At 55.4% G+C, this 55,581-nt stretch carries 62 protein-coding genes (2 of these 62 running past the window's edge); 44 read left to right on the top strand and 18 right to left on the bottom strand.

Annotated elements, in window-relative coordinates; all coding sequences use genetic code 11:
• The 4 genes from sstT to USG84_RS16695 all read right to left on the bottom strand — a co-directional run.
• Window positions 1–127, bottom strand: the 5' portion of a protein-coding gene (sstT, locus tag USG84_RS16680; RefSeq protein WP_253543327.1) for a serine/threonine transporter SstT. Its footprint begins 1,115 nt before the window's first position; only the first 127 of its 1,242 coding nucleotides appear in the window; its start codon is at window positions 125–127; the stop codon falls past the left edge of the window.
• A gap of 219 nt (window positions 128–346) precedes the next feature.
• Entirely contained in the window at window positions 347–1,315 is a 969-nt protein-coding gene (locus USG84_RS16685) for a TerC family protein (protein WP_061096997.1), read from the bottom strand.
• Between the two features lie 251 nt (window positions 1,316–1,566).
• Window positions 1,567–2,565, bottom strand: coding sequence for a Gfo/Idh/MocA family protein (locus USG84_RS16690; RefSeq protein WP_049000041.1), 999 nt, complete (start codon window positions 2,563–2,565; stop codon window positions 1,567–1,569).
• Between the two features lie 70 nt (window positions 2,566–2,635).
• Complete coding sequence (locus USG84_RS16695) at window positions 2,636–3,139, bottom strand: M48 family metallopeptidase (protein WP_061096999.1); 504 nt, start codon at window positions 3,137–3,139, stop codon at window positions 2,636–2,638.
• An 83-nt stretch (window positions 3,140–3,222) separates the two neighbouring features.
• Here USG84_RS16695 and rlmG point away from each other — a divergent pair, with 83 nt between their 5' ends.
• A complete protein-coding gene (rlmG, locus tag USG84_RS16700; protein ID WP_151414011.1) occupies window positions 3,223–4,359 on the top strand; it encodes a 23S rRNA (guanine(1835)-N(2))-methyltransferase RlmG in 1,137 nt (378 codons plus the stop codon).
• Here rlmG and USG84_RS16705 read toward each other — a convergent pair.
• The 3 genes from USG84_RS16705 to lsrR all read right to left on the bottom strand — a co-directional run bounded on the left by USG84_RS16705 (window position 4,356) and on the right by lsrR (window position 9,184).
• Window positions 4,356–6,377 (bottom strand): FAD-dependent oxidoreductase, encoded by a 2,022-nt coding sequence (locus USG84_RS16705; protein WP_253543325.1) that lies wholly within the window; start codon window positions 6,375–6,377, stop codon window positions 4,356–4,358. The two genes, rlmG and USG84_RS16705, sit on opposite strands and share 4 nt — an antisense overlap.
• 204 nt (window positions 6,378–6,581) lie before the next feature.
• The gene (lsrK, locus tag USG84_RS16710; RefSeq protein WP_253543324.1) at window positions 6,582–8,180 is read right to left on the bottom strand and encodes an autoinducer-2 kinase; all 1,599 of its coding nucleotides are present in this window, start codon (window positions 8,178–8,180) and stop codon (window positions 6,582–6,584) included.
• A 32-nt stretch (window positions 8,181–8,212) separates the two neighbouring features.
• The gene (lsrR, locus tag USG84_RS16715) at window positions 8,213–9,184 is read right to left on the bottom strand and encodes a transcriptional regulator LsrR (protein WP_045260116.1); all 972 of its coding nucleotides are present in this window, start codon (window positions 9,182–9,184) and stop codon (window positions 8,213–8,215) included.
• A 215-nt stretch (window positions 9,185–9,399) separates the two neighbouring features.
• Between lsrR and lsrA the strand changes: the two genes are divergently transcribed.
• From lsrA to lsrG, 6 genes are read left to right on the top strand one after another with little or no spacing between them, the layout of a single operon-like run.
• Entirely contained in the window at window positions 9,400–10,887 is a 1,488-nt protein-coding gene (gene lsrA, locus USG84_RS16720) for an autoinducer 2 ABC transporter ATP-binding protein LsrA (protein ID WP_253543513.1), read from the top strand.
• Complete coding sequence (gene lsrC, locus USG84_RS16725; protein WP_061097004.1) at window positions 10,884–11,915, top strand: autoinducer 2 ABC transporter permease LsrC; 1,032 nt, start codon at window positions 10,884–10,886, stop codon at window positions 11,913–11,915. The genes lsrA and lsrC overlap by 4 nt, the downstream gene beginning before the upstream one ends.
• Complete coding sequence (gene lsrD / locus USG84_RS16730) at window positions 11,916–12,893, top strand: autoinducer 2 ABC transporter permease LsrD (RefSeq protein ID WP_320738379.1); 978 nt, start codon at window positions 11,916–11,918, stop codon at window positions 12,891–12,893.
• Window position 12,894: 1 nt separating this feature from the next.
• Complete coding sequence (gene lsrB, locus USG84_RS16735) at window positions 12,895–13,896, top strand: autoinducer 2 ABC transporter substrate-binding protein LsrB (RefSeq protein WP_320738380.1); 1,002 nt, start codon at window positions 12,895–12,897, stop codon at window positions 13,894–13,896.
• Between the two features lie 11 nt (window positions 13,897–13,907).
• On the top strand, window positions 13,908–14,795 hold the full coding sequence (lsrF, locus tag USG84_RS16740) for a 3-hydroxy-5-phosphonooxypentane-2,4-dione thiolase (protein WP_151414012.1): 888 nt from the start codon (window positions 13,908–13,910) through the stop codon (window positions 14,793–14,795).
• Window positions 14,792–15,085, top strand: coding sequence for a (4S)-4-hydroxy-5-phosphonooxypentane-2,3-dione isomerase (gene lsrG / locus USG84_RS16745; protein ID WP_044597614.1), 294 nt, complete (start codon window positions 14,792–14,794; stop codon window positions 15,083–15,085). The genes lsrF and lsrG overlap by 4 nt, the downstream gene beginning before the upstream one ends.
• Window positions 15,086–15,124: 39 nt before the next feature.
• Here lsrG and USG84_RS16750 read toward each other — a convergent pair whose 3' ends face one another.
• Entirely contained in the window at window positions 15,125–15,814 is a 690-nt protein-coding gene (locus USG84_RS16750) for a B3/4 domain-containing protein (protein ID WP_320738381.1), read from the bottom strand.
• A gap of 42 nt (window positions 15,815–15,856) precedes the next feature.
• On the opposite strand from USG84_RS16750, the gene USG84_RS16755 reads away from it, so the two are divergent.
• Window positions 15,857–16,459 carry a helix-turn-helix domain-containing protein gene (locus USG84_RS16755; protein WP_151414013.1) on the top strand — a complete coding sequence of 201 codons (603 nt, stop codon included), beginning with the start codon at window positions 15,857–15,859 and terminating at the stop codon, window positions 16,457–16,459.
• A 39-nt stretch (window positions 16,460–16,498) separates the two neighbouring features.
• Here the strand turns inward: USG84_RS16755 and ygjG are convergent, their stop codons facing one another.
• Window positions 16,499–17,878 (bottom strand): putrescine aminotransferase, encoded by a 1,380-nt coding sequence (ygjG, locus tag USG84_RS16760; RefSeq protein ID WP_253543317.1) that lies wholly within the window; start codon window positions 17,876–17,878, stop codon window positions 16,499–16,501.
• A gap of 435 nt (window positions 17,879–18,313) precedes the next feature.
• On the opposite strand from ygjG, the gene USG84_RS16765 reads away from it, so the two are divergent.
• Complete coding sequence (locus USG84_RS16765) at window positions 18,314–19,834, top strand: methyl-accepting chemotaxis protein (RefSeq protein ID WP_253543316.1); 1,521 nt, start codon at window positions 18,314–18,316, stop codon at window positions 19,832–19,834.
• A gap of 336 nt (window positions 19,835–20,170) precedes the next feature.
• On the top strand, window positions 20,171–21,730 hold the full coding sequence (locus USG84_RS16770; RefSeq protein WP_253543315.1) for a methyl-accepting chemotaxis protein: 1,560 nt from the start codon (window positions 20,171–20,173) through the stop codon (window positions 21,728–21,730).
• On the opposite strand, the gene USG84_RS16775 is transcribed toward USG84_RS16770, so the two are convergent.
• Window positions 21,727–22,221, bottom strand: coding sequence for a PadR family transcriptional regulator (locus USG84_RS16775; protein WP_151414015.1), 495 nt, complete (start codon window positions 22,219–22,221; stop codon window positions 21,727–21,729). The two genes, USG84_RS16770 and USG84_RS16775, sit on opposite strands and share 4 nt — an antisense overlap.
• Before the next feature lie 147 nt (window positions 22,222–22,368).
• On the opposite strand from USG84_RS16775, the gene USG84_RS16780 reads away from it, so the two are divergent.
• Window positions 22,369–23,133, top strand: coding sequence for a siderophore-interacting protein (locus USG84_RS16780; RefSeq protein WP_320738382.1), 765 nt, complete (start codon window positions 22,369–22,371; stop codon window positions 23,131–23,133).
• Here the strand turns inward: USG84_RS16780 and USG84_RS16785 are convergent, their stop codons facing one another.
• The gene (locus tag USG84_RS16785; protein ID WP_151414017.1) at window positions 23,134–24,303 is read right to left on the bottom strand and encodes a DNA repair protein; all 1,170 of its coding nucleotides are present in this window, start codon (window positions 24,301–24,303) and stop codon (window positions 23,134–23,136) included. It lies immediately after the preceding gene.
• A 365-nt stretch (window positions 24,304–24,668) separates the two neighbouring features.
• On the opposite strand from USG84_RS16785, the gene USG84_RS16790 reads away from it, so the two are divergent.
• Entirely contained in the window at window positions 24,669–25,352 is a 684-nt protein-coding gene (locus USG84_RS16790; protein ID WP_151414018.1) for an outer membrane protein, read from the top strand.
• Window positions 25,353–25,365: 13 nt separating this feature from the next.
• Here the strand turns inward: USG84_RS16790 and USG84_RS16795 are convergent, their stop codons facing one another.
• The 4 genes from USG84_RS16795 to USG84_RS16810 form a co-directional block, all read right to left on the bottom strand.
• Window positions 25,366–25,611, bottom strand: a complete 246-nt coding sequence (locus USG84_RS16795) for a hypothetical protein (RefSeq protein WP_151414019.1) — start codon at window positions 25,609–25,611, stop codon at window positions 25,366–25,368.
• A 226-nt stretch (window positions 25,612–25,837) separates the two neighbouring features.
• Window positions 25,838–26,638 (bottom strand): hypothetical protein, encoded by an 801-nt coding sequence (locus USG84_RS16800; protein ID WP_205921423.1) that lies wholly within the window; start codon window positions 26,636–26,638, stop codon window positions 25,838–25,840.
• Window positions 26,635–27,657, bottom strand: coding sequence for a tyrosine-type recombinase/integrase (locus USG84_RS16805; RefSeq protein ID WP_151414020.1), 1,023 nt, complete (start codon window positions 27,655–27,657; stop codon window positions 26,635–26,637). The genes USG84_RS16800 and USG84_RS16805 overlap by 4 nt, the downstream gene beginning before the upstream one ends.
• 1 nt (window position 27,658) lies before the next feature.
• A complete protein-coding gene (locus tag USG84_RS16810) occupies window positions 27,659–28,240 on the bottom strand; it encodes a phage repressor protein CI (protein ID WP_151414021.1) in 582 nt (193 codons plus the stop codon).
• A 143-nt stretch (window positions 28,241–28,383) separates the two neighbouring features.
• Here USG84_RS16810 and USG84_RS16815 point away from each other — a divergent pair, with 143 nt between their 5' ends.
• The 9 genes from USG84_RS16815 to USG84_RS16855 all read left to right on the top strand — a co-directional run bounded on the left by USG84_RS16815 (window position 28,384) and on the right by USG84_RS16855 (window position 33,651).
• Window positions 28,384–28,605, top strand: coding sequence for a helix-turn-helix transcriptional regulator (locus USG84_RS16815; RefSeq protein WP_023136170.1), 222 nt, complete (start codon window positions 28,384–28,386; stop codon window positions 28,603–28,605).
• A 30-nt stretch (window positions 28,606–28,635) separates the two neighbouring features.
• Window positions 28,636–29,139: a phage regulatory CII family protein gene (locus USG84_RS16820; protein WP_042863262.1), complete on the top strand. Its 504-nt coding sequence runs from the start codon at window positions 28,636–28,638 to the stop codon at window positions 29,137–29,139.
• A 9-nt stretch (window positions 29,140–29,148) separates the two neighbouring features.
• A complete protein-coding gene (locus USG84_RS16825) occupies window positions 29,149–29,343 on the top strand; it encodes a phage filamentation protein Fil family protein (RefSeq protein ID WP_042863261.1) in 195 nt (64 codons plus the stop codon).
• Window positions 29,333–29,761 carry a hypothetical protein gene (locus USG84_RS16830; RefSeq protein ID WP_058656673.1) on the top strand — a complete coding sequence of 143 codons (429 nt, stop codon included), beginning with the start codon at window positions 29,333–29,335 and terminating at the stop codon, window positions 29,759–29,761. The genes USG84_RS16825 and USG84_RS16830 overlap by 11 nt, the downstream gene beginning before the upstream one ends.
• Entirely contained in the window at window positions 29,761–30,162 is a 402-nt protein-coding gene (locus USG84_RS16835) for a hypothetical protein (protein ID WP_151414022.1), read from the top strand. Before USG84_RS16830 ends, USG84_RS16835 begins: the two co-directional genes overlap by 1 nt.
• Before the next feature lie 66 nt (window positions 30,163–30,228).
• Window positions 30,229–30,462: a DUF2732 family protein gene (locus USG84_RS16840; protein ID WP_063435381.1), complete on the top strand. Its 234-nt coding sequence runs from the start codon at window positions 30,229–30,231 to the stop codon at window positions 30,460–30,462.
• On the top strand, window positions 30,453–31,304 hold the full coding sequence (locus USG84_RS16845; protein WP_151414023.1) for a DNA adenine methylase: 852 nt from the start codon (window positions 30,453–30,455) through the stop codon (window positions 31,302–31,304). Before USG84_RS16840 ends, USG84_RS16845 begins: the two co-directional genes overlap by 10 nt.
• The gene (locus USG84_RS16850) at window positions 31,301–33,322 is read left to right on the top strand and encodes a replication endonuclease (RefSeq protein ID WP_320738383.1); all 2,022 of its coding nucleotides are present in this window, start codon (window positions 31,301–31,303) and stop codon (window positions 33,320–33,322) included. The genes USG84_RS16845 and USG84_RS16850 overlap by 4 nt, the downstream gene beginning before the upstream one ends.
• Before the next feature lie 122 nt (window positions 33,323–33,444).
• The gene (locus USG84_RS16855; protein WP_192982794.1) at window positions 33,445–33,651 is read left to right on the top strand and encodes a hypothetical protein; all 207 of its coding nucleotides are present in this window, start codon (window positions 33,445–33,447) and stop codon (window positions 33,649–33,651) included.
• On the opposite strand, the gene USG84_RS16860 is transcribed toward USG84_RS16855, so the two are convergent.
• The 3 genes from USG84_RS16860 to USG84_RS16870 are packed head-to-tail and all read right to left on the bottom strand — an operon-like array spanning window position 33,625 to window position 36,769.
• Window positions 33,625–33,948, bottom strand: coding sequence for an ogr/Delta-like zinc finger family protein (locus tag USG84_RS16860; RefSeq protein WP_192982791.1), 324 nt, complete (start codon window positions 33,946–33,948; stop codon window positions 33,625–33,627). The genes USG84_RS16855 and USG84_RS16860 overlap by 27 nt on opposite strands.
• Window positions 33,945–34,997 (bottom strand): phage portal protein, encoded by a 1,053-nt coding sequence (locus USG84_RS16865; RefSeq protein WP_096216742.1) that lies wholly within the window; start codon window positions 34,995–34,997, stop codon window positions 33,945–33,947. The genes USG84_RS16860 and USG84_RS16865 overlap by 4 nt, the downstream gene beginning before the upstream one ends.
• Window positions 34,994–36,769 (bottom strand): terminase large subunit domain-containing protein, encoded by a 1,776-nt coding sequence (locus USG84_RS16870; RefSeq protein WP_151414024.1) that lies wholly within the window; start codon window positions 36,767–36,769, stop codon window positions 34,994–34,996. Before USG84_RS16870 ends, USG84_RS16865 begins: the two co-directional genes overlap by 4 nt.
• Before the next feature lie 172 nt (window positions 36,770–36,941).
• Between USG84_RS16870 and USG84_RS16875 the strand changes: the two genes are divergently transcribed.
• From USG84_RS16875 to USG84_RS16980, 23 genes are all read left to right on the top strand, one after another.
• A complete protein-coding gene (locus USG84_RS16875; RefSeq protein ID WP_151414025.1) occupies window positions 36,942–37,736 on the top strand; it encodes a GPO family capsid scaffolding protein in 795 nt (264 codons plus the stop codon).
• Between the two features lie 58 nt (window positions 37,737–37,794).
• Window positions 37,795–38,817, top strand: a complete 1,023-nt coding sequence (locus USG84_RS16880; RefSeq protein ID WP_039268761.1) for a phage major capsid protein, P2 family — start codon at window positions 37,795–37,797, stop codon at window positions 38,815–38,817.
• Between the two features lie 3 nt (window positions 38,818–38,820).
• Entirely contained in the window at window positions 38,821–39,522 is a 702-nt protein-coding gene (gene gpM, locus USG84_RS16885) for a phage terminase small subunit (RefSeq protein ID WP_103142062.1), read from the top strand.
• A 98-nt stretch (window positions 39,523–39,620) separates the two neighbouring features.
• The gene (locus USG84_RS16890; protein WP_248216862.1) at window positions 39,621–40,073 is read left to right on the top strand and encodes a head completion/stabilization protein; all 453 of its coding nucleotides are present in this window, start codon (window positions 39,621–39,623) and stop codon (window positions 40,071–40,073) included.
• Window positions 40,070–40,576 carry a phage tail protein gene (locus USG84_RS16895; RefSeq protein WP_151414026.1) on the top strand — a complete coding sequence of 169 codons (507 nt, stop codon included), beginning with the start codon at window positions 40,070–40,072 and terminating at the stop codon, window positions 40,574–40,576. Before USG84_RS16890 ends, USG84_RS16895 begins: the two co-directional genes overlap by 4 nt.
• Window positions 40,573–41,280 carry a hypothetical protein gene (locus USG84_RS16900; RefSeq protein ID WP_151414027.1) on the top strand — a complete coding sequence of 236 codons (708 nt, stop codon included), beginning with the start codon at window positions 40,573–40,575 and terminating at the stop codon, window positions 41,278–41,280. Before USG84_RS16895 ends, USG84_RS16900 begins: the two co-directional genes overlap by 4 nt.
• The gene (locus USG84_RS16905; protein ID WP_151414028.1) at window positions 41,277–42,404 is read left to right on the top strand and encodes a DUF2586 domain-containing protein; all 1,128 of its coding nucleotides are present in this window, start codon (window positions 41,277–41,279) and stop codon (window positions 42,402–42,404) included. Before USG84_RS16900 ends, USG84_RS16905 begins: the two co-directional genes overlap by 4 nt.
• Window positions 42,401–42,856, top strand: coding sequence for a phage protein (locus USG84_RS16910; protein WP_151414029.1), 456 nt, complete (start codon window positions 42,401–42,403; stop codon window positions 42,854–42,856). Before USG84_RS16905 ends, USG84_RS16910 begins: the two co-directional genes overlap by 4 nt.
• A gap of 9 nt (window positions 42,857–42,865) precedes the next feature.
• On the top strand, window positions 42,866–43,159 hold the full coding sequence (locus tag USG84_RS16915) for a phage holin family protein (RefSeq protein ID WP_039268767.1): 294 nt from the start codon (window positions 42,866–42,868) through the stop codon (window positions 43,157–43,159).
• Window positions 43,156–43,497 (top strand): M15 family metallopeptidase, encoded by a 342-nt coding sequence (locus USG84_RS16920; RefSeq protein WP_063840855.1) that lies wholly within the window; start codon window positions 43,156–43,158, stop codon window positions 43,495–43,497. The genes USG84_RS16915 and USG84_RS16920 overlap by 4 nt, the downstream gene beginning before the upstream one ends.
• The gene (locus USG84_RS16925; protein ID WP_151414030.1) at window positions 43,497–43,865 is read left to right on the top strand and encodes a hypothetical protein; all 369 of its coding nucleotides are present in this window, start codon (window positions 43,497–43,499) and stop codon (window positions 43,863–43,865) included. Before USG84_RS16920 ends, USG84_RS16925 begins: the two co-directional genes overlap by 1 nt.
• A gap of 119 nt (window positions 43,866–43,984) precedes the next feature.
• Entirely contained in the window at window positions 43,985–44,245 is a 261-nt protein-coding gene (locus USG84_RS16930) for a putative phage tail assembly chaperone (protein WP_151414032.1), read from the top strand.
• Window positions 44,246–44,292: 47 nt separating this feature from the next.
• Complete coding sequence (locus tag USG84_RS24075; RefSeq protein WP_370991228.1) at window positions 44,293–44,436, top strand: DUF6890 family protein; 144 nt, start codon at window positions 44,293–44,295, stop codon at window positions 44,434–44,436.
• A complete protein-coding gene (locus USG84_RS16935; protein ID WP_151414033.1) occupies window positions 44,433–46,595 on the top strand; it encodes a phage tail tape measure protein in 2,163 nt (720 codons plus the stop codon). Before USG84_RS24075 ends, USG84_RS16935 begins: the two co-directional genes overlap by 4 nt.
• Window positions 46,592–46,921: a DUF2590 family protein gene (locus USG84_RS16940; RefSeq protein WP_151414034.1), complete on the top strand. Its 330-nt coding sequence runs from the start codon at window positions 46,592–46,594 to the stop codon at window positions 46,919–46,921. The genes USG84_RS16935 and USG84_RS16940 overlap by 4 nt, the downstream gene beginning before the upstream one ends.
• A complete protein-coding gene (locus tag USG84_RS16945) occupies window positions 46,918–48,102 on the top strand; it encodes a baseplate J/gp47 family protein (protein ID WP_151414035.1) in 1,185 nt (394 codons plus the stop codon). The genes USG84_RS16940 and USG84_RS16945 overlap by 4 nt, the downstream gene beginning before the upstream one ends.
• The gene (locus USG84_RS16950) at window positions 48,095–48,682 is read left to right on the top strand and encodes a hypothetical protein (RefSeq protein WP_151414036.1); all 588 of its coding nucleotides are present in this window, start codon (window positions 48,095–48,097) and stop codon (window positions 48,680–48,682) included. Before USG84_RS16945 ends, USG84_RS16950 begins: the two co-directional genes overlap by 8 nt.
• Before the next feature lie 9 nt (window positions 48,683–48,691).
• Window positions 48,692–50,878 (top strand): tail fiber protein, encoded by a 2,187-nt coding sequence (locus tag USG84_RS16955; protein WP_151414037.1) that lies wholly within the window; start codon window positions 48,692–48,694, stop codon window positions 50,876–50,878.
• Window positions 50,878–51,486: a tail fiber assembly protein gene (locus tag USG84_RS16960; protein ID WP_320738384.1), complete on the top strand. Its 609-nt coding sequence runs from the start codon at window positions 50,878–50,880 to the stop codon at window positions 51,484–51,486. Before USG84_RS16955 ends, USG84_RS16960 begins: the two co-directional genes overlap by 1 nt.
• Complete coding sequence (locus USG84_RS16965; RefSeq protein ID WP_248216883.1) at window positions 51,476–52,201, top strand: hypothetical protein; 726 nt, start codon at window positions 51,476–51,478, stop codon at window positions 52,199–52,201. Before USG84_RS16960 ends, USG84_RS16965 begins: the two co-directional genes overlap by 11 nt.
• Complete coding sequence (locus tag USG84_RS16970; protein ID WP_248216886.1) at window positions 52,173–52,721, top strand: hypothetical protein; 549 nt, start codon at window positions 52,173–52,175, stop codon at window positions 52,719–52,721. Before USG84_RS16965 ends, USG84_RS16970 begins: the two co-directional genes overlap by 29 nt.
• Before the next feature lie 2 nt (window positions 52,722–52,723).
• Window positions 52,724–54,400, top strand: a complete 1,677-nt coding sequence (locus tag USG84_RS16975) for a hypothetical protein (protein WP_320738385.1) — start codon at window positions 52,724–52,726, stop codon at window positions 54,398–54,400.
• A 642-nt stretch (window positions 54,401–55,042) separates the two neighbouring features.
• Window positions 55,043–55,581, top strand: the 5' portion of a protein-coding gene (locus tag USG84_RS16980; RefSeq protein WP_129318373.1) for an FRG domain-containing protein. 244 nt of this gene lie beyond the right edge of the window; the window shows 539 of its 783 coding nt (coding positions 1–539); its start codon is at window positions 55,043–55,045; the stop codon falls past the right edge of the window.

The following is a 55,581-nucleotide window of genomic DNA, read 5'->3' on the forward strand; positions in this document are numbered from 1 at the left end:
CCGTGGCTTCCGCGGCAGGTTTTGACACCATCGCCAGCAGAATACCCAGTACCAACCCGACCAGAATTTGTTTTACAAGGCTGCCCTGCGCCAGGCGCGCGAACAGACCGCGTGATTGTGTGCTCATACGTTATTCCTGAGTGAAATTGCGTTCCATCCTGGATGTGCTCTAAGTCACATTTATGTCCGGATGTAAGTTTTTGTTTGCCTGGTTGAGTATCAGGGAAAGCAGCGAAAGGCGGAAGAGTAAAATGCTGGATTTTACGTGTCACATCATATTTTTTAACTATTGAGTCACAAAAGTGTGTCCACCCTCTCCCACAGGGAGAGGGCCGGGGTGGGGGGATTACTCCACCTGCTGCTTCTTATCGTGCTGGCGGTTAACCCAGGTATTGATAAGCAGCGTCACCAGCAGAATGCCGAACACCACGCCAAGCGAGATAGCGATCGGGATGTGGTAGAAATCGACGATCAGCATCTTGATACCGATAAACACCAGGATCACCGACAGGCCGTACTTCAGCATCGAGAAGCGCTCAGCCGCGCCTGCCAGCAGGAAGTACATGGCACGCAGACCGAGGATCGCAAACAGGTTAGAGGTCAGCACGATGAACGGGTCGGTCGTCACCGCGAAGATCGCCGGGATGCTGTCTACGGCGAAAATCACGTCGCTCAGCTCGACCAGAATCAGCACCAGCAGCAGCGGGGTGGCGAACAGCAGGCCGTTCTTACGCACGAAGAAGTGTTCGCTCTCGATCTTGTCCGTCATGCGCAGATGGCCGCGGATCCACTTCACCAGCGGCTTATCGCCGATACCGGTATCGTCTTCTTTCGCCAGCGCCATCTTGACCCCGGTGAACAGCAGGAACGCACCGAACACGTACAGCAGCCATTCGAACTGGGCAATCAGCCAGCTGCCGGCGAAGATCATGATGGTACGCAGGACAATGGCACCCAATACGCCGTATACCAGCACGCGGCGCTGCAGGGCAGCAGGCACGGCAAAGTAGCTGAACAGCATCAGCCAGACGAAGACGTTATCAACCGCCAGGGCTTTTTCAATCAGATAGCCGGTGAGGAAGGCGAGCGCCTGAGGATCGGCCACCGCACGGCCTTCGGTCGAGGCCAGATACCACCAGAAGGCGGCGCAGAAAAGGAGTGAGAGGCTAACCCACACCAGTGACCAGACGGCGGCCTGCTTGACGCTCATGCCGTGCTCGCCGCGACGACCCTGCAAAAAGAGGTCGATCGCCAGCATGATGAGCACGACAACCGCGAATCCGCCCCACAGCATTGGAGTGCCGACAGAATGCATACTATTTTCCTTACACATAAAAAACAAAAACGGCCATGGTCAGAAGACGATAGCCGTTAGCTTTTTATGCATAGACCTCGCCTCCCGGCAAGGTCTCACTTACAACCATAAAGGTTGCCCGGCGACCGGATGCGGTTTTGCACGCATCGTAATGACGATCCACCGGCGAAGAAGTTACTCCCCTTTGCAGGTAACAAAATATGTCAGACCATCGGTTTCGTCAATGGTCTGCGCCGTTTCATTACACAGCTTTACGCGATAGCTTCTGCGCCGACGCCGTCTGCCGGGAACACCACGCCGGTCTGGCGGCGGATCTCGGTCTGCAGCTTCGCCGTGGTGCGGCTTACCGCAAGGCCAGGGTGATTCACTTCATTATCTTCCACCAGACGGGCGAAGACCTCTGCCTCATAGAGCATAGTGTTAATATGCTGAGGCTGCGTCAACTCCTGCGCTTTTCCGCCGCGCGGCACAAAGCTCACCTTCTGGCATTCGGAGATTTTTTCGATGACCAGCGACCCGGCTTCGCCCTGAATTTCGCTCGGCAACACGGAATCGCTCACCTTGGAGTGCTGTAGCGTGACGCTAAAATCACCGTAGTCCAGCACCACCAAACCGTGCGCATCCACGCCGCTCTCCAGCAGGCTGGCGGTGGCCGTGACGCCGTGCGGCTCGCCCCACAGCGCTACGGCAGAGGCCAGGCAGTAAAAACCGATATCCATAATCGAGCCGTTCGAGAAGGCCGGGTTAAAGGTATTCGGGTTTTCACCGTCCAGATAGCGCTGATAGCGCGACGAATACTGGCAGTAGTTGATAAAGGCTTTACGCACTTTGCCAATTTTCGGCAGGGACTGCTGCAGCAGCAGGAAGTTCGGCAGGCTGGCGGTTTTGAACGCTTCGAACAGCACCACCTGGTTTTCGCGGGCAAGCGCAATGGCCGCTTCCACTTCCTCAATATTCGAGGCCAGCGGCTTCTCGCAGATCACATGCTTTTTGTGGCCGAGAAACAGCGCCGTTTGCGGGAAGTGAAGGGAGTTCGGGCTGGCAATATAGACCGCGTCAATGGCGTCGCTTTGCGCCATTTCATCCAGGGAGGTGAAGAGATGCTCGACAAGGTAGTCGTTAGCAAAGCTCTGCGCCTGCTCAAGGCTGCGGGAATAGACTGCGGTGAGCTTAAGTTTGCCGGTTTCGTGGGCGGCGTCGACGAACTGGCGCGTGATCCAGTTCGTTCCAATGACTGCGAAACGTATCATAAACGTTTACGTACTCCGTAGCAGGGAACCTTTAGCCACTGTAGCACGGGATTATTGCAAAACCAGTGCGCTATTCCGCATTACCATTTAACGATAAATGCGTAAGCCACAGGCGGGTGTCAAACTCCAGCTGGTGGTACTGCGGCTCCATGTGGCAGCACAGAGAATAGAACGCTTTGTCGTGCTCTTTCTCTTTCAGGTGTGCGAGCTCATGCACCACGATCATCCGCAGAAACGCTTCCGGCGCGTGACGAAACACGGTCGCCACGCGGATCTCGGCTTTGGCCTTCAGCTTGCCACCCTGCACGCGGGAGATAGCGGTGTGCAGGCCGAGCGCGTTTTTCAGCACGTGGATCTTGTTGTCGTACATCACCTTGTTTATCGGCGGCGCGCTCTTCAGATACCGGCTTTTTAGATCCTGCGTATACTGCCAGAGGGCCTTATCGGTCGCGAAATCGTGCGTGCCGGGGTAGCGTTTTTCCAGCACCGCGCCGAGCTTCTGCTCGGCAATCAGGCTGCGAACCTGGGAAAGTAAATGCTCCGGATAGCCCTGGAGATAAGTAAGTTGGTTCATCAACGCCCCAAATCGACAATAAAACGGGTATACTCACGCACCCTTTTCAGGGATACGCCAAATTTTACCATTCAGGAGGGCCGATGAGCCACTTAGACAACGGTTTCCGTTCACTCAACCTTAAACGTTACCCGGAAACGGACGACGTTAACCCGCTTCAGGCGTGGGAAGCGGCGGATGAATATCTGCTGCAGCAGTTGGATGAGACTGAAATCCGCGGCCCGGTTTTGATCCTGAATGACGCGTTTGGCGCGCTGGGCTGCGCCCTGGCGGAGCACACGCCTTACAGCATCGGTGATTCCTACCTGAGCGAGCTGGCGACGCGTGAAAACCTGCGCCATAACGACATCGACGAGTCCAGCGTGAAGTTTCTCGACAGCACCGCGGACTACCCGCAGGCGCCGGGCGTGGTATTGATCAAGGTACCAAAAACCATGGCGCTGCTGGAGCAGCAGCTGCGCGCGCTGCGTAAGGTCGTCACGCCGGAAACCCGCATCATCGCGGGTGCCAAAGCGCGCGATATCCACACCTCAACGCTGGAGCTGTTCGAGAAAGTGCTCGGCCCGACCACCACGACGCTGGCCTGGAAAAAAGCGCGCCTGATCAACTGCACCTTCAGCGCACCGGAGCTGGCCGACGCGCCGGAGACGCTGAGCTGGAAGCTGGAAGGCACCGACTGGACCATCCACAACCATGCGAACGTTTTCTCCCGCACCGGGCTGGACATCGGGGCGCGTTTCTTTATGGAGCACCTGCCGGAAAATCTGGAAGGGGAAATCGTCGATCTGGGCTGCGGCAACGGCGTGATTGGCCTGACGCTGCTGGCGAAGAACCCGGAAGCCAGCGTGGTGTTCAGCGACGAATCGCCGATGGCGGTGGCGTCGAGCCGTCTGAACGTGGAAACCAACATGCCGGAAGCGGTGGATCGCTGCGAGTTTATGATCAACAACGCGCTCTCCGGCGTAGAGCCATTCCGCTTCAACGCCGTATTCTGCAACCCGCCGTTCCACCAGAAGCACGCCCTGACGGATAACGTCGCGTGGGAGATGTTCCACCACGCGCGCCGCTGCCTGAAAATCAACGGCGAGCTGTACATCGTGGCGAACCGCCACCTTGACTACTTCCACAAGCTGAAGAAGATTTTCGGCAACTGCGTCACCATTGCCACCAATAACAAATTTGTGGTGCTGAAATCGGTGAAGCTGGGTCGCCGTCGCTAAATCGTTAGTGCAAGCTGGGTGCCCTGCGCAATTGCCCGCCGCGCATCCAGCTCCATCGCCACGTCGCACCCGCCGATCAAATGCACCGTTTTACCTGCCTCGCGCAGCGGATCGGCCAGATCCCGCTTTGGCTCCTGTCCGGCACATAGAATCACATGATCCACGCGCAGCAGCTGCGGCTCGCCGCCGATCGTGACGTGCAGACCCTCGTCGTCGATCTTCTGATAGCTCACCGCCGGGATCATCTTCACCCCGCGTGAGAGCAAGGTGGCGCGGTGGATCCAGCCCGTGGTTTTGCCCAGCCCTTCGCCCGGCTTGCTGGCCTTACGCTGGAGCATCACGATCTGGCGCGGGCTTTTCGGCAGCTGCGGCCCTTCCGGGCGTAATCCGCCGGACTGGCTCAGGCTGGTATCAATGCCCCATTCTACGCAAAACTCGGCAATGTTCTGGCTGGTGGCTTCGCCCGGCTGGCTTAAGTACATGGCGGTATCAAAGCCGATCCCGCCGCAGCCGATAATTGCCACCTTCTCGCCAACGGGCGCTTTGTCACGCAGCACGTCGAGGTAGCTCAAGACTTTCGGATGATCGATGCCCTCGATCGCAGGCGTGCGCGGTACGATCCCGCTCGCCAGGATCGTCTCATCGAAACCGATCAGATCCGCCGCGCTGACAAGCTGGTTAAGCCGTAGCTCGACGCCCGTTAGCTCGATCATCCTGCGGTAGTAGCGCAGCGTTTCATAAAACTCCTCTTTGCCGGGGATCTGTTTGGCGATATTAAACTGCCCGCCAATCTCCGCCAGCGCATCAAACAGCGTCACGCTGTGCCCGCGCGAAGCGGCGTTCACCGCAAACGCCAGCCCGGCGGGGCCAGCGCCCACGACGGCCAGGCGTTTTTTATTGACCGCCGGAACCACCGGCATTTTGGTTTCATGGCAGGCGCGCGGGTTAACCAGGCAAGAGGTGACCTTCCCGACGAAGATCCGATCCAGACAGGCCTGGTTACAGCCGATGCAGGTGTTGATCTCATCCGCGCGGCCGCTTTGCGCTTTGGAGAGCAGTTCCGCATCCGCGAGGAACGGACGCGCCATCGACACCATATCGGCATCGCCGCGTGAAATCACATCGTCCGCCACCTGCGGATCGTTAATGCGGTTGGTGGTGACCAGTGGAACAGATACTTTGCCCTTCAGCTTGCGCGTCACCCAGCTGAACGCCGCGCGCGGCACCGGCGTGGCGATGGTCGGGATGCGCGCCTCGTGCCAGCCGATGCCGGTATTGATAATCGTGGCGCCTGCGGCTTCAATCGCCTGCGCCAGCTGCACGGTTTCGTCGAACGTGCCGCCGCCCTCCACCAGGTCGAGCATCGACAGGCGGAAGATGATAATAAAGTCCGCGCCCGCACGTTCGCGCACCGCGCGCACCACCTCCACGGCAAAGCGCATCCGGCGGGCATAGTCGCCGCCCCATTCGTCGTCGCGCTGGTTGGTGCGCGCGGCGAGAAATTCGTTAATCAGGTAGCCTTCGGAGCCCATCACCTCGACGCCGTCGTAGCCCGCCTCACGCGCCAGCGCGGCGCAGCGGGCGAAATCGTCTATCAGCGTCAGTATCTCGTCGTGGCTGAGGGCATGGGGCTTGAAGCGGTTAATCGGCGCCTGAATGGCCGACGGCGCGACCAGGTTTGGCTGGTAGCTGTAGCGTCCGGTATGCAGGATTTGCAGGGCGATTTTGCCGCCCTCGCGGTGTACCGCGTCGGTCACAGTGCGGTGGTGCGGCAGCTGTGAAGCATCGTTCAGCACCGCGCCGCCCTCCATGCCCACGCCGGAAGGTGCAGGGGCCACGCCGCCGGTGACAATCAGCGCCACCCCGTGGCGGGCGCGCTCGGCGTAGAAGGCCGCCAGACGCTCGGCCCCATCCGGATGCTCCTCCAGCCCGGTGTGCATCGAGCCCATCAGCACGCGGTTTTTAAGGGTGGTAAACCCCAGATCGAGGGGGGCAAATAACGACGGGTAGCGGCTCATAGTCTCTTCCAGTGTAAAATTATTGTTATGTGGTCGGATGAGTTACTAATTTAGCCAGCGGAGAGTAAAAGGGAAAAGGGGAATGCGGTGATTGTGATGGGATTCAAATATTGCCCCTCACCCTACCCCTCTCCCCGGAGGGGAGAGGGGACTGGCCGGTGCGGCCTTAAAGAATTGGCTCGATCAGGTTTTTTCCCTCTCCCCTTAGGGGAGAGGGGCAGGGTGAGGGGGGTGGGTTTTTACTAACCCCGGTGCCTGCCACATCGACGTCGTCAGCCCGCTGTCCACCAGCCCGAGCTGGTCGGCGTACACCGCCTGCCATTTCTGCATCATGCCGTCGTACAGCTCGCGGTGCTGCGGGTTTGGCGTGAACTCATGGCTCCACTTCACCAGCCGTTCGCCCGTCGAGGCCATATCCGCAAACAGCCCCGCGCCAGCACCTGCCGCAATGGCGCACCCCAGCGCCGTCGCCTCCTTCACTTCCGGCACGCGTACCGGCAGCCCGGTGACGTCGCTTAAGATCTGGCTCCACAGGGCTCCTTTGGAACCGCCGCCCGCAAACACCAGGCTTTCGAAGTTAACGCCGGAGAAGCGCGAGATCTGCGCCAGGTTGCAGGCCGAGACAATCGCCGCGTTCTCCTCCAGCGCGCGAAACAGCGTCGCTTTGTTGCACTTTTCCGGGTCGATGGAGAGGTTAATAAACGACGGCGCGGCGTGGTACCACTGCTTAAAATGCATCGCGTCGGAGAAGATCGGCATCACCCCGTGGGAGCCCGCCGGCACGCGGCTCGCCATCTCTTCCAGCAGGGAGTAGGTGTCCATCCCCATCCGCTCGGCAATCAGCTTCTCCTCCGCGCAGAAGGCGTCGCGGAACCAGCGCATGGTCAGCCCGGTAAAGAAGCTGATCGACTCCGCCTGCGCCATGCCGGGAATGACGTGCGGGTTCACGCGGATGTTCATCTCGGGGTCGGTGCGCACCTGCGGCAGGTTCACCACCTGCTGCCAGAAGGTGCCGCCCAGCACCGCCGTTTGTCCGGCGCGGACCACGCCCAGCCCCAGACAGCCCAGCTGCACGTCGCCGCCGCCCATCACAACCGGGGTACCTTCGCGCAGGCCGCTCTGCTGCGCGGCCTCTCTGGTAATTGCCCCCAGCACGGTGCCGGTCTCTTTCACCGGGGAGAGGATATCGGCGCGTAGCCCGGCCATGTCGAGCAGCGCCGGACGCCAGTCGCGGGAGAAGAGATCGAGCATGCCGGTGGTGCCCGCGTTAGACGGGTCGACCGCCAGCTCGCCGGAGAGCTTCGCCGCCAGCCAGTCGCTGATCATGGTGATGGTCGCAGCCTTGCGGTAGATGTCCGGACGGTGGTGCGCCAGCCACAGCAGGCGGGGCATGGCGCTCAGCGCCAGCGTCTGGCCGGAAACGTCATACACCTCGGATTCAAAACGATAGTCGTGGATCTCTTTGAGTTCGACCACCTCGCGGCTGGCGCGGGCATCGACGTTGGCGCAGGCCCAGATGGCCTCGCCGTTGCGGTCATACAGCACGATCCCTTCGCGCATCGAGCAGCAGGCGACGGACTGAATATCCGCCGCGCTCAGGCGCGCGCGTTCCAGCGCCTGATGAATGCACCGGCAGGCCAGCCGCCAGTTGGTCTCCAGATCAAATTCCATCGACCCCGGCACGTTCTCCACGCTCAGGTGCTTCCACTCGGCCTGGCCGACGGCAACCTGGTTGCCCTGTAAATCGAAAATCACGGCGCGAACGCTGCCTGTCCCTGCATCTAACGCTAAAAGGTAACTCATGAGCTTGCCTCGTTGTTAGCGCAGGGCGACTCTTATTCGGCCAGAGCCAGCACCGCGCGGGCTGTCGTCTCTTCCGTCACCAGGCCATTGATACGGCGACCCTTCAGTGCGGCATAAATCGCATCGGCTTTCTCTTCCCCTCCGGCCACGCCAACGATGGTGGGCAGCTGCGCCAGTTCATCGAGCGTGACGCCCAGCAATTCTTTATGGATCTCCAGCTCCTCAACGCACTCGCCCTCCGCATTGAGGAAATAGCCGAGAATGTCGCCGACCGCCCCTTTGCGGGCGTACATCAGCTGCTCGCCTTCGCTGATATAGCCGGAGCGCAGTATGGTGGCGTCACGGCGCTGGTTCACCGAACCAATGCCGACCACCGCCACGTCGGCGGCGGTGGCGGCGAGGATCACGTCCCGCACGCTGGTCTCGCGTTTTAAGATCCCGGCCACCTCGGCGGATGAGACGCGAAGCGGGGCGGGGATCATGCTGACGCTGCAGGCCGCGTCGAGCTGGCCGATACCGGTCATATACGGCCCGACGCCGCCGGAGAGCGTCACCAGGCGGATCTGCTGCGAGCTGATAAAGCCGCTCAGGTGCTGCAGGCTGCTCATGGTGGTTTCACCAAACCCCACCGCCAGCAGCTGGCCGGGTTCCAGCACGCCCATCAGCGACTGCGCCGCGCCAATGCCCAGCCGCACGTTCATCGGCGGCGTATTGAGGGCGGGCATCACGCGCACCAGCTTTAGCCCAAAGCGCTGCTGTAGCTCGGTTTCCAGCGACAGGCAGCCCTCGTAGCGGGAGTTGATCTGCACGCGGATCACCCCGGACTGGCGGCCCTTCTCCAGCAGGCGGGAGATCTTCAGGCGCGGCAGCCCGAGCCGCTCGCCGATGTCGTTCTGGGTTAGCCCGTCGTGGTAGTAGCACCAGGCCACGCGCGCTACCAGCTCCTCTTCCGCCAGCGCCAGCCCGGCAAACCGTCCTTCTTCCGCAGTGCGTTTATCGCTCATAGTTGAACTCTTATAAAAATTTAGATCATATGTTCGTGATGGCGCGGAGGGAAAATGTGAGCCACGCGACAAAACGGATCATTTCGATCGTTTCTGGTTTATCTGAATCTCAAACGGTAAAACTGTGATCCCTGCACGGTTGTAAATATAGTTCACCGTCTACGCTTTTGAACATTATTAAATCTAAAAATCATTTGTTCAATAGCGGAGCGATGATGACACCACTTCTCGACGCGCGGAATATCAGCAAGCAATTCTCGGGCGTGCCGGTTCTGAAAGGCATTGATTTCACGCTGCTTGCGGGCCAGGTGCACGCCCTGATGGGCGGAAACGGCGCGGGGAAATCGACGCTGATGAAGATCATCGCCGGGGTGGAGACGCCGGATAGCGGTGAACTTTCGGTCGCGGGGGAGTCTTTTGCACGGCTCACGCCCGCGCAGGCGCACAAGCTCGGCATTTACCTGGTGCCGCAGGAGCCGCTGCTGTTCCCCAACCTGACGGTGCGGGAAAACATCCTGTTCCGCCTGCCGCGCGAGCGCGATCTGGAAACGCGGCTGGCGGAGAAACTCCAGCAGCTCCAGTGCCAGCTTAACCTCGACGCCACCGCCAGCACCCTGGAAGTGGCGGATCAGCAGATGGTGGAGATCCTCCGCGGGCTGATGCGCAACGCCAGGATCCTGATCCTCGACGAGCCCACGGCATCCCTCACGCCCGGCGAAACCGAGCGGCTGTTTCGCCAGATCCGCGCCCTGCAGGATCTTGGCGTCGGGATTGTTTTTATCTCGCACAAGTTCCCTGAAATCCGCATGCTTTCCAGCCACGTCTCGGTCATGCGCGACGGCGCGGTAGTGTTGAGTGGCGAAACCGCGCAGTTTGACGACAGCGCCCTGATCGCCGCCATGACGCCGGTGAGCCGGGAGAAGGCCCTGAGCGATACGCAAAAGCTGTGGCTGGCGCTGCCGGGCAACCGCCGCACCCAGGCGCAGGATTTTCCGGTGCTGCGGGTGGAGGATCTTACCGGGGAGGGGTTTATCGATCTCAGCCTTGAGATCTACGCCGGGGAGATCGTCGGCCTGGCCGGGCTGGTGGGTTCCGGGCGCACCGAATTTGCGGAAACCCTGTACGGCCTTCGTCCGGTGCGCGGTGGGCGGGTCTGGCTGGAGAATCAGGAGATCGCCAACGAGCTGGTCAGTTCACGCCTGGAGAAAGGGCTAGTCTACCTGCCGGAAGACAGGCAGGTGTCCGGCCTGTTCCTCGACGCGCCTGTCCGCTGGAACACCGTGGCGCTGAACGAACCGTCTATCTGGCAGCAGCGCGGGCGGGAGTCTGCGGTAGTGGAGCGCTATCATCGGGCGCTGGGGATCAGGCTCAACCATGCGGATCAACCCGTGCGCACGCTCTCCGGCGGCAACCAGCAGAAGGTGCTGCTGGCGCGCTGCCTGGAGGCCAATCCGCTATTGCTGATCGTCGATGAGCCGACGCGCGGGGTGGACGTCTCGGCGCGCGCCGACATCTACCAGCTGATAAAAAGCGTGGCGGCACAGAACGTGGCGGTGCTGATGATCTCAAGCGATCTCGATGAATTTCCCGGCCTCGCGGATCGCGTGCTGGTGATGCATCAGGGCGTGCTTAGCGGGGAGCTGCCGCGCCACGCGGTCAGCCTCGACAAGATGATGGCGCTGGCGTTTGGAGGGCAATCATGAAGACCTTACTCAAAAACCGCGAACTGAGCGCGTTTCTCGCCATTCTGGCGCTGTTCGCCGTGCTGGTGGCGCTGAACCCGTCCTACCTAAGTTTACAGACGCTGGGGATGATCTTCGCCAGCTCGCAGATCCTGATCCTGCTGGCCATCGGCGCTGCGCTGGTGATGCTGACCCGCAATATTGATGTGTCCGTGGGTTCCACCGTCGGGCTGTCCGCCATTGCCGTGGGCGTGGCGCTCAACGGCGGCTACAGCCTGCCCGTTTCTATTCTCTTCGCGCTGTCGATAGGCGCGCTGGCCGGGGCGTTCAACGGTTTTCTGGTGGTGGGGCTGCGCATTCCGGCGATTGTCGCCACCCTCGGGACGCTGGGGCTGTATCGCGGGGCGATGCTGCTCTGGACGGGGGGTAAGTGGATTGAGGGGTTGCCGCCGGGGCTGAAATCCCTCTCTGAGCCTGCCGCCGTCGGCATTTCGCCGCTCGGCATGTTGGTGCTGATTATCGCGGCCACAGGCGCGTGGGCCCTGTCGCGCACCGCGTTCGGGCGGGATTTCTACGCGGTGGGTGATAACCTCGCCGCCGCGCGCCAGCTGGGCGTGGCGGTGAACCGCACCCGCATGATTGCCTTTACCCTGAACGGCATGCTGGCGGCCTGCGCCGGGATCGTGTTTGCCGCGCAGATTGGCTTCGTGCCCAACCAGACCGGCAGCGGGCTGGAGATGAAGGCCATCGCCGCCTGCGTGCTCGGGGGGATTTCGCTGCTGGGCGGCACGGGCACGCTGGTCGGCGCTTTCCTCGGCGCCTTCTTCCTGACCCAAATCGACACCGTGCTGGTGCTGTTCAGGCTCCCGGCGTGGTGGAACGACTTTATCGCCGGGCTGGTGCTGCTGGGCGTGCTGGTGCTCGACGGGCGCCTGCGCCAGGCGCTGGCGCGCCATCAGCGGGCGCTGAAGTACGGCCGATTCCAGCCGGGTAACAGAGGGGGGAAGCACGTTACCCCGTTTCCAGAACGCAAAAAAGAGGTGGCGTAAATGAGGTTTAACTGGGAAAGCGCGCTGCTGATTTTACTGGTGCTGGAGATCCTGCTCTTTGGCGCCATCAACCCGCGCATGCTCGACATCAACATGCTGTTGTTCAGCACCAGCGACTTCATCTGCATCGGCATCGTGGCGCTGCCGCTCACGCTGGTCATCATCAGCGGCGGGATCGACATCTCCCTCGGTTCGACCATCGGCCTCTGCGCCATCGCGCTGGGGGTGATGATGCAGGCGGGGTGGCCGATGGCGGCGGCTATTCCACTGACGCTGCTGCTCGGCCTGCTGTGCGGATTATTTAATGCCGCGCTTATTCACTACACCGGCATTAGCCCGCTGGTGATCACCCTCGGCACGCTCTACCTCTACGGCGGCGGCGCGCTGCTGCTCTCCGGCATGGCGGGCGCGACGGGCTATGAGGGCATCGGCGGCTTCCCGGACAGCTTCACGGCGTTCGCTAACCTCACGGTGCTGGGCCTGCCGATCCCGCTGGTGCTGTTCGCGGTGATTACCGTCTTCTTCTGGCTGATTACCCACCGCGGGCGCTTTGGACGTCATCTGTTCTTAATCGGCCAGAATCCGCGCGCGGCGCGCTATGCGGCGCTGTCGGTGAACGGCATGCCCTACGCCCTGTACGGCCTGGTGGGCGTGGCCTCGGCGATTGCCGCGCTGGTGATGGTCTCCTATTTCGGCTCCGCGCGTTCGGATCTGGGGCGCGATTTACTCATGCCTGCGCTCACCGCCGCCGTACTCGGCGGGGCCAATATCTACGGCGGGTCAGGTTCGGTTGTCGGTACGGCGCTGGCGGCGCTGCTGGTGGGCTACCTGCAACAGGGTTTACAGATGGTCGGCATCCCCAACCAGGTATCAAGCGCGCTTTCAGGTGCGCTGCTGGTTGTGGTGGTGATGGGACGTTCGCTGAGTCTGCACCGCGAATGGGTGCGATCTCTCTTCAGAAAACTATCCGGAGCGTAAGATGAAAACAAAACTGCTCGTCCTGGCAATGGCCCTCAGCTTCGCCTCGGCGCAGGCGGCTGACCGCATTGCCTTTATCCCGAAGCTGGTAGGCGTGGGCTTCTTTACCAGCGGCGGCAACGGCGCGAAAGAGGCGGGGAAAGCGCTCGGCGTGGACGTCACCTACGACGGCCCGACCGAGCCGAGCGTTTCCGGCCAGGTGCAGCTCATCAACAACTTCGTCAACCAGGGCTATAACGCCATCATCGTCTCCGCCGTGTCGCCGGACGGCCTCTGCCCGGCGCTCAAGCGCGCGATGCAGCGCGGCGTGAAAGTTCTGACCTGGGACTCCGACACCAAACCGGAGTGCCGCAGCATCTACATCAACCAGGGGACGCCGGAGCAGCTCGGCGGCCTGCTGGTGGAGATGGCGGGCAAGCAGGTCACCAAACCGAATGCGAAAGTGGCGTTCTTCTACTCCAGCCCGACCGTCACCGACCAGAACCAGTGGGTGAAAGAGGCGAAGGCCAAAATCGAGAAAGATCATCCCCAGTGGCAGATCGTCACGACCCAGTTTGGCTATAACGATGCCACCAAATCCCTGCAAACCGCCGAGGGGATCTTAAAAGCGTATCCGGATCTGGATGCGATCATCGCGCCGGACGCCAACGCGCTGCCGGCGGCGGCACAGGCGGCGGAAAACCTGAAGCGCGAAGGGGTGGCAATCGTTGGGTTCAGTACGCCGAACGTCATGCGCCCGTACGTTGAGCGCGGCACGGTGAAAGCTTTCGGCCTGTGGGATGTCGTACAACAGGGCAAAATTGCGGTCAATGTCGCCGATCGTCTGCTGAAAAAAGGCGATCTTAACGTTGGCGACAGCGTGGACGTCAAAGACATCGGTGCGCTGAAGGTCGAGCCGAACAGCGTGCAGGGCTACCAGTATGAGGCGAAGGGCAACGGCATCGTGCTGCTGCCGGAGCGCGTGGTGTTCACCAAAGAGAACATCAATAAATACGATTTCTGACGGGGGAGCAAATGGCTGATTTAGACGACATCAAAGACGGCAAGGATTTTGGCATCGGCACGCCGCAGCAGAATGTGCCTTACACTCTGAAGGGCTGCGGCTCGCTGGACTGGGGCATGCAGTCCAGGCTTTCGCGCATCTTCAACCCGCAGAGCAACCGCACGGTGATGCTGGCCTTTGACCACGGCTACTTTCAGGGGCCGACCACCGGGCTTGAGCGTATCGACCTCTCCATCGCGCCGCTGTTTGGTGAAACCGACGTGCTGATGTGTACCCGCGGCATTCTGCGAAGCCAGGTGCCAGCCGCGACGAACAAACCGGTGGTGCTGCGCGCCTCCGGCGGTAACTCGATTCTGGGCGAGCTGTCGAACGAGTGCGTGGCGGTGGCGATGGAGGACGCGCTGCGCCTGAACGTCTGCGCGGTGGCGGCACAGGTGTACATAGGCAGCGAGTTTGAGCATCAGTCGATCAACAACATCATCAAGCTGGTGGACGCGGGCGCGCGCTACGGGATGCCCGTGCTAGCGGTGACGGGCGTCGGCAAGGAGATGGCGCGCGACGCGCGCTACTTCTCGCTCGCCAGCCGCATCGCCGCCGAAATGGGGGCGCAGTTCGTCAAAACCTACTACGTGGACGAAGGTTTTGAAAAAGTGACCGCCAGCTGCCCGGTGCCGATTGTGATCGCCGGGGGCAAAAAGCTGCCGGAGCACGAAGCGCTGGAGATGTGCTGGCGCGCGATCGACCAGGGCGCGTCCGGCGTGGACATGGGGCGCAATATCTTCCAGTCCAGCGCGCCGCTCGCCATGCTGAAGGCGGTGAAGAAAGTGGTTCATGAGAACTGGAACGCCAGAGATGCATTCCAGTTCTGGCAGGAAGAGAAACAGGGAGAAGCGAAATGAACGTGACGTTAGTGGAGATCAACATCAAGCCCGAGCGAGTGGACGAGTTTCTGGAGGTGTTTCGCGCCAACCACGAGGGGGCAATCAGGGAGCCGGGGAACCTACGCTTTGACGTCTTGCAGGACCCGCGGGTGAAAACCCGGTTCTTTATTTATGAGGCCTACAAAGACGAAGAGGCTGTGCTGGCGCACAAGCAAACCCCGCACTATCTGGCGTGCGTGGATAAGCTTGAGGAGCTGATGTCAGAGCCGCGTAAGAAACGCAGTTTTGTGGGGCTGTTGCCGGAGTAACGGCCTTGCCCGGTGGCGCTAACGCTTACCGGGCGTTGTTCAGGCCAGCTCCATCAGCTGAACCTGAGCAGTGGCTCCCGGCATCAGCCGTTGCAGGTTGTTGACCAGCTCTTCCCCTGCCTCTTCCAGTGCCGCAAGCGGCATCGACGGCAGGCTTTCAAGAATAAACCACATGGATTGCGCCTGGCTGTCCAGACGCGTCCGTATCCCCTGGCGCCAGTTCCAGCGTCGGCAGGTCACGCCCAGGTCGTCGCGCCAGATAACCTCGCCCGGTTCCGGATGTTCCACCACTGGTTGTCCCTCTTTGAAAGTATCAAACGGCTCGCTGCCGTCGGCCAGGGTCAGACGGGGCGCACCCGAGTACGCCGAGAGATTTTCCCCACCCACCGGAATGGTATAGCGAATGCTCACCGCGTTATAGATATCCACGACAGGATCCAGCGATGGCAGCGAACCGTCTTTCAATACCCGCTTGCGCAGGGCAGCCGCCGAGCAGGGCGTGCGTTTCGGTTTCGCGCCGAAGGCTTTAAACACCTCATCCCAGTCTGAAAGGTGCGCATTAGCCCAGGGCACATCATCATTCAACATCTGCTGACAGGCCTGCGCCAGCGCGGCGGGCGCAACCTCCGGGTGGCTAATCGGCGTGGCTTCAACCAGAATGCTCAATGCCCGAAAGCCGGGCGCAATGTCGGCAAGTCGCGAATCTATTGACGGCGTTACGAGAGACATAAATAATCCTGTATTGACTGTTTTATACCATGGTAGTGACCAATGACTGATAAAGTCAATATAATGACTGATTCGGGTGCCGATGTTGCCCAGGTAAGCCTGGCCGTGGCAAACCGCATACGCAACTGGCGTAAAGAGAAAAAGCTGTCGCTGGACGAACTGTCCCGCCGCGCAAGCGTCAGCAAAGGCATGCTGGTAGAGATCGAAAAGGGCGCAGCCAATCCCAGCATCGCCATTTTGTGCAAGCTGGCCGCCGCGCTCGGCATCTCCGTGGCGGATATCGTCAACGTCTCCAGCGAGCCGCTGGTGCATGTTATAGAAGAAACGGCGATTCCGGTGCTGTGGCAGGGCACACAGGGCGGTTACGCCAGGCTGCTGGCGGGCACCGCGGGCCCGGACATGATTGAGCTATGGCAGTGGGAGATGCATCCGGGGGAGTATTTCACCTCGACAGGGCATCCGGCGGGAACCTTTGAGCTACTGCACGTGAACGAAGGCGTGTTGACGCTGACGGTGGACGAGACGGTGACGCAGGTTAATGCAGGCGCATCGGCTGTGGCGAAAACCGAAGCGGCGCACGGCTATGCGAACGAAGGCGATACCGTGCTTCGCTTCACCATGACCGTGGCGGAGTTTCACCGATAAAAAACCGGGCCTACAGCCACCTGTAGGCCCGGTGATTTTTTACGCCTCTTCCACGCTCACCCGCAGCGCGGCCAGCGCTTTGTTCGCCGCTTTCAGCACCTGCTCACACTGCTCAATGGTCAGCGTCAGCGGTGGCTCAATGCGGATGGTTTTCGAGTTGTTGAGCGTGCCGGCCACCAGCACCCGCTGGCGGAACATCTCGCTCGCGAAGCTGTAGCCGATTTCGTTGTCGACAAACTCGATTGCCATCAGCATCCCTTTGCCGCGCGCCTCCTGCACCAGGTCCGGGTACTCACGCCCCAGCTGGCGGAAGCCGTCCAGCAGCATGTCGCCTTTCTGCTCCGCCTGCGCAGGCAGGTTTTGCTCCAGCAGCACGTTGATGGTGGCCAGCGCCGCCGCACAGGCCAGCGGGTTGCCGCCAAAGGTGGTAGTGTGCAGGAACGGATTGTCGAACAGCACCGAGAACACCTCCTCGGTGGCCACCGTCGCGCCAATCGGCATCACGCCGCCGCCGAGGGCCTTCGCCAGACACAGAATGTCCGGCTGAACGTTTTCGTGCTCGCAGGCAAACATCTTGCCGGTTCGCCCCATCCCGGTCTGCACTTCGTCGAGGATCAGCAGCGCGCCAAATTCATCGCACAGCTGACGCACGGCGGGCAGATAGCCCTGTGGAGGCAGGATCACGCCGCCTTCACCCTGAATCGGCTCCAGGATCACCGCCGCCACGTCATCGCCGGTTTTACGGCATTCGCTCAGCACGGTGCGCATGGCGTTGATGTCGCCAAACGGCACGTGGCGGAAGCCCGGCAGCAGCGGCATAAACGGTTTGCGGAAGGTGGATTTAGCGGTAGCAGACAGTGCGCCCAGGGATTTACCGTGGAACGCGCCGCTGGTGGCAACGAAGGTAAATTTCCCGCGCGGCGACTGGTACGCCTTGGCGAGCTTAATCGCCGCCTCGACTGACTCGGTGCCGCTGTTGCTGAAGAAGCTGTATTTCAGTTTGCCGGGGGTTAAGGCCGCCAGCGTTTTCGCGAGCATGGCGCGAAGCGGGTCGAGCAGTTCCTGGCTATGAAGAGGTTGTTTCGCAAGTTGATTCTGTACGGCGGAAACCACTACTGGATTACGGTGCCCCACGTTGAAGATACCAAAACCACCCAGGCAATCTATAAACTCCTGTCCCTGGGTGTCGACAAGCGTGTTCAGACTTCCCGCTTGCCACTCTACGGCTCCGTAATCCCCGCCGGCGGTAACAGATTTGCGATACTCCAGAAAACCAGGATTTACATGCTCTTTAAAGTAATCGATGACCTCTCGGTTAAGTTGTTTCATCTCCTCATGATCGAGCGTTCGCTTCTCAATGAGATTCAGTGCGTGCGCGGTACAGGCAAGAGCCGAGGCGCTGGAAGGTAACCTGTTCAAAATGTGCTCCCGGGGATCGCGTATCACATGATACTGAGTTAAGTATTGCAGGGATTACGCCACTTCAGATGACTTAACGAAAATCGGGATAAACGCCAGGTTAAAATTATGTTGCGCAATATTTAATCATGCCGGAGCAATCGAAACGGGATTTAGCGGTACAGGGCAGCCCGCATTCTCAGGTGCAGAAAAGGGCAACTGCACTAAAGGAGTGCATGGATTGCGGCTTAAGTGGGGGTTAACAGGTCGTGCTTTATAGGTAATTTCTTTACGAAAGTATTTGGAATCAATGAATTATAAAATCTCACAAAAAGTGCGGTTTAAGTGAAATCTGCGATCTCCATCATGTTTAACAACTAAAGATAAATTGTTTACCGCCGAAAAAACAATAAACCACAAAATTAACATTCGAATAACCTGCAAGGAATGCCCGCCATGTCTTCTCCTTCCTTTGTCACCCAGAATAACTATCCTCTGGACGATGACACCACCTTAATGTCGACCACAGACGTCCACAGCTATATGACCCATGCAAACGACACCTTTGTGCAGGTGAGCGGCTATCAGCTTGATGAGCTGATGGGCCAGCCGCACAATCTGGTGCGCCATCCCGACATGCCAAAAGCGGCGTTTGCCGATATGTGGTACACCCTGCAGCAGGGGGAGCCCTGGAGCGGGATTGTCAAAAACCGACGTAAAAATGGCGATCATTACTGGGTGCGCGCGAATGCGGTGCCGATGGTGCGAAACGGGCAGGTGACGGGCTATATGTCGATCCGCACCAAAGCCACGGAGGAAGAGATTGCCGCCGTGGAGCCGCTCTACCGGGCGCTGAATAACGGGAGCTGTAAAAAACGCATTCAAAAAGGACTGGTGGTGCGTAAGGGCTGGTTGGGTAAACTTCCTGCCATGCCGCTGCGCTGGCGCGTGCGCAGCGTGATGGCGATGCTCTTTGCCGCGCTTGCCGCTACCCTGGTGATCACCTCCGCAGGCTGGGCACCGCTCGCAGCGGCCGCCGTGGTCATGCTGCTGGGCACGCTGCTGTTTGAGCAGCAAATTGTCCGCCCAATCGAAAACGTCGCGCATCAGGCGCTGAAGGTGGCGACCGGCGAGCGCAACAGCGTGCAGCATCTGAACCGCAGCGACGAGCTGGGGCTGACCCTGCGCGCGGTAGGACAGCTGGGGCTGATGTGCCGCTGGCTCATCAATGACGTCTCAAGCCAGGTGATGAGCGTCCGCGACGGCAGCGACAGGCTGGCGCAGGGGAATGAAGCGCTGAACGATCGTACGCGTCAGACCGTGGCGAACGTGCAGCAGACCGTCGCAACGATGAACCAGATGGCCGCCTCCGTTCAGAGCAACTCAGAAACCGCCGCCGAAGTGGACAAACTCTCCGTAGCCGCGAGCAGCGCGGCGACGAAAGGCGGCAACGCGATGCAGACCGTCGTCAAAACCATGGACGACATTGCCGACAGCACGCAGCGCATCGGCTCGATTACCTCCCTGATTAACGACATCGCTTTCCAGACCAATATTCTGGCGCTGAATGCGGCCGTTGAAGCGGCAAGGGCCGGCGAGCAGGGGAAAGGCTTTGCCGTGGTCGCGGGGGAAGTTCGCCACCTTGCCAGCCGCAGCGCGAATGCGGCGAATGATATCCGTAAGCTGATTGATGCCAGCGCCAGCAGGGTGCAGTCCGGCTCCGAGCAGGTGCACGCCGCAGGCCGCACGATGGATGATATTGTCGAGCAGGTGAAAAACGTCACGCAGCTCATCGCGCAGATCAGCCACTCGACGTCCGAACAGGCCACCGGACTGTCAGAGTTAACCCGCGCGGTGGCGGAGCTGGACAGCATTACGCAAAAAAATGCTGACCTGGTCGAGGAGAGCGCGCACATCTCTGCCATGGTGAAACACCGTGCCGGGCGTCTTAAGGATGCGGTGACGGTGCTCCATTGAGCCAGTAATGTTCCGGAAAAGTCGTTTATACCGTAAGGAATAAACGGCTTTTTTATTTCTGGCTGTGACTATTAATGGCTTTTATTGTTAATGAGATATTAAATAACTAAAGAAAGTGCCTCAGTTATTTATCCCTGCCTAAGTCAGTTTTCCCCGATGCTATTTTGCAAAACCCTGTTCTGGTGGTCTGGTAACGATCGATGGGGCGAAATTAATAGCCTCTACCTATCCATTGTGATGGTTATGAAATAAAAAAACGATCAAAGTCATAAAGTTAGCGGATTCGTTACCGATAACAGCGATCGTCTGAGAAATAATCACATCGATGGAGAAAATATGTTCTTACATGACGTAAAGATCGGCACGAAATTATTTCTGGCGTTTGGATTCTTTATTGTCCTGATGGTGGTCAGCGCCAGTATGTCCTTACTGAGCCTGAACCGGGCTAACAACGGGATGCAATCCATCATTACCCATGATTATCCCACCACGGTAAAAGCGAACCAGTTAATCGACAACTTCCAGGAATTTATTAGCACTCAGCAGCTCATGCTGCTGGATGAACAGGGAACGTACACGGCAAAGTCGCAGCAGCATCTTAAAGCGATCAGCGAGCATATCACGGTGATTTTGGGCGAGCTGAATACGGTGTTGCAGGACCCGAAATCGCAGCAGGTTCTTGCCGAGATCCGCGACGTTCGTCAGCAGTATCTGGACTCGCGCTATCGCATTTTGCAGGCGGTGCAGAATAACGACCGTGCGGGTGCTATCCAGGAGATGATGACCCACACCCTCACCGTGCAGCAGGCCTATAAAGCCAAAGTGCAGGAGCTGATTGCGATTCAGAACCAGGAGATGCAGAACGCCGGGGCGCTGGTGGAAGGCGACTTCAGGTCTAGCCGACTGCTGCTAATCCTGATCACCCTCTTTAGCGTCGCGGCTGGCAGCCTGATTGGCTGGTTTATCGTGCGCGCTATCACCCGTCCGCTCGGCGAGGCGGTGAATTTTGCCAATGCCATTTCAGAGGGCGACCTGACGGGCAGCATCACGCCGCACGGCAAAGACGAAACGGGCCTGTTGCTGCACGCACTGATGGAGATGAAAAACCGCCTGCTGGACATTGTGCAGCAGGTGCAAACCGGCTCGGAGAACATCTCCAGCGCAGCCGCGCAGATTGTCGCCGGTAACCAGGATCTTGCCGCGCGCACCGAGGAGCAGGCAAGTTCCGTTGAACAGACCGCCGCCTCGATGGAGCAGATCACCGCGACGGTGAAAAACACCGCCTCGCACACAGGGGAAGCGACCAACCTCTCGGCAGATGCCGCTACGGTGGTCAAAAATAACGGGGAGATGATGAAGCAGGTGACCAGTAAAATGCGCCTGATTAACGAGACGTCGAACCGGATGTCCGACATTATCGACCTGATCGACGCCATTGCGTTCCAGACCAACATTCTGGCGCTCAACGCGGCGGTGGAAGCGGCCCGTGCCGGTGAGCACGGTCGCGGCTTCGCGGTGGTGGCCGGCGAGGTGCGCCAGCTAGCCCAGAAGAGCGCGTCGTCCGCCAGTGAAATCCGCGAGCTGATCGAGAGCTCCACCAGCCAGACCCAGGACGGGATGAATCTGGTGGAAAAAGCGAGCGCGTTGATCAACGGCATGGTCGGCAACGTGGAGGAGATGGACGCGATCCTGCGCGAGATCCGCCAGGCCAGCCATGAGCAGACGGAGGGGATCTCGCAGATCAACAGCGCGATTGGCCTGATTGATGCCACCACCCAGCAGAACTCTGCGCTGGTGGAGGAGTCCGTCGCGGCGGCGGCATCCCTTAACGAACAGGCGATGCACTTGAAAGAGCTGGTACGCGTCTTCCGCGTGAGCGAGCGCGCGCCGGCTTAATCCAGCTGGGAGATCTCCAGCGCCGCGCGGTCGATTACGCCGATAATCTGCCTGAGCTGCGCGTCGCTGAGCTCTCCCTGATTCACCTTCAGGTCCAACACCGCTTTAAAGTTATCCAGCGCCCGCTTCATCTGCGGGTTTTTGCGCAGCTGAAACCCGACGCTGCGCGCCTTAATACGCATCTGGATCTGTTCCAGCTGTTCCCGGTTTTCGTCCAGCCAGCGTTGTCCTTCAGCGGTAATCGCAATCTTCTTACGACCGCTCTCTTCTTCCGTAATGGTGATAAACGTCTGATCCTGCAGATAATCCAGCGTCGGGTAGATCACGCCGGGGCTCGGGGTATAGTTCCCCTGGGTGAGGTTCTCGATCTCTTTGATCAGCTCATAGCCGTGGCTCGCGCTGCGGGTCAGAATATCCAGAATCACCAGCCGCAGGTCGCCGTGGCCGAAAAAGCGCGGTCGGCGTACGCCGCCGTCGTGTTCGTGTCGCATGTTATGCCTCTCAATTTGATATATCTAAACTATATCTAAGATATATTCAGATGCAATCTAAAAGAACTTGCATTTTTACTGATTAGTAATCATTATCATTTAAAAATCAATTTCGATATATCGTATTCACCAGAGAAGAGGCTAAAAATGGCATCTACCCGTTACTCACAGCGCGTGCGTAATGACCTGCGCTTTCGCGAGCTGACGGTGCGCCGCGTTGAGCGCGTTAGCGCAGGCTTTCAGCGTATTGTTTTAGGCGGCGAGGCGCTGGAGGGCTTTAGCTCCCGCGGCTTCGACGACCACACCAAAGTCTTTTTCCCGGCGCCTGGCGCCACGTTTGTCCCGCCGAAGGTTACCGATGAAGGCATCGACTGGGGCGACGGCGTACGTCCGCAGGCGCGCGACTATACGCCTCTGTACGATGAGGCAAATCATGAGCTGGCGCTCGATTTCTTCATTCACGACGGCGGCATTGCCAGCAGTTGGGCAGTCGGGGCGAAGGTGGGCGACAGGCTGACCATCGGCGGACCGCGCGGTTCGCTGGTGGTGCCGGAGGATTACGCCTGGCAGCTGTACGTGTGCGACGAGTCCGGCATGCCCGCGCTGCGTCGACGTTTAGAGGGCATTGCTAAACTGCCGGTTTGTCCGGAAATTCATGCGATAGTGACCGTTGGTGACGAATCTTATAAGGACTATCTGGCGCACCTGAGTAAATTCAACATCACCTGGGTGGTGGGCCACAGCGAGCAGGCGGTGGCTGACCGTCTTGCGGCGCTGGCCGTCCCAGCGGAGGATTACTTTATCTGGCTGACCGGAGAAGGGAAGGTGGTAAAAAGCCTGAGCCGCCAGTTTGAAACCGACGCGATTGACCAGCAGCTGGTGCGTGCCAGCGCATACTGGCACGCTAAATAATCAGGCTGCTGAATCCATCTGCGCTTCGTTCACCTGATGTTCGAGCGAGGCGCGGACCTCGTGCAGCGCTTTCTCCTGCTGGGCAAAGTACGCTTCCATATTGCTCAGCGACGACACCAGCAGCCAGGACTCCTCTTTTTCCAGCTCCGCCAGCTCGTTCACTAAGGTGTCGATTTGCTCGCGGACCTGCGCCATTTTTTTGCGGATACGCTCCAGATCGTTCAGCCTGTCGCTCGCCATCAATGGCTCGAACCCCTGCTGCAGACGGGCCACCAGCGAGCGAATGGTTTTAACGTCGCCGCGCTGTTTGGCCTGGTTGAGCTGCACCATCATCGCGTTGGCTTCCTCTTTCAGATCGTCTGCGACTAAATCCGGATGGCAGAGCTTGCTCGCCTGCCGCCAGAGACGCTTGAGTTCGTTTCGATCTTCTTCCGAGAGCTGCTTGCCCTTGCGCAGCCGCGCCTCGGCATCGTGATGCTGTTCGCGATACTTCTCGTACTCTTCGTTGGCCTCGTCGCGCGCCTGACGCGCGGGCTCTTCTTCGCGGGTTAAGCCGCTTTCCAGTTCGAGCGCCTCGCCCAGCAGGTTAGCAATCAGATTGCTTTGCTGCTCCAGATGCTTGCGCGCCTCAGCGGCCTGCACGGAGTCGGCCGGGAGATCGCTCCAGCGCTGGGTGAGCGTTGCCAGCACCTCCACCGCCTGCGCCATATAGCGCTGGCAGCGGCGGTAATCTTCTTCCCGACGACGCGCCTCCGCCTGCTGACGACGCAGGTTCAGCTCCGCCAGCGTTTTACGCAGGGCGAGGATCTGCTGCATCAGCGGGCCCAGCCGGGAGAAATAGAGATCGTTGAACTCATCAAGCTGCTGCACGCGCGCGTTGCGGCGGTCAATCAGATCGCGCAGGCGCTCTTCCAGCGCCTTCAGCTCCAGCTTGCTGGCGGCTACCTGCGGGTCACGCCACTGGGTCACGGCGCGCTGGCCCTGCAGCCAGGCGGTTATGGCCGCCATGGCCGCGGTGTAGTTCTTTTCCTCAAGCGCCACGACGATTGCCTGTAGCTCATCGTCAAACGCTTCATTTTTCAGGCGTGTCAGCTGGCTCTGGATGATGTCGTCATCTTCCAGTTCAATGGCATTTTTAATGATTTCTAGCCGTTTGATCGGTGTGCTCATGATGCCTTTCGCTTTGGCGCTTAAGTATTTGAGTTAAGGGTAGTTGTTGTAAAAGCTACAGGAAATAATACACACGGATGATGATCGGCGCGATGGGGGATTTCTTTAGATTTGCAGTTTGTGAAGACGTGCGGGTGGTGATGGTCTTCGCGAGGCTCGCTGAAAGCGCTCGTTTTAGTCTATTGAAATAACGATCAATTATTATTAAAACAAGACCAATCCCTACGTAAAATTACCTGGTGAAACCCGTAATCGCCCGAATAGTTTGCCTGGGCCGGGCTGCTTATTATCCCTCTCACTGACTGTTTTCCTGACATCGGCGGACGACTGTTCGACGTGCGGAATATTTTTTCAACGGAGTAGAGATGAATATGAAAGCTATTTTAGCCGCCCTGCCGATCACGATGATTCCGGTCACTGTTCTGGCAGCAAATACTGAGGAAGGGTATTACGGTTCCGCAAAATATCTTCAGGTTGAACAGCGTGCAAAGGAGATGGATACCAGCGCACGTCCTGGGGTAGGGCAGTTTGTGGGCAGTAAAGAGAAAGAGCACTTCGGCGGCGCGGCGATTGCTGCGGGCTATCAGTTTGGTAACGGCTGGCGTACAGAGGGTGAATATACCTTTAAGCAGAAGGCCGAATATACCAGCGGCTCCAGTACCTTTGCCAACAGCTATAACCACCTGAAAACTGAAACCGAGCGCCTGATGGTTAACGTTTATCGCGATTATGAGCTGGGTTATGGCGTTTCCCTGTACGGTACGGCAGGTCTTGGCGTGAGCAAGATTAAAGCCAACGGCTGGCAGGGCAACGCGGGCCGCGAATATGCTTCTACCACGCAAAGTAACCTGACCTACGCTTTAGGGGCTGGCGTGAGCTATACGCCGGTTGAACGCCTGTACGTTGACCTGGGCTACCGCTATATCGATATGGGCAAGATCGAAAGTGGATATAACAACTTCACTAACGCGCGTGGCTTAAAAGACGAACAGATGAAAGCACACATCGTCTCTAATGAATTTACCCTTGGCATGCGTTATGTCTTTTAACCTGTTGTAAGTTTCACTGCTTTAAAAACAGGGCCAACGCCGCGGTAGTGCGGGGTTGGCTTTTTTGTGGGTTTTTACAGCTCGGCTTTTGCGGGAATAGAAATCTTAACCCGGCGAAGTAAGTACAGAAAAGTTGAAGCACCCATTCAAGCCGTAAGTGATTTAGCGGAATTATTTTTAACATTTTTTTCAGTATATAAACCGTCATACCATCTGGAATGTCTTTGTCACAAATAACATGGCGCAGATGAGTGGTCATAAATTAACCATAAATCACTATGGTTACCGTTTGAATGTATCCCCAGAAAAAGGAAAGGGCCGACGATTTCTCGTCAGCCCTTGCGGTGTTTGGTGGCCCCTGCTGGACTTGAACCAGCGACCAAGCGATTATGAGAAGCATAACAGCCAAAGCAAAAACAATAACTTAGATTAAAATCAGTGATTTACAAAACCAATATCCACCAATAAAAGCCAATATTCTTAAGTTAGTGCGACACTTTTGCGACACTATCAGGAGCTGTCTTTAATGGGTGTAACTTTTTCGAATTGGATTCAGGAATTAGGCTTAAAAAATTGTATTTGAAGATACAAATTGAACCATCTTTCAATGACATTGCAAAAGCTTTATCTGAAATCGAAGATATATATCTATATTGGGTTGTTGGCTCAGATTTACATTGACCATCAGATTTTACAAGTAATGTGTTTTTTCCATTTAGAATTTGTTGTGAGGATATATAGCCCCAAATATAGCAAACCGTTGGGATAAAACAAAATATAAATATGGCAAGCTTCCTCGGGATTTTTAGATTGTCAAATAAATTAGTTTTGTGAAAAATTACGAGAACTGCAAGCATACATACCAAAGCGGGAATGCCTGCCTGTAAGTAAATATCTATGGGGAATGGTTCGGAGTTGTTCTTCTCTTTGTGTAACTTATAAGTCAAAAACGTAAATACTATGATGGATGATATGTTGAATGTCAGTATTGCATAGTATTTTATATCTTCATAATATTTGATTTTTTTTGATATCGCGGACTCGAAAGTATCTTTAAACTTTTTCTTTAATCTTTCCCATAGTTCGGCTATAGCGAATGAAATTATTACAGCAATAGAAGGTATGGCAATTGTATAGAGTATTGATGGAAGAATGTCCGTAACTGAAGCAAATTGTAAGATGTTAATGTCGAAGGCAGACCAAAATGCCCAAGAGTAAATGAATGAATTTCCAATTGCATATGCGCATGCAAGAGCCCATAAAGTTATTTTTAATTCGATATTCATTTTCTCAGTACCAAAGGATTGAGTAACAGTGCTTCTTCTAAATGATTAGGTGCAAAATGAGCATAACGCATTGTCATTTTAATATCGGTGTGTCCAAGAATTCTCTGTAAAACAAGGATATTACCTCCATTCATCATAAAGTATGAAGCGAAGGTATGTCTCAATACGTGAGTCAATTGCCCGGCCGGTAATTCTATCCCAGCCCTTTCCAAAGCAGATCGAAAAGCGTAATAACACGGGCTGAAAAGCGCGCCATTCTTCTTTGGTAGTTCGGCTATGATTACTGGGTCTAATGGGATTGTGCGGTTGCGCTTCCCTTTCGTTTTGATAAATGTGACCTTTCCAGCAGCGATTTGGTTGCGCTTTAATTTCTCAGCCTCTCCCCAGCGTGCGCCAGTAGATAGGCAAATTCTTACAATCATCTCCAAATCTTTAGCAGAGCTTTGGCGGCTTTCCTCTAAGAGCCTGTCAATCTGATCTCCAGTAAGATAAGCCATCTCACTTTCTTCTGTTCTGAACTGGCGAACGTTCTCTAAAGGGTTCGGTGCGTCCCACTCCCCTAGTCGTTTTAATTCATTAAATACAGCGAGGAAATAAGCGTGCTCCAAGTTCATGGTGCGCGGCGAAACCTGAGTGACGCGCTTTGTCCGGGCAAAATGGCCATCCAACCTTTTAGCTCTATATGCGGTGAATAACTGCGCGGTGAACTCAGTAGCCATAGGGGAACCCATGCACTCATCAGCCCATAGCATGGCGCTTTTACGCTTTTCACCATCTCGCAAGGTTATCCCGTGGCGCTCATACCAGAGATGAATCAGGTCTGAAAGGTGACGTTTATCTTTTCCTTGTCCAAGCCAGGGCGTGTCCTCAACTTTTTGAAGGGTGTAGTTTTCGAAGGCTAAAGCCTCACCTTTAGTCGCGAACTTCTTGCGAACTCTCTTCCCTTGCTTCCCATCGCTGCGGTTGACGGGGTAGAAGTCCGCAACCCATTGGCCATTACTTAGTTTTCTTACGGTCATATCACTGAATCGTCAGAACAACACGCCCAATTACGGTTATGTCGTCTATACCACAATCAAAGGCCATACCGACGCCGCTTACTCTTACTTTCTTGATCGGGATGCGCGTAAGGGTGCGAATACTAGTTTTACCTTCAATCTCCACAAGCCACTGATCGTCATAAACCTCTGAAAATGAGGTATCAACGATAAATTGGTTAGTACCTTCAAGCACACATATTGGAGAGGTAGGCAAAGGAACACCCGGTAAAAAAGAAACCTTATCCAACATGTACATCCCTGCTTCATAAATCAGACCATCAACTATCTTACGCCGCGGCATCTTTAAAATGTCCAACTCTTCATCATCAAACTTCCTACCTTGCCCGGTCGCAATCCATTCTAAGGATGCTCCTGTTTCTGCAACACATCGCACAACCATGTCAGCAGGAAATCCACCGCGTTTGTAACGTCCAGCCAAGCTACTGGATGCCATATCAAAATGGTCTGCCAGCATCAGCTTTGACGTAAAACCATAGGCATCAATGATGCGATCAAGCACTTCGCTACTGTGGCTTATTTGTCCGTAAGAGAATTTGCTCATAAATTAGCCTGCCATTCGTAAAATGCGAAAATTATATTGATTTGTCGCTTAATACGATCTAGCCTCTCCTCGTTGTAGTTTTTTACGAATATTGGTTGATAAAGGTGGATATTGGCGTACCCACAATCTGAGGAGTTTGCATTATGCGTCCCAACATTACAATCGTGATCCCCGATCCATATATCCCGCTTGATGAATATTGCCGCCGTACGGGCATGTCCAAAAGCACTGCTGAGAACCTGATTTCATACGGAAAACTTCCTATCAAGCCTAAAGGAGCACAGAAAAAAGGGCTTGTTGAAGTGAACATGGCCGCCTTAACCGTAATGGCGTTAAGCGAATGTGATGTTTCGCTTAACGCGTAATTCATCGTACGGATTAGGGAGGAGCTAACAATGTTTGATTATCAGACTTCTAAACATGCTCACTTTGATGCAGCTTGCCGAGCGTTTGCGCTGTCGCACAATCTGGAAGATGTCGCCGCTGCCGTTGGTATGCGTCCACAGATCCTGCGCAATAAGTTGAACCCGATTCAACCGCATCGCCTGACCTGTGACGAGCTACTGGCTATTACCGATTACACCGAAGATGCGCGTTTACTGGATGGGATGCTGGGGCAGATTAACTGCCTCCCGTCCGTTCCGGTCAATAACGCCACTGAAGCGAACATGCAGTTTTGCGCATTAAGCGCTACCGCAAACGTGGGTGCGATCGCTGGGGAAGCCGTTTCAACTGAGCACATGACCGCCGCGCGCCGCACACAAATTCTTGATCGTGCCCGTGATGCAATCCGTTCCCTTTCCGTCCTGGCTTACACCGTTGAAAGCCGCCTCCAGTCTGCGCCGGTTCTTGCTGCTGCCGTCGATATCGTGACTACCAGCGCCAGCAGCATGATGTGAGGGATAACCATGAAAGCGTTCGTTACCTATCTGAAAAAAGAATCTCCGGCCATGCAGCTGGCCAGCGGATCAACTGGTTGGCTTGAACTGCCAAATGGCCAGCGCTGGAACCCTGGCCACCAGTACAAATTCAATGCCCGCTCGTCTCGTCGTCCATGGTGGTTTCGTTTGTTCGGGATTATCAGGGGGCGTTATGGCCATTAGCGAAAAGCAGCAGGAAATTGGCCTGAAGTGGCTTGGGAATATCCGCCGTAAATACTGGAGTGAGAAAAGCGAAGCCGCCGAATGGTGGGACAAATTAACACCAGAATGGCGCGGGGTTGTTTTACATGCGGCCGCAGTAGCTTCCGGAATGGACGTTTTCAAAGCCCATCTGAGCAAATGCTACTGGTCAGAGTTATTCGAACGCCTGGACTACCGGGCAATGATTCAGCTGCGCCAGGGCATATCCAGGGCGCGTCTGACGTTTGAAGGGTTCGGGAGTCTGAGCGACAGCGATTTTTCAAAGCGCAGCGCTAACCGCAAGGTGAAAAAGGCACATCCGATCCACAGCAGTAATGGCGTGCAGATGATTATCGCGCCTCATATCGTTCATAAGATGCAACAGCAGGAGAATCATTAATGTCCATTATCTCTGTAAACGCCAAAGAACTGGGACAGGAGCTTGCTGCGTGGGGTGTTCCGCATAATTACGCCATTCTCTTTCTGGAGAAAAGCACCGTTAAAAATGGCCGTGTGGCCTTACATCCGTTTTTCTTTAACGACACCGAGCATATGACAAATAAGCGCCACTGGCTGGCCGTAAATGTTGCGTACTGGTGCTGTGTTTATCGTGAAGCGGAAAGCCCATTTCAGCAGGTTGAAGCGCTGGCAGGTATTCGTTCCATGTATTACGTCGCGGGTTCATTGGGTGCTGGCGAAATTAAAGCGCTGATCCAGGAATGGTGGCGTAACACCTACGAGCTTCACCAGATACCCGCGCCGAGCTACTCAGCCGCGCCCGTTACCGTCTCTTTCCACTAATTCACTGCCTGAATTTTTGGCCATCCCTGCGGTGGCCGGGGATTCTTTTGCCTTGAGGAAACCAAAATGCAAACAACTCGTACAGATTTACCAGCAACAAAATCCGGTACAGAGCTGATGGCCATGCTGGCCAAAGCTACGGAGGAAGGCAAAGCGGCATCTGCCGATCTGTGTTCTGCCCGTCTGGATAAGCTGGCCGCGTACGCCGCTAACGAAGGCTTAAGCGCTGCCGAAATCGTAGAGCTGATCCGTGAAGAGGCTGCGGCCATTTGCAGCAAAGGCGGTGCGGCATGGCAATAAAAACCCCTCTCAAGTGGGTAGGCAGCAAAGTCCGTATCATGCCGCAGCTGCGTGACCATTTGCCGGAAGGCAAACGCCTGGTTGAACCGTTCGCGGGTTCCTGCGCCGTCATGATGAATACGGACTATGACGAATACCTGATTGCTGATCTGAACCCGGATTTAGTCAATCTGTACAAAGTCATGACGTACTACACAGACGCATTCCTGAATGAGCTGGATCTAATGTTCTCTGCCGGGGCGTTGGGCGATCTGGAAAGCCGCGCTGTTTACTACTATGCCATCAGGGAAGCTTTCAATCAGTCAGGGAAGGCTCTCGGTTCTGAAAGCGTAGAGGCTGCTGTCCGTTTCATGTACCTGAACCGCCACGGCTTTAATGGGCTTTGTCGTTACAATCGCCGTGGCCAGTTCAATGTCCCGTTCGGGAAGTACAAGAAAAATTATTTCCCGCTTAAAGAAGTCCGTGCATTTGCTGAAAAGGCGAAGCGCGCGACGTTTATCACCGCACATTACTCTGAAACGCTGGCGCTGGTTCGTGCCGGGGATGTGGTCTATTGCGATCCACCTTACCTGACTGAATCAGGGAATTTCACCTCATACACAGAAAGCGGCTTTTCACATCTTGACCAGGGGCGACTGGCCAGAAAGCTACGCCGCCTTACTGAGAACGGCGTGAGTGTTGTTGCGTCAAACAGCGATCTGGAAATGGTGCATTACCTTTACGCCGGATTTGAGGCAGTGAAGGTCAACGCGCCCCGCAGTGTTGGTGCCGCAGCTGCAAGCCAGAAATCTGCCGCTGAGCTGATCCTGAAATCCCCGTCCCGTGCAAAGGCTCGCGCATGACGCTCGTTGCTAATGGCCAGCATCACGCCGTAGATATATGGCGACGTGATACCTTTGCGCCCGGAACGCCAGCGAACGCGACGATCACAGAGCGCCGTTTATGGGCAGTTAACCCACAGGACTACGAATGGCGTTCACAGTTTCTTCACGAGATACCCGACTGGTTAGCCGGGTATTTTGGCAACCGTTACGAAAAGCTGTTTGCTGGCCGTGACGGCCGCCGCCGTGCCAATACATTCCTGCGCAAAACTATCGGTGAGAATGTATTGCCACGTCTGCGGAAAGTGGCTGCGCGTTACCAGCTGGCCGCTGATGTAAGCGATCTCCCATTCGGAAAGTCATTGCAGCGCTTGCCGTCGCTTGACCGCACCGATCTCAAAAAGCTGTCTGGCCAGATATCTGGCTGGATCGCTCAGATGTTTTATGACTTCACCGACACGCTGAAGGGAAAACCAAAAGACGAAAGGGAAATGCGCCAGCGCACGCTGGAGGCTTACCGCAACCTTTGTTCGCTTTCCCTCATGCTGAACAATCAGCCGCCGTACTGGGCAGAGCATGAAGCCAATGAAGGCCATCTGGAAACCCGAAAGGCGGAGTCCGGTATTTTGCGTCTCATGGCGCCGGAATGGTGGTATCAGCGCCTGAAGCGTGCCCGTGATCTGCAACGTGAACATCTGGCCATCGCCGTTGGCCAGGTGCAGAAATCTGCCAGCGCCTACGTATCACGTAAAAGCCTGGGCGAATGGATAGAGCAGAAAAAACGAAATCTGGAGTTCTTCAAAAAGTTTGATCTGATGGACGAAGAGGGCAACCGTATTGCGCTGGACAGCATGGTACACCGCAGCGTTGCTAACCCGGCCATTCGTCGCTGTGAACTGATGGTGCGTATGCGCGGGTTTGAAGATATCGCCAATGAACAGGGTCTGGCTGGCGAGTTTTACACAATCACTGCGCCTTCCCGTTATCACGCGGTACACAGCAAAGGCGGCTTTGTGTCTCAGTGGAACGGATTAAGCCCACGGGACACGCAGCGTTATCTATGCAACGTCTGGGCAAAAGCACGTGCGGCGATCTCCCGTGCCGGTATTCATGTTTTTGGTTTTCGCGTGGTGGAGCCTCACCACGACGGGACACCTCACTGGCATATGCTGCTGTTCATGCGTCCGCAAGACGTTGAGGCGGTGCGGGATATTCTTTGCTATCACGCCAGAATTGCCGATTCAGAAGAGCTTCAGACACCCAACGCGCTTAAGGCGCGTTTTCATGTTGAGCCTATCGATCCCGCTAAAGGGTCTGCCACGGGCTATATCGCTAAATACATCTCAAAAAATATCGACGGCTTTGCGCTCGATGGCGAACAGGATGAAGAAACCGGGGAAAACCTGCGTGATATGGCCAAATCCGTATCAGCCTGGGCATCCCGCTGGCGTATTCGTCAGTTTCAGCAAATTGGTGGTGCGCCAGTGACTGTCTGGCGGGAGCTACGCCGCCTGGGCGATCAGCGCCTTACTGATAGCCGCATGGATGCGGTGCTGGCGGCGGCAGATGTTGGGGACTGGGCTGCCTATACCCAGTTGCAGGGTGGCGCACTGGTTGCGCGTCGTGATCTGGTTGTTCGCCTGGCGTATGAAATCACAGAGCAGGGTAACGAGTACGCCGAAGATGTTCAGCGTGTGCAAGGTATCTATTCGCCTTTGATCCCGGATTCTGAAGTATGCACCCGTCTGGTCAAGTGGCAGAAGGTTGCGAAGTTGGCCGAAGCGCCAGCGGAGGCGGGTTTTTCTGGCGGCAGCGCCGCCCCTTGGAGTTCTGTCAATAACTGTACGGAGGGTGGAACCCGGAGACGGTTAAAACTGGAACTGAACCAGCGAGGTTTTGCCGGAACGGATGACGAAATCGACATTCTGATGCGCGGCGGTGGTCTTAAATTTGGCCGTTCTGCCCTGATTTTCAGGGATGGGAAGCTGAAGGAAAACAGGTCAAGACCTGAAGATGAACAATGGCCAGGCTGGCAGTAGTGGTCTGTAAGTGTGTGATAATTAATAGCTAAATTATTGCTTGCAGGAATAATGATTTCACATATTCTGATTTTAGGTGTACTGTATGCCTATACAGTTTTTTGTTATTTTGTGGAGGCTGCATGGATATCTTAGAGGCATCAGCAAAGCTGGAGCGTATCGAACTTCTGGCAAAAATAGCCCATGCAAGTGAAATGAGCGCGAAGGAAAAAACTATTGCCTTAACATGGATCGGTGAGATTGCTGAAGAAATGCGTTGCGTGGTCAGGGGGGATATAAAAAACCCCCGTAGCGGGGGCGTTTCAGGCGGCGGGTGCAGCCTTCAATAAATCCAGAGCCATTTGCTTCTGGTCGGGTGACAGGTTTTTGAGCAAGGTTTGCACAAGCGCGTCACCCGTTTTAGCGCTGGGGCTGAGGGTGTGGGAAAACGTCAAATTCATAACAAAAGTGTGCCCACACTCCACATCAGCACAGGCGCAGTAAATATCTGCAATCTGGCGGTGCTTCCGGTTGGTCTTGCGAATCACAGCCTTAGAGCCGCACTCCGGACATTCAATTTTCAGGACTCTCATATTCCATTCTCCGGCTGTCAAATAATGCCTGGATTTTAGCCTTTTTTGTCTCATGCTGCACCTTTCACCATTGTTTCTTCAGCAAAATTCAAATGCAGGTGGCGCGGAATTTCCGGATCACTGTTAATGGCCATTGCCAGGCGGCGCTGAATGGGCAGCACTTCATTCTTTTTGTAGGTGCGTTCAACCTTTTCCGGGTCGCCCAGTCCCGCAGTGTTCTGTGGAACTATACCTGCAAGCCCGGCCGGGAAGCGGTGCGCGTTCAGAATGTCCTGGGCGCTGATGTTCTTCACGCTCGCAAATTCATCTTTGGCCGAAATGTCCCCCATCTCAATAAACTTGATCGCGTCGCCGTCGCCGCCAGGGATGTTCACCAGGATGGTGGAGAAGTTGCCGATCCCCTTGCTGTCCCGCAGCTGCTGTTCAATCTCCTCCTCCATTTCGTCCGTCATGCTGGGGTCACGGGTATACAGAATGCCGCCCGTGTGCGCGCCGTTGTGGTAATAGCGACGACGAAAAATAACCGCCTCGCTGTTCAGCAGGGCAGAGTGAACGCCGCCGATGTAATCCGGCAGACCATAAATGTGCTGTTGCGGGTCGTACATCTTGATGAAAATGATATCTTCAGGCGGGAACGCCAGCGGCTCGCCTTCCTGTAAAACCACATAATCCCCTGGCACAGTCTCCGCGTTTTCTCTCTCCTTTCGTCGGCGTAGATAAAGTCCCGGCAGCGGCTGAAGCCCGATCACGTCTCCCCAGCCATTACGGACTTTGGCCACGGCGATATCACCAAACGTCAGGTAGTCAAAAACAGCGGCCTCCAGCTCGTCGAACGTCAGGCCGCCGCCCTGATAGTCGGCTGTAACCATGTTTTTACGGGCGTGAATAATCCCGCCGTGCTGGCCGTTCAGGTTGATAAGCTGCGCCAGCGCCAGACGGTCAATCGGCTGGGTGTAGTGGTCGGCGGCGTTGTCGTACCAGATTTCCCGGTAATCGGTTCCGGTAGTCAGTACCGGTTCTGGTTTGCCAAAGCTGATAATGCTCATTTTTTTGGACTTATCGCCGCGCTGTTCGCGCTTCACAAAACGTTTCTTTTTGCTCATGCTACTTGTTTCCTTACACCCCAGCGGGATTTTGGTTTGTTTTCATAGTTGAGTGGTTCGTTATGCAGGGCGTGGGTGATTGCCCAGAATGCCTCTGCGTGGCCAGTGTCCTGGCTGCGGTCTGCAACAAAGGTCATTGCGTTACCGCTCTGCGTGGTGGTACGGCGAACAGACATAAAGCTGGCCGGGATTTCCTTCAGATTTTTGTCCCACTCGATGCGCTGGCTTTCCACCACATCGGCGGCCTTCAGTACCAGCTGGTTTTTGGTGTTCATGTCGTAGCGAATCGGAACAACAACCTTCATGGCAAAGTGCTGGATGTTGTCAAACACCCCCTGACCGATCCCGGTCACGTCCACGCCCAGATAAGTGAAGTTGTACTGGTCAAACAGCTTTTCGATCTGCTTTGCCTGGTAGCGGAAGTTCATTCCCTTCCAGTAAATCACCTTCAGCACGCGGAATTTTTCCACGGCAAACATCGGCGGGGCGACGATAACGAAACACGACAAATCGCCGCTGCGTGCCGGGTCAAAACCTCCCCATACTGGCCTGTCACCAAACGGCCGTTTTGCATCCGGGTCGTGATCCTGCCAGGTGTCCACCTCCACGCCGCACGCTTCCAGGTCGGAAAAGCTGAAAACGGAATCCTTGCTGTCCACGAACACGCACATGTAAAGCATGTCGAACGTGGCGGTGTTGTAGCGGTTGCGCAGCTTCTCGATGTTGGCCAGATTGAAGCCACCCGCAATGGCATCTTCCATGGTGATGACATAGCGCCACTGACCATCCGGACAGAGCCGGCCACCGTCCCGCATTTCATCGAACAGCGGAAATTTGATGGCCGCGCGTTTCTTGCTGCCCTGTTTCCACTCTTCACCCGTCCAGAACGGATACGCCTGGTGTGTTTTGGCCGATGGCGTGGAAAAGTAGGTGGTGCGCCATTTGTCATGGGTGGCCATCGCACTGGCCACTTCATTGAGTTTTGCGAAGTTGGGAACCCAGAAATATTCATCACAGTAAAGATGGCCACTGTATGACTGGGCGGTGTTTTTGTTGGTCGACAGAAAACGCAGCTCTGCGCCGTTGCTTAAGCGGATCGGGTTCCCGGTCAGCGTGATACCGAAATACTGTTCGGCAATGTTGACGATGTAAGACCGGAACACCTCCGCCTGGGCTTTGGACGCGGACAGGAAGATTTGCGGATCGCCCGTCATTACTGCGTTTTCGAACGCCTCAAACGCAAAGTACCAGGTTGCACCGATCTGGCGGCTTTTCAGGATGTTCCTGACCAGCTGGCCGATGTTGCGGCGCAGGTGTTTCTGATATTCGAAAAGATGTTCGTCCGCCCAGGTGTCAAAATCCTCCTGAGTGAGTGATGAAATATCGTTTTTCTTGTACTTGCGTTTGCTGCGTGGCTCGTCCTCGCTATCTCCTCGCGCAGCTGCTTGCCGTTCCCCCTGGCTGGAGGCCAGCTTTTCTTTATGCTTATTGCTCTGGGCGCGCAGCTTTGTGGCGTGAGCAATAAGCAAATCCATTTCTTTTAAATCCAGATCCGTTTTATTGTCACGCCCGGCTAACAGCTGGTAACGGCGTTCAATTGCCTCCTCTGTGCTTTCGAAACTGAGCAGGTCAGCCCATTTATATTTTTCCGCCCAGTAGTAAACGATCCGCGAGTTCGGCAGATTTAATTCTGATGCAATTTCTTTCGGCGTGTAGCGGCGCAGGTAAAGAGCGCGGACAACGCCTTTTAATTCTTCTGAGTATTTAGCCATAGATTTAATTATGCCGTGGTGCTGATGAAAAAACGGCGGGGTTAATTCGGGGCTGTTCGGTAATGACTTATAACCGAACTGTTCAGAATAAAGCGTAATGCGGGGATGTGTTTAATTAGCAATAATCAAATCCACAGCAGGGGAAACAGTTAATCGACAGAGGGGGAAATATGTGTCGCATTTAAAAACTGGCTGGCTGTGTGTTGCTACTGAAGGCGATACGGTTGATGGACGCGTGCTGGAACGGCAATGGATTATCGACATGGGGGAAACCTATGACCCAAACCATTACGCCGCCTTACTCTGGCCTGAACATGAGCGCTACGCCGGAAACTTTGGTGAAGTGCTGGAAGCGATGTGGCAGGACGGCGATGACGGGCTGGCAAGGCTGTATGTCAGCCTGTGCCCGAATAAGCGCCTGATTTACGCTAACGACGAAGGTCAGTTGCTTTATTTCTCCGTAGAGCCGGAACTTAACTGGCGCGGAGGGGAGCGTACTTATCTGAAGGGGCTGGCTGTCACTGACAACCCGGCAAGTGTAGGAACTACACGGCTGCGCTTTAGTCGGCGCAAATTAAACAAACAGGGATATTACAGTTGTGTGATTTCCCGTAACGGTAAAATTACGCAGGAAGGGAAGATGAAAAACTGGCAGAAATTGTTTGGTATTAAGCCGAAGTTTGAAGATGAAAATTCGCAGGACGATCCACCTGCTGATGATAAATTGCAGGCGCTGGCGAGTGCGCTGAACGATCTGGAAGCGCGTGTGGGTAAAATTGAAACCCAGCTTAATTCCGTGCAGGACGATGTTGACACTATTACCGAAGTAGTGGACACAGAAGAATTTTCCGTTATTCGTGACAATGCAAAAGAGATTGTTACACGATTTAACGAGCTGGGTAATAAAGGCGGTCAGCGCAAACAGCGTCAGGTGCCAGCCAAATCCGGTAAATTTAATTACCTGTAATTAACCGCAACGCGAATAAGCAAAACTTTTTATTATCGCTTAATTGCGAGGGAGTCTTATGTTACTGAATAACCGTGCGCGGGATTTACTGGATAATTATACGGCGGGTATGGCGCAGCATTTTGGCACGCAAAACCCTGGCCGTTATTTTTCGCTAAATGACCCGCAGGAAACAGCGCTGCGTCTGGCCATGCTGGAGTCCGTGGAGTTCCTGAACTGGATCACCACGCTGGACGTTGACCAGCTGAGTGGCCAGGTCGTCAACGTGGGCGCGTCTGTTCTCCATACCGGGCGCAGCGAAACAGGCCGTTTTGTCCGCCAGGTAGGGGTTGACGGCAATACTTACTCACTCGTTGAGACAGACAGCTGCGCGGCGCTGCGCTGGGATCTGCTCTCCGTCTGGGCGAACGCCGGGAAGGAAGAAAACGAGTTTTACAACCTGGTGCAGACCTTTAGCACCCAGGCGTTTGCGATGGACATGCTGCGTATCGGCTTTAACGGTACACACCGCGCCAAAACCACAGACCCTAAAGCCAACCCAAATGGTGAAGATGTCAACATTGGCTGGCATGAAATCATGAAAACGATGCTGGACGGCAAGCAAATCATGACCGATCCGGTGGTGCTCGATCAGGCGGGTGATTACAAATCGCTGGATGCGATGGCCTCCGATCTGATTAACGCCAAAATCCCGGCACAGTTCCGCAATGACCCGCGCCTGGTGGTGCTGGTAGGTGCTGACCTGGTGGCTGCTGAACAGTACCGACTGTTCCAGGCTGCTGACCGCCCAACGGAAAAAATCGCGGCGCAGCTGCTGGGCAACACCATTGCTGGCCGTCAGGCGATTATCCCGCCGTTCATGCCGGGCAAACGCATGGTGGTTACGCCGCTTTCTAACCTGCACATCTACACCCAGCGCAACACGCGCCAGCGTAAAGCGCGCTTTGAAGATGATCGCAAACAGTTTGAAAACAGCTATCTGCGTAATGAAGGCTACGCGATTGAAGAGCCGGAGCTGTACGCGGCGATTGATGAAAATGCCGTGACCATCGGCAAGCCGTCAGAGCCAGTGGAGGGTTAATCAATGTCTCTTTCACCCGCGCAGCGTCATAACCAGCGCATTGCGATGGAACAAAAGCTGAAAAAAAGCCTGGCCGTTGGCACCACGGAAAGCATGCACCTGCTGATTAAGGCGCTGGAAACAGACGTGGAACAGGTGCGAAGCCTGCCGCTGATTGCTGATCGCGTTGAGCATAAGCGCAGTGTGCTGCTGCCCAAATGGGTGCCGACTGTGGAAGCGTATCTGGCCAGCGGCCAGGTATATGCCAATCCGGTTCTGGCGTGGTGCGTGATCTGGCTGTTTGACGTGGGCGATCTGGATAAGGCGCTGGAGTGGGCTGATATCGCCATTGCCCAGCAACAGGCCACGCCGGAACGGCTGCGCAGCAATTTTCCTACGTTCGTGGCCGATACGATGCTGGCCTGGGCGGAGGAGTCTGCGGGACGCGGGGAAAGCATTGAACCGTATTTTTCACGCACGTTTGAGAACGTGGCCACCAGGTGGCGGCTGCATGAGCAGGTGACAGCGAAATGGTACAAGTTCGCCGGGTTGCAGCTGCTGCGCGGTGAGGATGGCCAGAAAACAGCGGCGGGTGTGGACGATGTGGAAACACTTCAGAAAGCCGATCAGCTGCTGGCCTCCGCTGAACAGTATTACTCAAAAATCGGCGTTAAAACGCAGCGGCAGACAATTGCCGCACGCATCCGAAAACTGACGCAGGGTTAAAGACTACCGCAAGCCAGGCGGGCGCGGTGGAGGGCAGAAACACAATGTGAAGCTGCGCCGTGGAAACCGGACAGCCCGCCTATTTTTTCGGGGGAGCCATGTTTAGTGGAAAGCCGCTTGATTATCAGGACGAGCCGCTAAAAAACGAAGGATTCTGGCCAGATCTGAACCTGAAGGACTTTCAGGCACAGCGAGCGATCCCGGCTGATGTTGAGGCGGACACCGCTGCCCAGGCGCTGCTTGCGGCCGTGGCGGAGGTGAATGCGGAGCTGGAAAAAGTGGAAGCCAGCTGGAAGGCAAGAGGGGTTCTGAGCGCAGGGGACGCGCCGGGGGCACGGATGGGGGAGTTAAACGCCCTCTGTGCGCAGTACATGAAGGCGGTTTTTGCCAGGGCAAAAGCTGACCTGTTGGGGGAGTTTGCCACCGTTGGGCGGCGTGATTCTCACCCTGGCCAGGAAAGCACAGAAACCCGCGCCGGATTGCTGGCAGAGGCTTCTGTTGTGATCCGTCGCATGAAGGGACTGAAAAGGGCAACGGTGAAAAAGGTATGAGCCAGACACAGCTTGAAAACCTGACGGCATTTTTTACCAGCAACTTGCCAGCCCGTGCGATGCAGTCATTTGACAGCGTAGTGGATGAAATGGAGTTCGTACCGGCTGCAAAGGATATGGGGCTGGGGCAGTACCGCCAGGCGGTGATCCGCTATGACGCGGTACTGAGCTGGCAGCGTTTCCCGTATCGCCTGTGTCCGCCGCAGCTGCTTATGTCGCTGATGGCCGCCTGGCTCGATGAGGCAGACCGGGAATTACTGGACGAAATCGGGGTAACTGAGGCCGATCCGCAGTGGGATGTGTCGGTGGCCGATGAAGAAACCGCCGATATTGTCCTGACGGTTCCAATGGCGGAAGAGCTGGTGATCCGGGAGGACGAAAAGGGATTAATCCCCTGGCAGGGCAAGCGCTGGTCACTGGTTGAGCCGGAAATCTGGACGGCGCTGACCGCAACGATTTACGGCGTGGATGAATCCGGTGCGCCTGTGGGCGATGCGTCGTGATTGCCGGAGGGGAGCTTAACAAGCGCCAGCTGGCGGAGCTGAAAAAGGCGCTGGCCAGCATGGAGCTGCCGCCCAAAAAACGGCAGCGGCTGCTGTGGCGAATGGCGAAATATGGCGTTATTGCCGCCGCCAAACGCAACGTGCGGAATCAGGAAACACCGGACGGGGAAAGCTGGGAAGGGCGCAAAACAAAGCGCAAAGGGAAGATGCTGCGCAACATGCCGAAACTGCTGCATATCCGGGAAATGCCTGAGATTCAGGCTGTGCGGATTTACTTGCAGGGTGGCGGCTACCGGAACGGGGAAACGCCTGTACCCGCTGGCACGGTGGGCTATTCGCAGCAAAACGGCATTCGCGTCCGGGTGAGTCGTGCAAGCCAGCCAGGGAAGGCACAGCCAGGCAAGATGGCCACCGCTGCACAGGGAAAAAAACTGCGTGCGCTGGGCTATCGGGTGCGCCGGGGGAAGCGCTGGAAAAAGCCCACTATCCGGGAAATAACCAGTGAAATGCCATACGCACAGGCGGGGTTGCTTATCCGGAAGTTAAGCGGCAAGGCCGTAAAAACAAGCTGGACTATCGATCTCCCTTCCCGCGTATTTCTGGGAATGGGTGATGAAGACTTTAACAAGGCGCTGGCACGCCAGCTTCAGGCCATTGGCTTTGGCTGGGACGTAAATGCGCAGGATATCAGGGGGAGAACATGACCTGGCCAAATGTGACCGTTAACCAGGTAAACCAGCTACTGGGTGAAACCAATGAGGTGGAACGCACGGTGCTGTTTATCGGTACGGGAACCAAAAATACAGGCAAGACCCTGGCTGTAAACACACAGAGCGATTTTGATGCGCTTCTGGGTGAGGCTGACAGCCAGTTAAAACGGGACGTGCTGGCGGCAGTGTCGAATGCTGGCCAGAACTGGTGGGGGTTCGTCCATGTCCTGGCAGCTGACAGCGAGCCGGATGCGTGGGTTAAAGCGGTGCTGGCTGCGCAGGTGTCGTGCTCTGTGGAAGGGGTGGTGCTGTGCAATGACATTTCCACAAAGGCGGAGATTAACCAGGCAGTTACGCTGCGTGCGGATCTGATCGCTAAATACGGCCGCTGGGTGTGGTTCATTCTGGCCACGCAGGGAATGCAGGATGAAGAGGGACAGGCGGATTACCTTGCGCGTATGTCCACCCTTCAGGATGGCATTGCGGAAAAAGCGGTGCAGCTGGTTCCCCGCCTCTGGGGGAACGAACCGGGCGTGCTGGCTGGCCGCCTGTGCAGCCGTGCCGTCACCGTGGCGGACAGCCCGGCACGCGTGAAAACGGGGGCGCTGGTCAGCCTGGGTAGCGATGAATTGCCGCTGGATGGCACAGGGGCAGTGCTGGAACTGGCAACACTTCAGGCGCTGGAGGCGCAGCGCTTCAGCGTGCCGATGTGGTATCCGGACTATGACGGGTTCTACTGGTCAGACGGCCGCACGCTGGACGTGGAAGGGGGCGATTATCAGTCCATCGAAACGCTGCGCGTGGCAGATAAAGCCGCACGCCGGGTACGTCTGCTGGCCATCGGCAAAATTGCAGACCGTTCGCTTAACAGCACGCCGGGCAGTATTGCCGCACACCAGACGCTGTTTGCGAAGCCGCTGCGTGAAATGTCCACGGCAGCAAACATCAACGGGGTTTCATTCCCCGGCGAAGTGAAGCCGCCGCAGGATGGTGATGTGACCATTGTCTGGAAAAATAAAAAGGCGGTGGAAATTTACATTGTGGTGCGCACCTGGGAAGTGCCGCTGCAAATCACCATTAGTCTGTTACTGGATGCCAGTCTGGAGGCCGCCGCATGAGTAAGCGTATTTCGGGAATGTCGTTTGACTCTTACGTTGACGGCGATCTGATCCACATCGAGAAAATTTCTCTCGATATCACGGACAACAGCGCCGCCGCGCAGACCCGTGGCGTGCCGGATGGCCATGTTGACGGTGATGTGGCCGCAGAGGGTGAAATTGAAGTCAGTTCCAAAGTGCTGAGTGTGCTGACGGCAAAAGCACGTTCGGCGGGTTCCTGGCGCGGTATTGAGCCCGTGGACTTCCTCTTCTATGCCAAAGCGGGTAACGAGGAAGTCAAGGTGGAAACGTTCGGCTGCAAACTTCAGCTGAGTAACCTGCTGGATGTTGATCCGAAGGGTGGCAGCGTGGCCACGCACAAAATCAAATATTTTGTGACCAGTCCAAAGTTCGTAAACATCAACGGCGTTCCGTATCTGGAAGCGGAAGCCACGGAAAACCTGATCGGGTAAGGGGCAGGGATGCAGGAGTATGAAAAAGGGTTTATCGCGCTGGCTCTGATGGGGGCGCTGATTGCTCTGGGCAAAATGCTTAACAGTGACGAGCCGATCACGTTACGCCTGGTTCTGGGGCGCGTCATTGTCGGTAGCGCCTTATCGCTGGCCGCAGGGGTTGCCCTGTACTTTGTGCCGGACATTCACCCTCTGGCGCTCGCCGGGATTGGTTCTGCGCTGGGTATTCTGGGGCTTAACGGTGTTGAAGCCTGGCTGCGTAAAAAGGGGATTAACTTTCTGGGTAAAGGAGTGGGGAAATGACGTTAAGCGAGAAACAGCAGCTGTTTACCGTGATGGTGGCCAATCTGATCCACTGGGCGGAAGAGCACGGCTATCGTCTGACGTTTGGCGAGGCGTACCGCACGCCGGAACAGGCCGCGCTGAACGCTAAAAAAGGCAGCGGTATCACAAACAGTCTGCATACCCAGCGCCTGGCCGTGGACTTTAATCTGTTCGTGAATGGCCAGTACAAAACAGACACCGCCGATTATCTCCCCCTGGGGGAGTTCTGGGAATCGCTGGGCGGTACATGGGGCGGCCGCTTTAAATCCCGCCCGGACGGCAATCACTTCAGCCTGGAACATAACGGGGTGCGCTGATGACAAACGGCCAGTGGCTGGTTGTGGTTGCGCTGGCGTTTGTCTGGGGCTGGCTGACCGCTGACTGGCGGCGTGACAGCCTGGAGCTGGCGATCAACTCCGCCGCGCAGGTTGCGGGTAACAAGTCCCGCAGGGTGATGCAGGAGATTGCCAGTGAATCCGCCAGGGGGCTGGAAGATAAACTGGAGGCGCTGGAGAGTGGCAAACCGAAGGAAATCAGGACGGAAATCCTTAAGCCGGTATTCACTAATGTTTGCGTGTCTGATGAATATATCAGGATGTATAACGCAACCGTCGAAAATACCGAACGTACCTTATCAGGAAAACCTGAAGCGAAAATGCCCAACGGAAAATCTTCCGCGCATTAAAGGTAATACCGGGGCGGATATTGCTGCCCCTGCTGTTGAATATCAGGATTTATATTCTGTGTGTGCGGCGCGTCATAACGCGCTGATTGATGAAATAAACAAAAGAGAGCGTGTATTAAATGGAACAGAAAATTGCATTGGTTGTATGTGGTAAAGAAATTGTTTTCGCGCCTAACCAGACCGCCTATAACAAATTCATTAATGAAATGGCGATGGATAACAAGGTTGCCCCGGCGCATAGCTATTTAATCCGTATTGTTGAACCGGAAAGTAAAGATGCGCTGGCTGAGCTTTTAAAACGTCCGGGTGCCGCATTGCAGCTGGCTGGCAAGGTAAATGAAATTTACGCGCCTGAGCTGGAAATTGAAGTAAAAAACTGACAAAGCGAGTCCGGGCTATTGAAAGAAACGGGCTCGATCAGTTTTTAATTTTACGCCGCCACTATTTACCCCACGGGGAAGATTCTATTGACGATATTGCCGCCGCTGTCTGGCTGGATAATCGCCAGTGGGAAAATATGCGTATTGCTGTTGCAAACGGAATAAGCACTGCTTTTAAAGGCGATGAATGAAACAGTTAGATTTTACATTAAGCCTGATCGATAAATTGTCCCGCCCGTTAAAACAGGTGCAGAACAATGTGACCGGCTTTGCGGAAAAATCGACGGCAGCGTTTACGAAGATAGGCGGCGGGGTGCTGGCGCTGGCCGGAACGGGAATGGCCATTAAAGGCGCGTTGTCTCCGGCCATTGAAATGTATGACGCGCTGAATGAGGCGGCCGCAAAAGGTATCGACGATTCTGCGCTTAAAACTGTCCAGCGTGACGCGCTGACGTTCAGCGCCACATACGGAGCCAGCGCGGTGCAGTTTGTTCAGTCCACTGAATCAATCAATGCGGCCATCGCCGGGCTGACCGGGAACGAACTGCCGAAAGTGACCAAAGTCGCCAACGTCCTGGCGTTTGCCATGAAATCAACCGCGGCAGAAACGTCGGAATTCATGGGGCAGATGTTTGGTAACTTTGCCTCTGATGCCGCCCGCCTGGGCAAAGTGCAGTTCGCTGAACAGCTGGCCGGAAAGATGGTTTACATGCGCAAGACGTACGGCGCGGAAATGGCCACGATCAAAGACCTGATGGAAGGCGCGCGCGGCGTGGGGACAAACTACGGTGTCGGGCTGGATGAACAGCTGGCCGTGCTGGGGCAGCTGAGCCGTACGCTGGGAACGGAAGCGAGCAGCGCCTACGAAGGCTTTATGACGGGCGCGATAGATGGCGCTAAAAAGCTGGGGCTGTCCTTCACTGACGCTACCGGAAAAATGCTGTCCATGCCTGAAATGCTGGCGAAGCTACAGGGCAAATATGGCAAGAGCCTGGAAGGGAACCTGAAAGCACAGGCGGAGCTGGATGAAGCCTTTGGGGACAGTTCGGCGGTGGTTAAGCAACTGTATGGCAACGTGGCGCTACTTCAGCGGAATATTACCGAACTGGGCGGTGCTGACGGGCTGAAGCGTACCCAGGAAATGGCGGCCAGAATGGTGAAACCGTGGGATCGCTTTATTGCCATTCTGACGGCCATCAAAACCGTGATTGGCCTGACGCTGATCCCGGTGCTTTACCCGCTGCTGAATCGCCTAGCAGATATGGGGCAGACCTTTGCACGCTGGATGCAGCTGTTTCCCAATATCGCGCGGGTGGTGGGTTATGCCACGATGGCATTGTTGGGCTTTGCTGCTGTAGGTGCTGTGACCAATATCGTTATGGGCGTTTCCTCGTTTGTAATGGGGGGACTGCGTGGGCTCTGGAAAGCCCTTACATCGGTAACGAAGATTTACACCGCGACAATCTGGCTGGCGCAAAAGGCCGTGCTTATCTGGAATATTACGCTGGGCGCACTGCGCGGAATACTGCTGGCGGTTCGAATGGCAGCGATTATGGCCGGGGTTGGTATCAATTTTATGAGCTGGCCTGTTCTCCTGATTATTGGCGCGATAGCGTTGCTTGTGGCCGGGTGCTATCTCCTGATAAAGCACTGGGACGCTATCAAAGCGGCGGTAATGAATACTGAAGCTTTTACAGCTGTGGCCGCAGTAGTTCAGTGGCTGGCTGGGGTCTTTGCCAGCGCCTGGCAATTTATCACTGACGGCTGGAATAATTTCATTGCGTTGCTTAAGGGGTTTTCACCTTCCGAAGCTTTAAGCGGAATGGCCAGCGGCATTGTGTCCATGTTTGATAAGGTCTGGCAGACCATCAAAGGAAGTTTCCTGAAGTCATGGAACTGGATTGTAGGAAAATTAAATAAAATACCGGGCGTAGATATTGCGCTGGCCGCAGAGCCGCCGCCAGATATTAAAAGGAATAATCCGCCGCAGGTAGTTGCGGGAAATACAAGTCAGCCTGTTAATGTGCCACCGATGCCGTACAACATTAAACATGTAGAGCAACCAGCGATAGTAACGCCAGAAATAAAACAAGTGACATATGGCGGGAATATTACGCAGCAGTTAACGCAAAACACGTTATTACCTGAGCCACCGCCAGCAATTGCCCCCAGTGTGCTTTTAACAGGTGGGGAGCTTAAAGGCGTTGAGCGTGGCGGGATCAGTAAAACCATAAACAGCAATTCAAAATCTGTTACGGACAATAGCCGCAAAATTGACACGGTGAATATTTATCCGAAAGAGACGCTTTCACCGGGACAGTTGCAGGAGTGGCAGGAGCTAAACCCATGAGTGATTTGCTTTACATCGATCTGCTGATTGAAAACGGTAATTTTGTTCTGAATACCGGGAAAGAGCCTGAGCTGTGTAATAACCGCAAAAGTATCGGGCAGGACATTATTCACAACATTCTGGAAAGCGGTCTGGCCACGCAGCTGGTTGGCGAACGCAGCCCGACTTTACGCGCGGATATCTTCACGCAGCTGGAGCTGCTGATTGAAGAGGATGAACGCATTGTGCCGGGTACGGTGGATGTGAGTGAGGAAAGCCAGAAGCGGTTATGGGTGACGGCGAGCACGTATGACTTTGGCGGAATATCAGCACAGGTGGAGCTATGACAGAAAAGCCGCAGGTTGATTTTGAAGAGGTGGTGAAGTCCAGCGGGATGCCCGTTACGGAAGAGGCGGTGCGCACCCGCTTCAACGCCATCGCCGCGCAGGAAGGGCTGATTACCAACACGTCGCGCATGTCTCCGTTCTGGCGACTCATTACCGCCATTGTGACCGCGCCAGTGATGTGGCTGAAGGATGCGCTGGTTTCGGTGGTCATGACCAATATGTTTGTGGCCACAGCGGGTGGGCAGATGCTGCGTCTGCTGGCCTGGGCGGTGAATGTCACGGCTAAACCTGCCAGCGCTGCGGAAGGTGTGATCCGCTTTTACAAGGAAGATTCAAAACAGGCCGTCACCGTGGCGGCGGGAACGGTAGTCCAGACCGAAAGGATTAACGGCAAGGTTTACGCCATGGCCACGGTTGCTGACGTGGTGATCCCGTCCGGCACGGCAAGTGCTTTGCTGGTCGTCAAAGCCACCGGAACGGGCGGGGCGTACAACCTTGCGCCGGGCTATTACCGTATTTTGCCCGTGGCCGTGGACGGTATCAGCCATGTAGCCAGCGAAGAGGACTGGCTGAGCGTGCCGGGCGCGGATGAAGAAAGTGATGACGAGCTGCGCGAGCGCTGCCGGAACCAGTTCAACCTGGTGGGGAACTACCACACGGACGCGGTTTACCGTTCGATGATTGCGAGCGTGGCCGGACTGAGTATTGACCGGATTTTCTTTCTGCATGATGCGCCCCGTGGTCCGGGTACAGCGAACGCGTATCTGTTGCTGGATAGCGGGGTAGCGTCTGAGCCGTTTATTGAAGCAGTTAATGACTACATCAATACGCAAGGGCACCACGGCCACGGGGACGATATGCAGTGTTTTGCCATGCCGGAAACCCGCCACGATCTGAGCGTTACGGTTTACGTCAGGAGCCTGGGAAACCTTGAACCGGAACAGCAGGACACGCTGAAAAAAGGGATTGAAAACCTGATCCGCTGTGCTTTCAGGGAAAACACGGATTATGACGTGAAAAAGACATGGCCTTATTCCCGGTTTTCATTCTCCCAGCTGGGGCGGGAGATTCATAAAACCTTCTCTGATGCGGATTCGGTTGAGTTTTCACTGAAAGATATTACGAGCGATCTGGATGTACCGCGCCTCAACTCTTTAACGGTGATTTTGCAAGATGACTGATTTTCTGAAAAAGCTGGCCAGCATGGCGCTGCCGTCCTGGATGAATAAGGGCGAGCCGCTGAAATTGCTAAAGACCGCGCGAATATTCTGGGCGGAAGTGTACGACTGGATAACATGGCCGCTGCGGCAGTTTGATCCGCTGACCTGTATAGAGCCGGTTCTGAATTTAATTGCTTATGACAGGGACATTACCCGCTTTAGCGGTGAACCGTTAAGCCTCTTTCGCAAGCGTGTGGCCTATGCCTTTATCAATGCGCGTGATGCAGGTTCGGTTGAGGGATTTATTAACATTTTCGAGCGGCTGGGGATTGGTTACGTGGAGCTGGTTGAACGCCAGCCGGACATTGACTGGGACGTGATCCTGGTGCGCGTCACGGACAGCCAGATTGCAGACAACACGCAGCTGATGATTCAGATAATCCGGCAGTACGGGCGAACCTGCCGCCGTTATCAGTTTGAAGTGATCACATCTGACAGCCTGGCCATCCGGGCGGGATGGGATCAGGGGGAATACGTGGTTTATCCGGCTCGTCTGAACAGCATGGTAGCCAGCGGCGCAACGTTTAGCGCGAGTTTATAGGGAGAATTTATGTCACAGACAGCTATCACACTGGCCTTTGAGCAGTGGAAAGCCAGCCAGGCGGTAACGGGTGAGCCCGTTCTGCTGGATGAATTTGTTTTTGCCAACGTTCCGGGGCTGGATGCCAGTAAGCCGATTGATCGCAATGAAACGTTGCCGCCAGATGCGCAAATTGTTCACCGTCAGGCTGTAAACCGTAAGGGCGTAGTAAACGAAAATGCTGTGGTGCATTCCGCTGTGCTGGGTGCAGATGTGGGTGATTTTTCATTTAACTGGATTGGGCTGATTAATAAGGCAAGCAACACGCTGGCCATGATTGTGCATGCGCCTGTTCAGCAAAAGCTGAAAACGAAGGATGGCCAGCAGGGAAACGTGCTTACCCGTTCATTTTTGATGGAGTTTAACGGCGCACAGACTGAAACCGGAATCAACACGCCAGCGGAAACCTGGCAGATTGACTTCACTGCCCGTATGGCCGGGATGGACGAGCGCCAGCGCCTGGAAAATATTGACCTGTACGGCGCTGCGGCATTCTTTGGTGATGGCTATCTGGTTGGTAAAAATGGGGCGCAGTATTTTGTAACGCCAGGGGTGGGGTATGTGCGCGGTCTGCGTTCACAGCTGGCGGCCGTTCAAAACATTACAGTGACAACTAAGCCGGTTAAGGTCTGGCTGGACGTGGCCTGGACGGGAACGCTAACAAGTGCCTGGGCGGTGGAAAGCAAAATCACGGTTGCGGACGCTTTGGCAGACTATGTGCAGGGCGGAGTACAGCATTATGTGTTTGCGGTGGCCAGCGTTGATGCAAACGGCAACGTCACCGATCTGCGTCCGAAAGGAACGCTTGATGATCAGGCCGCCAGTGATGCACTGAAAAAACACGAGCAGTCCCGTAATCATCCTGACGCAACTACGGCGGCCAAAGGGTTTACCCAATTAAGCAGTGCCACGAACAGCGATTCAGAAGCGCTTGCTGCAACGCCTAAAGCGGTTAAGGAAGCGTATGACCTTGCAAACGGAAAATATACAGCTCAGGACGCAACCACGACGCAAAAGGGGATCGTCCAACTTAGCAACGCGACAGATAGCACTTCTGAGACGCTTGCAGCGACACCGAAAGCGGTAAAGGTGGCGAATGATAATGCGAAGTCTGCTAATGACAATGCTAATGGCCGAGTGCCGTCAGTAAGGAAGGTTAACGGCCACGCGCTGACCGAAGATATTAATATAACCGCACAAGACATTTTTAACGGCCAGGCCATTCCTATCGGAAATGCCGTCGACCTGAATACGCTGATTACACCGGGTCTGTACTACCAGCCCGCGAACGTTCAGGCGGAATCGGGGCGTAACTATCCTGAGCCCGCTGCTGGCTCGCTGGAAATTTACAAACACGCGGGTATTACGCAGGTTTACCGTATATATTCTAATTCAGGTACTTATATCCGCACATTTTACAACGGTGTGTGGTCAGCGTGGACAATGCAATATGACTCGGCTCATAAACCGACCCCGTCAGATATTGGCGCTGTATCGGCGAATGGCGGGAATTATTATTCTACATTCCGATTTGGTAGCGTAGGAACCGTGCCTACAGAAAGAAATACGGCGTCGCTTGTCAGCGCCCAGGGTGGTGCTGGAAGTATTGTCTCTGGAGTTGCTTTCGAATGGTACGATAATGCGATGGTTCTCGGCCTTGTGAGAGGTGACAGCTATAATACGCTAGGGTTCGCTCTTTGGTTGGGCAATAAGAACCTTTTTAATATTAGCCCTTCAGGGAATGCTGGACTGGCAGGTAATTTAGTTTCTGATGGTAGTATTTATGCAAATTATTTACAAACATCCGGGGATGTGCGTTCTGAGCGCAATATCAGTAGTAAGGGGATAATTGAGGCAGGGGGTGGATTGTTTGATACTCCGGGTGTTCGCGTGTATTCGCCAAACAACATGCCTCCACAGCAGGATTTAAGCCCTTATGCAACTACATCCTGGACTATAGCGAATTTCCTGCAAGGCGGAATCAGATTGGCTTCACCGGGAACAGCAGATAACGGCAATAACGATAATGCTTTTGCGTATGCACCAAATGGTGCAGTCGTTACCGCTGTGCAACAAAAAACAAACTATACAGCGGTTCAATATCGTTATGTCCAATATAATATCGGCGGAAACTGGTACACAGCATGGGTGGCCTAATGACAATGCAATCTGGTATTTTTAAACAATATGACCCATTAGAGAAATGGGGGGAATATACCCCGGCGAAAGTAGCTAAACTTACGCCAGAGGAACTCGAATTATATTACATTGCCAAATCACCGGGGATAAATATTATTTTTCTGAAAGATGAAAATGGTAATGACTGGTATCAGTGGCTTAAGACGCTTTCAAAAGAAACGCTAAAAGTATCATTTGATCCGGAATCAAAAGAAATCGTTCACTTTTCTTATGACGCAAGCGCAATTTTCCCGGTTAATCAGATAGTCGTTGAAATCGCGCCGGAGGATATACCGGAGGAATTTACCGCTGCGGGCGAGAAAGCCTTAGGCGGAGCATTTCTTTTTGATGGTGGAGCGATTATTGCCGCACCAGTTGATTATGAGGCAGAAGCACAACGTAAAAAACTGGAGTTATTAAACCAGGCGAATAACGTGATTGCCACGCTTCAGGATGCGATTGACTTTGATATGGCCACTGATGAAGAGGCCGAAGGACTTACACAGTGGAGAAAATACCGTGTGTTATTGAGTCGGGTTGATGCTACTGCACCTGTCTGGCCGGAGGTGCCGGGAAATGTGGCGTGAGGCGCGGATTGCATTCAGTGATTCAGTAGCCGCGCTGAATTGTTCCGTTATCCCGGTGCATCCGTGGGTTTACGGAGTAGGGCAGCAGACAGAAAACGGTGCGTATCTTAGCCCGGTAAACGCGATCAATTACCTGGCTGAGAAACTGGCCGGAACGGGTGGAGCGGCGGATATCGTGATCATGATGGTTTCTGGCCAGACGCATGACAGCTTTATGGCCAGCCTGAATAAGCTTGTAGATGTGTTCCCCAGCCCTGCATTTACCCAGGTGCGGAGGCTGGCGCAGTCTGCCGCGCAGCTGGCTACGGAGAAGATGCAAATCCCGGCGAAATACAGCCAGAGTTTGCCAGCGGCGATCCCGCTATCCGTCCCTACAAGCCGCGCAGCCCTGGCGGCCGCAGCGGTGAAAAAAGCCCAGCAGGAAGCCGCAGCCGTCGCGGATTTGACGGGGGTAAAAAAACTGATGGGAGAGTTTAAACAGCAGCGGGACAGCCTGATTTCTGGCATTGCCAGCGGATTAACGGAATTGCAGGGTAAAAGCGCCAGGGCATGGGTGTTCACAGCCAGCGGCGATCTGCCGTCAACGCTTCTGGAGCTGGTAAAAGGGATTCCGCTTCAGTCCTCCGTGTACACCGCCGCCATGATGCTGGTTGGCGACAATCTCGACGGCATAAAAGGAATGATCCATGACCTCGAACCCGACACTGGCGCTTAACGGCGAAGCCATTTTGCTGAAGAACATGCGCGTGACCGTATCGCAGCAATTTCAGGACAAAGACCAGTCCGGCCAGACGAGCGCAACCACGAAATCAGAGCAGGGCATGAAAGGCAAAGAGCTGCGCGTGTCCGGCGAAATTCCTTATAAAAATCCGGAGATCCTGCGCCGTATCTTTGAGCTGGCCAGCGCGACAGATACCAGCGGCCAGCGCCAGAAATACCGTGTTGCGCATGAGGCGGCGCGGGCGGTGAATTTCCGTGAGGCGATTTTTACCGGAACCCTGGACGCGCCGCCGCAGGACGGGCGCATGTCCTGGCTGGTTACGTTCACACTGACCGAACATATCAGCGTGCAGGAAAAACGTGAGGCCAGGGCAAGCGGCAAAACCAAAGCCGTGAAGCAAACGGCGGGAAGTGGCGGCGGCCAGAACGGTGGCCAGGCCGCTGGCGAGGAAGAAGAAAAACTGACGTGGTTTGAACGTAAGGTGCTCAAGCCCGTGAATGATGCACTGGGATAAAAATGAAGCCGATTAAACGCCTGTACCTTTCAACGGATGAAATTCACCTGGCTGATGCCAGCCTGGTGCTGGAGCTGAACAGCTGCGGCCGGGGCTTTATTACGGCCGGAACAACGCAGGACTATACGGGGAAGCTGGTGCGTCTCGATGTGGGTTACACCGATCTGGTGTTGCGCTGGTTTACCGGGTACGTGGAACGCTCGCAACCTGCTGAAAACGGCTTTCAGCGCCTCTTTGTCCGGGAGCTGGTCGGCGTATTTGAACGCCTCTGGCCATGTTCGTTTCAGCATCCCACGCTGCGCGATGTGGCCAGCTGGCTGACAGAGCACAGCGGGTTAATCTTCAGCGTGCCGGATGCTGATTACTCAGACCGTCCGATCCCACATTTCACCCACAGCGGGACGGGGTATCAGCTGCTGGATAATCTCGGAAAGGCTTTCGGCATTACGGATTACGTCTGGTATCAGCTGCCGGACGGCGCGGTATATGTTGGCGGCGCGGAAAAAGCCCTGTTTGCTGGTCGCCAGATTGAGATCCCACATGAATTTAATCAGGGGGCGGCCGGGGGGAACTCAATGACGCTTCCTCTGGTGCAGAGTCTGCGCCCCGGCGTGGAGCTGAACGGGGAACGGGTGACAAAAGTCCACCTGCAAAATGACACGATGGCTGTCACCTGGACACCCCGCAACCGTGCGACGGGTAAGCCACTGCAAAAAACACCCGTTCAGCGCCAGATTGAAAGCCATTATCCGGAGCTGGCATCCGGGATGCATTTGCCAAAGTTTGGCCGTGTGATGAATCCCGTTGAGGCAGTAAAAAGCGGCAATTTCTCCGATCCGTTCCGTCCCCGCTATGCGGTTGACGTGCAGCTGCTGGACGCGGACGGCAACCCTGAAAAAAACACGCCTGTTTATTCGGCCGTTCCGCTGCCGGTTCCTATGGCGGGTAATGATTCGGGGATGTTCCAGTTTCCGCCTGAAGGGACTCTGGTCGAAATCGCTTTTACTGGCGGACGGCCGGATAAGCCTTTTGTGCGGCAGACCGTGCCGGACGGAACCAGCCTCCCGGATATCCAGCCTGGCGAACAGCTGCAACAGCAGCGCGCGGAAGTATCGCAGCGCGTCACCCAGGCGGGGGACTGGGTGAGGCAGACAGACCAGACGATCAGTGAAACCTCTATGGCGCGGGTGGTTAAGGCCGATACAGAACAGCGGGAGCTGGTCAGCCGGGAAACAACAGTTAAGGCCACGGATAAACTTACCGTGCTGGGTACGTCCACATTGCTGGCCGGAGCCATTCAGCAGGTGTGTACGGGGGATTACAGCCAGGCAGTCAATAACCGCGTGGTGAGTATCGGCGGCAATGATGAAACAGACATAGCCGGGAACCAGACAGTCACAACGGGTAAAGACCTGATCGAGAAAATTGGCCAGATACGTAAAAGCGTGGCGGCCGTGCAACAGCAGATTATTGCCCCGGTGGTGTGGATTGGCTCTGGCACTATCAACGTGGCACAGCTGATGCTCGACACGCTCGACGTGGTTAAAGAGCTGGCAGAGCAAACGGCAAGCCACACGCACAGCAATACGGGAGCACCGACCAACGCGGGAGCCATCCGGAACACCGGAACGAAAGCGGAGACGCTGAACGGCAAATATTCCCCGGTGATTGGCAAGTAAACCTGTCCAGAACATAACCCGCGAAAGCGGGTTTTTTTATGCCCTCTATCCCCAGGCGGGGATATCTCTTTTCTTACCTCTTAAGCAGCTATCGCTACGCGCTGTCAGCGGCGTTCTGGCGCGTTCAGCCTTTTCGCACACTCAGAGGCACCCTTAAAACAGATCATGCCCACAGCGGGGCGCTGGCGCGTCACAGCACGGCCAAAAAAATCTTTCGCAGACCAAAATCGCACTACACCGCACCCGCCTGCGGTTTTTGGATCATAAAAATTTTTCAGTTTTATTTTTCTACAAACCATACCGCCAGACCGCGCCAGTGCTGGCGGCTATGTGTAAAACCAGAACTGAAAAGTTTGAAAAGAATTTCAGTGTTTTTCAGTTTGAAGGATCTGTGGAGGATTTAAGGGTTCTATTTAACTTATTGAATAATATGATTAATAATGATTTTACGTGATATTTAAAGGATCTCTACGATTACGGAGTTCAACAGCCAGGAATCGCTTTAAGTCAATACTGGCGGGGATTACATGCTTGTCGAGAAAATTTCAGAAACTGAAAATATAGACAGTTCGTCGTGTCACGATGATTTTTAGCTAGAAGTTTATGTATGATCATCGGACTTATCTTAATAAGGGAACATCAGTGGAAATTATTGAGACCAAATTATTTGGAAGAGTCAAAGCCCCTACAAACGTCGCAGAGCTTATAAAGATTGCCGAAGGGGTATCTTCTCGAATGTCCATTGTCCATATGTGGCGAGGGCAGGGAGATATTGATTGGCCAATTCATAGTGCTGCTTATCGTAGACTGAACTTAGGTCGTCGTAAGGTCACTGAACGTAGGATGCGTGACTATGAATTAGATTTATTAAGAAGGGCGCGTCACAGAGGTTATGGATATGAGGATGGCAGAAGGCTGGCAGATTTTGAGGTTTTGGCAAAGCTTCAGCATCATGGTGCCGCTACCCGTCTAATTGACTTTTCGAGGAATATTTTAGTTGCGCTCTGGTTTGCCTGCAATTCTGAAAAAGGCAAAACGGGTCTTTTGTTTGGTCTCCACACAGATTATATCAACGGACAGGAGGAAGAAGCAGAGGAGCGGGAGTACAACCAAATATTTATAGATGGCGAAAGCAACGCGGGTGCTACTACGTGGGAACCTCCTGCTGTTACTAAAAGAAT

The organism is Enterobacter sp. 168J2 (assembly GCF_034107265.1).
GTDB lineage: Bacteria > Pseudomonadota > Gammaproteobacteria > Enterobacterales > Enterobacteriaceae > Enterobacter > Enterobacter nematophilus.

Coding starts and splice junctions, on each gene's coding strand:
- USG84_RS16770 (WP_253543315.1), top strand. CDS start 20,171: ATGTTCTTACATGACGTAAAGATCGGCACGAAATTATTTCTGGCGTTT.
- USG84_RS16920 (WP_063840855.1), top strand. CDS start 43,156: ATGACGTTAAGCGAGAAACAGCAGCTGTTTACCGTGATGGTGGCCAAT.
- USG84_RS16780 (WP_320738382.1), top strand. CDS start 22,369: ATGGCATCTACCCGTTACTCACAGCGCGTGCGTAATGACCTGCGCTTT.
- USG84_RS16930 (WP_151414032.1), top strand. CDS start 43,985: ATGGAACAGAAAATTGCATTGGTTGTATGTGGTAAAGAAATTGTTTTC.
- USG84_RS16860 (WP_192982791.1), bottom strand. CDS start 33,948: ATGAGACAAAAAAGGCTAAAATCCAGGCATTATTTGACAGCCGGAGAA.
- USG84_RS16810 (WP_151414021.1), bottom strand. CDS start 28,240: ATGAGCAAATTCTCTTACGGACAAATAAGCCACAGTAGCGAAGTGCTT.
- USG84_RS16755 (WP_151414013.1), top strand. CDS start 15,857: ATGACTGATAAAGTCAATATAATGACTGATTCGGGTGCCGATGTTGCC.
- USG84_RS16890 (WP_248216862.1), top strand. CDS start 39,621: ATGTTTAGTGGAAAGCCGCTTGATTATCAGGACGAGCCGCTAAAAAAC.
- USG84_RS16825 (WP_042863261.1), top strand. CDS start 29,149: ATGAAAGCGTTCGTTACCTATCTGAAAAAAGAATCTCCGGCCATGCAG.
- USG84_RS16895 (WP_151414026.1), top strand. CDS start 40,070: ATGAGCCAGACACAGCTTGAAAACCTGACGGCATTTTTTACCAGCAAC.
- USG84_RS16695 (WP_061096999.1), bottom strand. CDS start 3,139: ATGAACCAACTTACTTATCTCCAGGGCTATCCGGAGCATTTACTTTCC.
- lsrG (WP_044597614.1), top strand. CDS start 14,792: ATGAACGTGACGTTAGTGGAGATCAACATCAAGCCCGAGCGAGTGGAC.
- rlmG (WP_151414011.1), top strand. CDS start 3,223: ATGAGCCACTTAGACAACGGTTTCCGTTCACTCAACCTTAAACGTTAC.
- USG84_RS16865 (WP_096216742.1), bottom strand. CDS start 34,997: ATGAGCAAAAAGAAACGTTTTGTGAAGCGCGAACAGCGCGGCGATAAG.
- USG84_RS16765 (WP_253543316.1), top strand. CDS start 18,314: ATGTCTTCTCCTTCCTTTGTCACCCAGAATAACTATCCTCTGGACGAT.
- USG84_RS16880 (WP_039268761.1), top strand. CDS start 37,795: ATGTTACTGAATAACCGTGCGCGGGATTTACTGGATAATTATACGGCG.
- USG84_RS16685 (WP_061096997.1), bottom strand. CDS start 1,315: ATGCATTCTGTCGGCACTCCAATGCTGTGGGGCGGATTCGCGGTTGTC.
- USG84_RS16790 (WP_151414018.1), top strand. CDS start 24,669: ATGAATATGAAAGCTATTTTAGCCGCCCTGCCGATCACGATGATTCCG.
- USG84_RS16830 (WP_058656673.1), top strand. CDS start 29,333: ATGGCCATTAGCGAAAAGCAGCAGGAAATTGGCCTGAAGTGGCTTGGG.
- USG84_RS16795 (WP_151414019.1), bottom strand. CDS start 25,611: ATGACCACTCATCTGCGCCATGTTATTTGTGACAAAGACATTCCAGAT.
- USG84_RS16800 (WP_205921423.1), bottom strand. CDS start 26,638: ATGAATATCGAATTAAAAATAACTTTATGGGCTCTTGCATGCGCATAT.
- USG84_RS16845 (WP_151414023.1), top strand. CDS start 30,453: ATGGCAATAAAAACCCCTCTCAAGTGGGTAGGCAGCAAAGTCCGTATC.
- USG84_RS16950 (WP_151414036.1), top strand. CDS start 48,095: ATGACTGATTTTCTGAAAAAGCTGGCCAGCATGGCGCTGCCGTCCTGG.
- USG84_RS16775 (WP_151414015.1), bottom strand. CDS start 22,221: ATGCGACACGAACACGACGGCGGCGTACGCCGACCGCGCTTTTTCGGC.
- USG84_RS16835 (WP_151414022.1), top strand. CDS start 29,761: ATGTCCATTATCTCTGTAAACGCCAAAGAACTGGGACAGGAGCTTGCT.
- USG84_RS16975 (WP_320738385.1), top strand. CDS start 52,724: ATGAAGCCGATTAAACGCCTGTACCTTTCAACGGATGAAATTCACCTG.
- lsrR (WP_045260116.1), bottom strand. CDS start 9,184: ATGAGCGATAAACGCACTGCGGAAGAAGGACGGTTTGCCGGGCTGGCG.
- gpM (WP_103142062.1), top strand. CDS start 38,821: ATGTCTCTTTCACCCGCGCAGCGTCATAACCAGCGCATTGCGATGGAA.
- USG84_RS16935 (WP_151414033.1), top strand. CDS start 44,433: ATGAAACAGTTAGATTTTACATTAAGCCTGATCGATAAATTGTCCCGC.
- USG84_RS16690 (WP_049000041.1), bottom strand. CDS start 2,565: ATGATACGTTTCGCAGTCATTGGAACGAACTGGATCACGCGCCAGTTC.
- USG84_RS16840 (WP_063435381.1), top strand. CDS start 30,229: ATGCAAACAACTCGTACAGATTTACCAGCAACAAAATCCGGTACAGAG.
- USG84_RS16910 (WP_151414029.1), top strand. CDS start 42,401: ATGAGTAAGCGTATTTCGGGAATGTCGTTTGACTCTTACGTTGACGGC.
- USG84_RS16905 (WP_151414028.1), top strand. CDS start 41,277: ATGACCTGGCCAAATGTGACCGTTAACCAGGTAAACCAGCTACTGGGT.
- lsrF (WP_151414012.1), top strand. CDS start 13,908: ATGGCTGATTTAGACGACATCAAAGACGGCAAGGATTTTGGCATCGGC.
- lsrB (WP_320738380.1), top strand. CDS start 12,895: ATGAAAACAAAACTGCTCGTCCTGGCAATGGCCCTCAGCTTCGCCTCG.
- USG84_RS16965 (WP_248216883.1), top strand. CDS start 51,476: ATGTGGCGTGAGGCGCGGATTGCATTCAGTGATTCAGTAGCCGCGCTG.
- USG84_RS16960 (WP_320738384.1), top strand. CDS start 50,878: ATGACAATGCAATCTGGTATTTTTAAACAATATGACCCATTAGAGAAA.
- USG84_RS16855 (WP_192982794.1), top strand. CDS start 33,445: ATGGATATCTTAGAGGCATCAGCAAAGCTGGAGCGTATCGAACTTCTG.
- USG84_RS16915 (WP_039268767.1), top strand. CDS start 42,866: ATGCAGGAGTATGAAAAAGGGTTTATCGCGCTGGCTCTGATGGGGGCG.
- USG84_RS16940 (WP_151414034.1), top strand. CDS start 46,592: ATGAGTGATTTGCTTTACATCGATCTGCTGATTGAAAACGGTAATTTT.
- USG84_RS16970 (WP_248216886.1), top strand. CDS start 52,173: ATGACCTCGAACCCGACACTGGCGCTTAACGGCGAAGCCATTTTGCTG.
- lsrK (WP_253543324.1), bottom strand. CDS start 8,180: ATGAGTTACCTTTTAGCGTTAGATGCAGGGACAGGCAGCGTTCGCGCC.
- USG84_RS16925 (WP_151414030.1), top strand. CDS start 43,497: ATGACAAACGGCCAGTGGCTGGTTGTGGTTGCGCTGGCGTTTGTCTGG.
- lsrA (WP_253543513.1), top strand. CDS start 9,400: ATGACACCACTTCTCGACGCGCGGAATATCAGCAAGCAATTCTCGGGC.
- lsrC (WP_061097004.1), top strand. CDS start 10,884: ATGAAGACCTTACTCAAAAACCGCGAACTGAGCGCGTTTCTCGCCATT.
- USG84_RS16850 (WP_320738383.1), top strand. CDS start 31,301: ATGACGCTCGTTGCTAATGGCCAGCATCACGCCGTAGATATATGGCGA.
- lsrD (WP_320738379.1), top strand. CDS start 11,916: ATGAGGTTTAACTGGGAAAGCGCGCTGCTGATTTTACTGGTGCTGGAG.
- USG84_RS16785 (WP_151414017.1), bottom strand. CDS start 24,303: ATGAGCACACCGATCAAACGGCTAGAAATCATTAAAAATGCCATTGAA.
- USG84_RS16805 (WP_151414020.1), bottom strand. CDS start 27,657: ATGACCGTAAGAAAACTAAGTAATGGCCAATGGGTTGCGGACTTCTAC.
- USG84_RS16705 (WP_253543325.1), bottom strand. CDS start 6,377: ATGAGCCGCTACCCGTCGTTATTTGCCCCCCTCGATCTGGGGTTTACC.
- USG84_RS16820 (WP_042863262.1), top strand. CDS start 28,636: ATGTTTGATTATCAGACTTCTAAACATGCTCACTTTGATGCAGCTTGC.
- USG84_RS16945 (WP_151414035.1), top strand. CDS start 46,918: ATGACAGAAAAGCCGCAGGTTGATTTTGAAGAGGTGGTGAAGTCCAGC.
- USG84_RS16815 (WP_023136170.1), top strand. CDS start 28,384: ATGCGTCCCAACATTACAATCGTGATCCCCGATCCATATATCCCGCTT.
- USG84_RS16750 (WP_320738381.1), bottom strand. CDS start 15,814: ATGTCTCTCGTAACGCCGTCAATAGATTCGCGACTTGCCGACATTGCG.
- USG84_RS16870 (WP_151414024.1), bottom strand. CDS start 36,769: ATGGCTAAATACTCAGAAGAATTAAAAGGCGTTGTCCGCGCTCTTTAC.
- USG84_RS16955 (WP_151414037.1), top strand. CDS start 48,692: ATGTCACAGACAGCTATCACACTGGCCTTTGAGCAGTGGAAAGCCAGC.